We start from the raw sequence: 57,671 nt of genomic DNA on the forward strand, positions 1-57,671 counted from the left end.
TCGCCACAAGGTTCTGTAAAATTTGAGTGAACAGCATCAGGGCCGTTAGCCAGGATTATTTACAGCACGTTTTCTCCGCACTTCCCGGCTGCATCATGAAGAAGATGCTGACGATTCCACCTGTTTGCCGAAGCGCGGCGCCAGCCAGAGATCCAGCAACCACACCACCACCAGCGAAGCGCCCACCAACGGGAATATCACCGCCAGCACCAGCATGATCGCCACGCCGGTTTTCCACTTCGGCAGATCATGACGCAGCGGCGGTACGCCGAACCTGCCTTGTGGCCGGCGTTTCCACCAGATCACCACACCGCTGACGGCGCTGAGCAGAATCATCAGGCAAATCAGCAGCACGATGATCTGGTTGACGGTGCCGAACATCTTGCCTTCGTGCAACATCACGCCGATTTCCGTGGCCCGCGCCACTGCGCCGTACTGTTCGAAACGTACATCGGCCAGCACCTTGCCGGTGTATTGATCGACGTGCAGGGTGGCGTCGTTGCGCGGGTCGTCGGCGAATACGGCGATAGTGAATACGCCGGTGGCGGTGCTCGGCAGGGTGATGCTGTAGCCCGGCTCGAGTTTGCGCTCAGCCGCGATGTCCTGCACTGCTTGCAGGCTGATGATCGGCGCGGCCGGGCCGTGGTTCATGCCGCCGTGAGCCATGTGTTCGGCATGATCGCCGGACATCGGCATCGGTGTGTTTTCCATCGCCCAGGGCACGGTCTGCCGTGCAGCGCTGTTGAGGCTGCCGGCCTCGATGTCGGAGGTCGGTACGTTGTCCCACATCGCGGCCGGAAACACGTTCCACACCTGGACGTACTGCTTGCCCCAGAACCCGGTCCAGGTCATGCCGCTGAGCAGCATCACCAACAATAACCCTGCGCCCCAGAATCCGGTGACCGCGTGCAGGTCGCGCCACAACAGGCGACCACGACGGTTCAGCCGCGGCCACAAAATCCCCGCCGCCTGACCGCGCGGCCACCACAGGAATACCCCGGAAACCACCAGCACCACGCCCCAGCCAGCGGCCATTTCGATCAGGCGGTCACCCACCGTGCCGATCATCAGCTCACCGTGAATCTGCCGGGCGATGGCTTGCAGATTCTGCTTGGCATCCTGCTCGCCAAGGATGTCGCCGTGGTACGGATCAACGAAGACGTTGAGTTCGTGGCCCTGACTCTTCACGACAAACTGGGCACTGCGTTCGGCGTTGGCTGGCGGCAGGTACTGGGTGATCTGCCCCTGTGGATAAGCGTTTTTCACCCGCTGCAGCAGGTCGTCGGCCGGCACTGTGTGATGCCCGGCCGGGACGTTGAGCAGGCTGCTGTACATCAGTGAGTCGAGTTGCGGTTTGAACAAATAAATGATGCCGGTCAGGGCCAGCATCACCATGAACGGGGCGACGAACAGACCGGCGTAGAAATGCCAGCGCCAGGCCAGGTTGTAGAAATTCGGTTGGGGCTTTTGCATCACGTTTGCTCCGCTTGGCTTGGATTTTTTAGTTGTTCTGCACCCTTGTGGGAGCGAGCTTGCTCGCGAAGGCGGCGTATCAGGCCACATCGATGTTGGATGTGCCGCCCCCTTCGCGAGCAAGCTCGCTCCCACAGGGTGGGATTGGACTGTTAGAAACTCATGTCGACCTTGGTCCAGAGCGTGCGCCCTGGTTCATTGATCGCTTGCGGGTCGTTGGCCGGATAGCCGAAACCGGCGTTGCCCGCCAGGTTCAGGTGTTCGGCGTAAGCCTTGCCGAACAGGTTGTCGACGCCGCTGCTGACCTTCCAGTGTTTGTTGATCCGGTAGGCGCCGTTGAGCGAGAACACGCCGAAACCACCGCTCTTGTCGTAGTCCTTGCCGACCACGTTGCCCTTGTTCTGGTCGATGCGGTTTTGCGCCGCCACCACCCGCCACAGCGCCCCGGCGCTCCAGTTGTTTTCGCTGTACATGAGGCCGAAACGCGCATCCAGCGGCGGCATTTGCGGCAGGGCCTGGCCGTCGCTGCTGTTCTTGCCCCAGGCGTAGGCCAGGGTCGCGTCGGCTTTCCAGTGCTCGGTGAGCTTGTACGCTGCGCCGAGTTCGCCACCCATGATCCGCGCGTCGATGTTTTCCGCGCGGGAGCTGCTCATGCCCATCATCGTCGGTGTGTAATCGAACAGGATGTAATCGCGCACCACGCCGATGTAACCCGAGGCCCAGGCTTCGAGTTCGGCGGTCTTGTAGTTCACGCCAAAGTCGAACTGGGTGGTCTTTTCCGGCTTGATCGAGTCGAACGCATTGAGTGAGCCTGCCGGGCCGGACTTGGGCGAAAACAGTTCCCAGTAATCCGGAAAACGCTGCGCATGACCGAGGCCGGCGTACAGCGTGGCCGGGCTGTTGGCCAGGTCATGCTCGTAACGCACGAAACCACTGGGCAGCGTGTCGGCGCGGGTGTCGTCGGCGGTCGGGTTTGGCCGGCTCATCATCCCCGAGCCAATGCTCTGTCGATAATCCTTGGCCGAGGCACGATCAACCCGGGCGCCGGTGACCAGTCGATCACGGTCCGCGGCGTACCAGGTCATTTCGCTGAACACGCCATAGTTATGGAAGTCGGCGTCCTTGCTGTACGGTTGATCCTTGTAAGTGTCGATGCCCATGCCGCTGCGCTGGCGGTGCTCGTTGGTCTGCGCATCGAGGCCGGTGATCAACTGGATATCGGCCCAGCGCCAGGTGGCCTTGATCCGCGCGCCGAGAGTACGGCGGTCGACGTTGGACGCCATCGGCCCGGCCATCATTCCGGTGCCGGACGGCGTGCGCAGGGTGTAGTTGTCCATCACATGGTCGGCGTAGTTGTAGTAGACCTGTGCCTCGAGTTTTTCCAGCACCTCAGTGATGTTGGATTTTTCGAAGCGCAGGCCGAGGCTTTCGCGCAGGAACTGCGAACCGTCCATGCCGCGTCCGGCGTAGCGCGCTTCGCCGTCGCCCTTGCCGGCGGTGAGTTCGATCAGGGTGTCGGTGTCCGGGGTCCAGCCGAGCGCGATGTCACCGTTCCACTTGTCGTAGCGCGACGGCACCGTGTCGTTATTGCCGTCGCGGTAGTCGTCGGAGTGCGCGGTGTTGCCGATCACCCGCACGTAACCCAACGGCCCGCCGGCAGCAGCGTCGATGACCTTGTCGAAGCGCCCGTTGGAGCCGGCCAGTACGCTGGCGTTCAGCCGCGTACCGAGTTCGCCGAAGCTTTCCGGCTCCCGGTCAAAGAGGATCGTGCCGGCTGATGCGCCGGGCCCCCAGAGCACGCTTTGCGGGCCTTTGATCACTGTGAGTTGGTCGTAGGTTTCCGGCGAGATGTACGAGGTCGGCGCGTCCATGCGCCCGGGGCAGGCGCCGAGCAACATGCTGCCGTTGGTGAGGATATTCAGGCGCGAACCGAACATGCCGCGCAGCACCGGATCGCCGTTGGTGCCGCCATTGCGCACCAGGGCGAAGCCGGGAATGGTCTTCAGGTAATCGCCGCCGTCGCTGGCTGGCACTGGTTGGCGCGGATCCTTGAGATTGGTGACGATGGTCAGCGGCGAGCTCGGGGCGATGGCGGTGATCACCGTCGGACTCAGTTCTTCAGTGTGGCCGGCGTGCTCATCGGCGTGGACCAGTGGGGACAACAGGACGCCGCAAAGGGCGGCGACAGCGTGCGAGAAACGAATGCGCGATTCGTTCAAGGCGGAGGACGCCCGAGCAGTGCTCAAACGTGGAACAGCGGAAAACCTGGACATGACAATTTCCATCAAACAGTCGTAAACGACACGGCCGGCAGCCTGAAGCTGTCTTCTCAATCGTGTGCAATCAAAGGTGCGGGGTTTACGCGGCGATGGGCGGGGCGCGGGTGCGGGCGCCGGGGAAGAAGGTTTGCCGGGCATGGCCCAGGCGCGGGGAGGGCGCGGTGAACGTATTGACGTGGGCGATGCTGAAGGTGGCGAAGCTGCCGCCACCGGTCAGCGCCGGGCAGTTGAACAGCAGGCTGCAGTAACCGCACTTCTCCCACAGCACATGGTGCGAGGATTGCGGCGGGCAGTGTTCGGCCGAGGGTTTCGCGTCATGCGCGGAGTGATCCATGCCCGCCATGTCCATCGACATGTCCATGCTCATCGGCATGGATGTCGAGGCGTGTTGATCCATCGGCATCGACTGAGAAATCAGCGGGCCGATGAATATCATCAACATGGCGAACAGGGCGATCCAGCTACCGCGAGTCAGCGTGTGGCTCTGGCGATGCTTGCTGGACGCCCCGGCGCGTTGCGGGCGCACGGGTGTGCTCAGCCGGATCGATTACTGGGCGTGGTCGTGCGCTTTGGTTTCCGGTGGCTTTTTCTGTACCGCGACTTCGACGGTCACATCACCGGCCTTGTCGAAATGCAGGGTCAGCGGGAAGCGTTTGCCGTCGCTGAGCAGGCTGCGGTCTTTCGGGTTGAGCAGCATCACGTGATAAGCCATCGGCGCGAATGTCACCTTGCCGCCGGCCGGAATCACCACGCTGGGCACCTGCTGCATTTTCATCAGATCGCCCTGCATCACGTGTTCGTGCAGTTGCGCCTGGTCAGTGATCGGCGAATCGACGCTGAGCAGGCGGTCGTCGGTGTCGCCGGGATTGCTGATCACGAAATAAGCGGCGACGGTCGGCGCATTCGGCGGCAGTTCCTGCGACCACGGATGCGCGATTTCCAGCTCGCCGGCCTTGTATTCGTGGGCATGGGCGAAGCACGCCGGCAGCAACAGCGCAGCGATGACGATGAGTTTGTTCAACATGGCAGGTCTCCAGAACGATTTGATACGCAGGTCAATTGCGAGAACAAATCAAACCAGAGGCGAGGCGCGGGGATTGAGACTGGGCCATTGCTGGCGCGGTGTTGGCGTTTGCAACGTGGGCGGTGCCACGCTGCGATTGCTTTCATAGCGAGCGAAATACAGCTGCGGAGCATGACCCGGCAGCGCCACCAGCGGCGCTGAGCCCGAGCAGCACCAGCAATGCTGCATGTTGGAATGGCTGTCGTTGGACGGGGCTTTCTGCTGCGGGGTGCCGATGTCGATGGCCACCATTTTCGTCCCGCTACCGGTGCAGAAACTGCTCCAGAGCAATTGTTCGGCCGGTGAATTGGCCGCCTGCGCCATCGCCCCGGTCATCGGCATGGCGAGCATGTTGAACAGCACTGCAAAGCAGGCGATCCAGGCAAATGCGAGCCGGTGTCGGTTCATGGGACAGATCCGTTGGGTGGGCAATCAGGCGCGGCTATTTAGCCTGATCAGGGCCGATAAGTAAAAAAGCGTCGTGCGGTTTGGTGTCGCAGATCAATCAAACCGCGACGGCATGCAATTTCACCCCAACGCTTTCATGACTTTCATGATAGTCGCGAATTCAGGATTGCCATTGCTGCTCAATGCTTTGCAGTGGCTCTCACGGCCCACGTGAGCATATAACCGGCATTTAGCGGGCAGTCAGTGGTTCTTTAAGTTGTTGTATGCCGCATCCGGTTTCGCTGTAGGGCAAAGGACAGAGGATTACAGGACTGACGCCTTCGCGGGCAAGCCCGCTCCCACAGGATCGGCGGCGTACATAGACAATGTGGCCGGCACTGACCACTGTGGGAGCGGGCTTGCCCGCGAAGGCGTCTTTGAGATTTGCGATGAGTTAAATCCGGTTGAAGGAAGCGAGGCCAGCAAGGACTTCAGACGTCGTCAGAAACTCCCGATCAACCCCCGGCAACACCGGCCGCTTCAACACCATCACCGGCACCCCACGCTCGCGCGCCACTTCCAGCTTCGGCTCGGTCGCAGTGCTGCCGCTGTTCTTGCTGATCAACACGTCGATCTGCCGGCGTTCGAACAGCGCGCGTTCATCTTCCAGCAGAAACGGCCCGCGGGCGCCGATGACTTCGCAGCGTGCGTTGCCGGGGTAGACGTCGAGGGCGCGCAGGGTCCAGAACTGGTGGGCGGGGATTTCATCGAGGTGCTGCAGCGGTTCGCGGCCGAGGGTGAACAGCGGGCGGCGGAACGGTTCAAGGGCGTTGATCAGCTCGGCCCAGTCACTGACTTCACGCCAGTCGTCGCCCGCTTGCGGCTGCCACGCGGGACGGCGCAGCGCCCAGCAGGGGATGCCGGCGAGTTGCGCGGCGCGGGCGGCGTTGTGGCTGATTTGTGCGGCGTAGGGGTGGGTCGCGTCGAACAGCAGGCCGATGCCCTCAGTGCGAACGAACTGCGCCAGTCCTTCGGCACCGCCGTAGCCGCCGACGCGCACTTGGCAAGTCAGGTCGGTCGGCACCCGCCCCACGCCGGCCAGGCTGTAAATGTGTTGCGGCCCCAACGTACGGGCGATGGCCAGCGCTTCGGTGACGCCGCCGAGCAACAAGATCCGCTTCATGCAAAACCTCCGGCGTGGCCGACGATGCCGCCCTGACGATCAATCGCGAACACCTCGACCTGGACCTGCGTCGGCACCACGCTGCGGGCGAAATTCAGCGCATGGCGGCAGACTTCATCACCGAGGGCGATGCCCGCCGCACTGGCCATCGCCAGCGCCTGCTGACTGGTGTTCGCCGCACGAATGCCGTGCTGCAAAACCTCATCGGCGCCAATCGCCGCCGCCCATGAGGCCAGTTGCGGCAGGTCGATGCTTGAATGTCGCGAGTGCAAATCCATGTGTCCGGCCGCCAGTTTGCTGATCTTGCCAAAACCGCCGCACAGGCTGAGTTTATCTACCGGCACTTTGCGCAGATGCTTGAGCACTGCGCCGACAAAATCGCCCATTTCGATCAGGGCGATTTCCGGCAGGTCGTAGACCCGGCGCATGGTGTCCTCGCTGGCGTTGCCGGTGCAGGCGGCGATGTGTAGGTAGCCGTTGGTTTTCGCCACGTCGATGCCTTGGTGAATCGAGGCGATGTAGGCCGCGCAGGAGAACGGCCGGACGATGCCACTGGTGCCGAGGATCGACAGACCGCCGAGAATACCCAGACGCGGGTTCATGGTTTTCAGCGCCAGCGCTGCGCCGCCCTCAACGTTGACCGTGACTTCGAAACCACCGGCATAACCAGTCTCGGCGGCAAGCAGGTGCAGGTGATCGCTGATCATCCGGCGTGGCACCGGATTGATCGCCGGCTCGCCGACGCCAAGCACCAGCCCCGGCCGGGTCACGGTGCCGACACCGGCGCCGGCGATAAAGCGAATGCCCGGCTCGGCCAGCAGTCGCACCTGCGAATAAAGCAGCGCTCCGTGCGTTACATCGGGGTCGTCACCGGCATCCTTGATCGTTCCGGCTTCGGCGCCGCCCTCGCTCAAACGGCAGAATTCCAGACGCATCTGCACCTGCTTGCCCTTGGGCAGGGTGATCTGCACCGCATCCGCCGCGCCACCACCCAGCAACAGACGCGCGGCGGCGAGGCTGGTGGCGGTGGCGCAACTGCCGGTGGTCAGGCCGCTGCGCAGGGGCGCGGGTTGTTCGGCGGTTTCGTCACGCATCGAGGGGTTTGACCAGATCCAGCAACGTAATCGGTAGCGCCTGGCGCCAGGTATCGAATTCCCCGAGCGGTTGCGCCTGAGCAATATGAATTCGCGTCAGCTCGCCGCCGTGGCGTTCGCGCCAGCCCATCAAGGTCATTTCACTTTGCAGCGTCACGGCGTTGGCGACCAGTCGGCCGCCGGGTTTGAGTTGTGCCCAGCAGGTGTCGAGCACGCCCTCGCGGGTGACGCCGCCACCGATGAAAATCGCATCCGGTCGCTCCAGTCCTGCCAAGGCTTGCGGGGCGCTGCCGCGAATCAATTGCAGACCCGGCACGCCCAGCGCATCGCGGTTGTGTTCGATCAGTTGCTGGCGACCTTCATCCGCTTCAATGGCCAGGGCGCGGCAGCTCGGGTGAGCGCGCATCCATTCAATGCCGATCGAACCGCTGCCGGCGCCGACGTCCCACAGCAGCTCGCCGGGGATTGGCGCGAGGCGGGCGAGGGTGATGGCGCGCACGTCGCGTTTGGTCAGTTGGCCATCGTGGCTAAAGGCTGAGTCTGGCAGACCGGCGACACGCGCCAGACGCGGAGCATGGACCTCGGCCAGACATTCGATGGCGATCACGTTGAGGTCGGCCACTGGCTCGTCGTTCCAGTCGCGCGCGGTGCTGTCGATCCGTCGTTCGGCTGCGCCACCCAGATGTTCCAGCACACTCATGCGGCTCGGGCCGAAGCCGCGTTCGCGCAACATCGCCGCCACCGCAGCAGGGCTCTGACCGTCATTGCTCAGCAGCAACAGGCGCACACCGCTGACCAATTGCGCGTTGAGCGCTGCCAGCGGCCGGGCGACCAGCGACACAATCACCACATCCTGTAACGGCCAGCCAAGACGGGCGGCAGCGAGAGAGCAGGAGGACGGCGCGGGCAGTATCAGCATCTCTTCGCTGGGAATCAGCCGCGCCAGACTGGCACCGACGCCATAGAACATCGGGTCGCCGCTGGCCAGCACACACACCGCTTGACCCCGCAGCGCCAACACTGGCGCCAGCGAAAACGGGCTCGGCCACACTTGGCGTTCGCCACCGATACACGGCGGCAGCAAGTCCAGTTGGCGCTGACCGCCGATGATCCGCGAAGCGCTCAGCAGAGCATGCCGGGCATTCTTGCCCAGGCCCTTGAAGCCGTCTTCACCGATTCCCACCACCGTCAGCCAGGTTGTCATGCCGTTCATTAATCCAGAATTGCTCATCAGGAGCGGCATGATAACGCGACGGCTGTGATCTGACGCGGATCTGTCGCCCGAGCCGGCCTGCGCTCGACGATGGAAATGTGATGTATACGAAAACGCCTCTTGTAAAACCCCGGCATTTGTTAGTTTCGCTACTTCAACGGATCAATTTACCGTCATGGACAGTGTTGAATCCGAATCTGTAATAAATGCCAGGGTTGGCGAGGAAGTATATGAACGGGACTTCGAATCTGAGTGCGGTAAACAGTGCCGCGATTGTTGCAAGCAATGTGTTATTCACGGGTATTGAAGACAAGCGTCAGGCGGATAGTGAGTTTGTAAAAAATTGCACTTACCTGGCTCTACAGCGAGCGGATACAACCTACAACAGTTTTACCCATCCGCAAGCGTGGTTCGAACTTCTGTACGGTACGTTCTGGTCGTTTGGCTGGGAAGTTGACGAGCAACCGGTGACGGTGATCAAGGAAGATTTTTCCGGTTCGGTACAGCAAGTCTGGCGTCAGGCGACGGCGCGGATACTTTCCCGCGCGCAGCTTGCCCAAGTGGATGCCGCTCTCGCGGCAATCGAGAAAGATGTCACTTTACTGGAGCAGTTCACCAAGCTGGGCGGCAAGGTTTATCAGTCCAACATACTGCCGATCAGTTATACCGCCAGCGGGGAACTGGCGGTGGTACTGGGCAATGTGCGTTTTATCAAACTGGTGCTGGGCACGAAGTTTCTGTTCTGGGACATTCATCAACCGATGTCGCAGCTGGATATACGCGCCGTCAAACTGGTGATCAGGCGCCGGGTGATGGACGCCAATCGTTCCGCGGTGGACCAGGCAATGGCCGGTCTGGCGACGCGGTTTGAGGAGTTCGAACTCTGAAGGCACCGAGACCGCATTTACCGCACCCCTGAAATTCCGACCGGCAGGCATTTTCATGCACTCGGGCAAAGCAGGCATAATGGCGACCTTTCGCCCATAACAGCGCTGCCCGGCAGCCGGTCATCCCTTGAACGAACTTCCCTTGCATAGCGCATTACGCCCCTCTGGCTGTCCGGGGTTGTTGCGTATCGTCCAGGCGCTGGACGGCGGCATTTGCCGGATCAAGCTCGACGGCGGTTCGCTCGGCGCTGAACAGGCGGATGCCGTGGCCGCTGCTGCCGAGCGCTATGCCGGCGGGGTGATCGAAGCGACCAACCGCGGCAATCTGCAGATTCGCGGGATCGCTGCGCAATCGGCGGCGTTGATCGCCGACCTGCTGGCCGCCGGTCTCGGCCCGCGCACAGCGGGAGGCGACGATGTGCGCAATCTGATGCTCAGTCCGACGGCGGGTATTGATCGGTGGATGGCGTTCGACACTCGCCCGTTGGCCGGGCAAATTCTTGAAGCCTTGCAGACTCAGCCGCGCCTGCATGAGCTGAGCGCCAAGTTCGCCGTGCAACTGGACGGCGGCGAAGCGCTGGCGATGCTTGAGCATCCGCATGATCTCTGGCTGTCGGCCTTCGAACGCGGTGGAGAAACGCTGCTCGCCTTCGGTCTGGCCGGGTGCCCGACGGACCGGGCCAGCGGCGCGGTCACGGCGCAAAACGGGCTGGCGCTGGTGCTCGCGGTGCTGGAGTTGTTCCTCGATCTGGCCCGCCCCGAGCAGACCCGCATGCGTCATGTGCTCGATGAAGTGCCGGTGTCGGCGTTTCTCGCCAGGCTCGCCACGCGTGTTCAGCTGCTCGCCGTCGATGGCTGGCAGCGCTCATGCTCGGCGGATGTGTTGCATCTGGGGATGCATGCGCAGCGCGCCAGTAATCTGAGCTATGTCGGTGCCGCGCCGGCACTGGGCCGCCTCGATCCGAGCATGCTGCGCGGTGCAGCCGAACTGGCCCGACGCTTCGGCGATGGCACGCTGCGTGTCACCCCATGGCAAAGCCTGTTGCTGCCGAACGTAAAGAAGGCCGACACCGATCACCTGCTCGCAGAACTCGCCGCGCTGAGCCTGCTGACGGATCCCGCCGCGCCGCTGTCGCGTTTGATTGCCTGCACCGGTAGTCAGGGCTGCGGCAAAGGCCTGGCCGACAGCAAAGGCGACGCTCGGCTGTTGGCGAGTTTGTTGCCGCAAGCATTGCAGGTGCATGTGTCCGGCTGTGCGCGCTCCTGCGCCGCTGCGCACTGTGCCCCGGTCACCTTGCTGGCCGTCAGCCCCGGTCACTACGACCTCTATTTTCGCGATGCCACGCAGCCCGGTTTCGGTGCGTTGCACGCTCACAACCTTACTATCGAAGCGGTCGCGACCCTGCTCGCCGCCCGCTCACGGAGCCCCCTTGATGCTTGATTACATCCGCGACGGTCAGGAGATCTATCGCAACTCCTTCGCGATCATTCGCCGCGAGGCCAATCTGGCGCGCATTCCCGCCGATCTGGAAAAACTCGCGGTGCGGGTGATCCACGCCTGCGGCATGGTCGAGGCCATTGACGGTCTGCAGTTTTCCGAAGGCGCCGGCAAGGCCGGGCGCGATGCGCTGGCGGCCGGCGCGCCGATCCTGTGCGACGCGCGGATGGTATCCGAGGGCGTGACCCGTGCGCGGTTGCCGGCCAACAACGAGGTGATCTGCACCCTGCGCGACGAGCGCGTGCCGGAGTTGGCCCAGGAACTGGGCAACACGCGTTCGGCGGTGGCGCTGGAACTGTGGCGTCCACATCTTGCAGGCAGCGTGGTGGTGATCGGCAACGCACCGACGGCGCTGTTCTATCTGCTGGAAATGCTCGATGCCGGCGCCCCGAAACCGGCATTGATCCTTGGCTTCCCGGTGGGTTTCGTCGGCGCCGCCGAATCGAAGGCCGCGCTGGCCGCCGACAGCCGTGGCGTGCCGTTCGTGATCATGCAAGGCCGCCTCGGCGGCAGCGCCATGGCCGCCGCCGCCGTCAATGCCCTCGCCACGGAGGTCGAATGATGCAAGCCAAAGGACGTCTGCTGGGCCTCGGCGTAGGCCCCGGTGACCCGGAACTGATCACCGTCAAGGCCCTGCGCCTGCTGCGCGAATCGCCGGTGGTGGCGTACTTCGTCGCCAAGGGCAAGAAAGGCAACGCGTTCGGCATCATCGAAGCGCATCTGCAAGACGCACAGAACCTGTTGCCGCTGGTCTATCCGGTGACCACCGAAGCACTGCCGGCGCCGTTGTCCTACGAGCAGGTGATCAGCGATTTCTACGACGAGGCCGCCGAGGAAGTCGCGGCGCATCTGGAGGCCGGACGTGACGTGGCGGTGATCTGCGAAGGCGATCCGTTCTTCTATGGTTCCTACATGTACCTGCACGATCGCCTCGCCACGCGCTATGAAGCACAAGTGGTGCCGGGAGTTTGTTCGATGCTCGGCGGCGCCTCGGTGTTGGGCGCGCCACTGGTGTATCGCAATCAGAGTCTGTCGGTGCTGTCCGGGGTGTTGCCGCATGAGGATCTGAAGCGACGGCTGGCGGATGCCGACGCCGCGGTGATCATGAAGCTGGGGCGTAATTTTCCCAAAGTCCGCGCCGTGCTCGAAGAACTCGGTCTGGCCGAGCGCGCGCTGTATGTCGAGCGCGCGACCATGGCCAATCAGAAGATCGTGCCGATGGATCAGGTCGAGCCGATGTCCTCGCCGTACTTCTCGCTGATCATCGTCCCCGGCGAACGGTGGCAAGGCTGATGACCTCTCCGACTCCCGCCATCGTCATTCTCGGTCAGGGCAGCCTGGCCACGGCCCGGCGCATTCAGCAGCTGTACCCGACGGCACAGATTCACGGTCTGGCCGGCCGGGTCGAGGGCGCCGATTGCACCTATCAGGAATTCGGCGCGACCCTGCGTACGCTCTACCAGCAAGACACGCCGATCATTGCCCTGTGCGCTGCCGGCATTGTCATCCGTACGCTGGCGCCGCTGTTGCTGGAAAAAGGCGCCGAACCGGCGGTGCTGGCTGTCGCCGAGGACGGCAGCGCGGTCGTTCCGTTGCTGGGCGGACTAGGCGGCGTGAACGTCATGGCCCGGGAAATTGCCGCCTGTCTGCAAGTCACGGCTGCGATCACCACCAGTGGCGAACTGCGCTTTGGCACGTGCCTGCTCAATCCGCCGCCGGGCTACGTGCTGGATGATCTGGAGGCGGGCAAGCGTTTTGTTTCCGATCTGCTGGCCGGGCACAGCGTGCGTATCGAAGGCGCGGCGCCATGGCTTGCCCAGGCACAGTTGCCGCAGGACCCGCAGGCGCAACGGTCGATTCATGTCGGCAGCGAGGCGCGGGTGGCCGAGGCCAACGAGCTGCGGATTTATCCGCGCAGTGTCGCTGTCGCGGTGGGAGCCGGTGGCACTCAGAATATTCGCGCCGCTTTGCAGCAGGCCAATGTGGCGTTGCAATCGCTGGCCTGTCTCATCGCAGATGATGGGCAAATGACTGACTCGACCTTGCGTGACGCCGCGCTGGAATTGGGTGTGCCGTTGCGCTTCGTTGCGCAGCAGCAGGACATCGTCGAACTGGCCCGCAAAGCCGTGCCGGGGGCGAAGGTCACCGCGACACTTGCCGACGTCGCCGTCGCTGAGGCCGAGCAGCCTCTGCAGGTCAATGAGATTGGTCGCCCACGTGGACGGCTGGCCGTTATCGGCCTCGGTCCTGGCGCCGCCGACTTGATGGTGCCAGCGGTGAAAGCCGAACTGGCGCGTGCCACCGATGTGCTCGGCTACGAAACCTACGTGCGCATGGCTGGCCCGTTCCGCGACGATCAGGTGCAGCATTGCACCGACAATCGTGAAGAAATGCAGCGTGCCCGCCATGCTTTCCGGTTGGCGGCAGAGGGTCGTTCGGTGATTGTCGTTTCGTCTGGCGATCCTGGGGTGTTCGCCATGGCTGCCGCCGTGCTCGAAGCCTTGCACGAATCGGACGACCCCGCCTGGCACGGTGTCGATCTGCAGATCCTGCCGGGGGTTTCCGCTTCGCTGGCGACCGCCGCTCAGGCCGGTGCGCCGCTGGGACATGACTTCTGTGTGATGTCGCTGTCGGACAACCTCAAGCCGTGGTCGATCATCGAGAAACGCCTGGATCTGGCTGCGCAAGCCGATTTCGCGCTGGCGTTCTATAACCCGATCTCCCGTGCTCGCCCGTGGCAGTTGGGGCGCGCCCTGGAGATCGTTGCGCAGCACCGCACCACGCAAACGCCGGTGGTACTGGGCCGTGACGTTGGGCGTCCGGGGCAGACGCTGCGCGTCACGACGCTGGGAGCGCTGACGCCGGAACAGGTGGACATGCGGACCATGGTGCTGATTGGTTCTTCCACGACGTGCACATTTGCTCGCCCCGATGGTGGCGAGTGGGTATATACACCACGCTGGTATGGGGAAAAACCGACTTCGTGAGACAGAACTAACTATTGTCAGGATGTTTAAAAGAGGGGCTGTGAACTTTCGGGTTTTACAGCCCTTTTTGTCGCCGACAACTTTAACGGTCAAACAATGCTCGCAAACAGTCTTTAATGCTTGCGGTACTTATGTTGTTTGTTGTTTTCATGTTGTGTCGATGGACAATATTTGCATTGCTTGTCAATGGAATTGTTCTTTTTGGCTGCGTAGTTTTATCCCCGGTCACGCTGACCATGGACTCTAAACAGTTAATTGCAGTCAAGAGGAATGTCTTTGATGCAGGATGCACAGAACCGCAAATATCAAGGTTTTCGCGAGTTTATCGAGTTGTTCAAACTGGATGATCTGGAGAAGGCACTCAGTGATCATAAGGGCAGTCGAGAGTATGACGCGGTATTGCGTTATTACTTTGCCTGTATTGGCAAGATGGAGTTGCCCAGGTTGCTGGAGCCCTTGGCACTGTTGAAACAAACGCTGAGTTCGATGCAAACCACTGGCCGAGTTCGGCGGGACGTCGACTCCCCGCTGCCCGATTCTTCCCGACCGCACGCACCCGGTCTCTCGCAGATTTCCAAAAGCATTGCCGATTTTGAAACTCGGGCGCAATTCACGGTCGAGCAAATGCGCACGCCCCCCAGTGAAGTGCCGAAAAACATGCATTTCGTCTGGCTGGGTGGTGGGCTCGGCGACATTCAGCGGGATTACCTCAACCTCTGGAAACGGGTCATGGCCGCAAAGGGCTACACCCTCAACCTCTGGTATGACAGTGATGCCATGCTGGTTCATCAGACCAACAAACTGATTGTCGAAGCCGCGAAGGTTGATGCCCTGGAGCAGATCAACCAGCAGACGATCAGCGAGAACGCGTTGGCAACGTTGTATGAAGAGCGGGCCATTGTGCTCAAGCAGCAGATGTACGCGCATATCAACGCGGGCATCGCTGCCGGGCAGTCGGCGGATGACGCCAGGATCGATCTCCTGGCCCGCGCCTATGGCCAGGATGCCGAAGCACTGCGGGAGTTGTCGGCGCGCAATCTGCGCAGCATTACCGACATCGGCGACGACGATTTGGCGTTGCGTGATCTGAACGATCTCGAGTCGCCGCTAGCCTTGCAGGACGTCTATGAACGGGAAACCCGTTTGCGCGGCAATCTGGCGGCAGCATCCGATGTCGTGCGCGTGGAAGTGCTCGCCAGGGAAGGCGGCAGTTATGCCGATGTGGACAATCTGCCGCCGTTGGCGAGTCGATTGGGCACCACCGACATCAGCGCATGGCAGATCGACGCGCGCCTGGGAGCGTTGCAACTGCTGCTGGATCACAATCCGGACTGGATGCCGGGCCGTCAGGCTATCCGTGATCGGTATACCTCCTATGCGCAGCGCATCCCCGAGGCTCATCGCGACGCGCTCAAGGTTTTCGCGAACAGCCGGCCAGCGCTGCATGACGTGTTCTCGGTGCCGACTGGCTTGCTGGCCAGACCCTACGAGCTGCGGGCTGCGGCGGACGCCAATACCACCAACAATGCCTTTCTGCTCGCTCATCCGGGTGCCGGAATGATTCAGGCAGTGATCGACCGCATGCGTTTGAGCTACGAAATCATTGATCGCACGGCCAACCTGGCGGCCCAGCGAGGGATCGCCCTGAGTGATGCCGAGCGTCTGCAGCCGCTCGCCCATGAAATCGTCGAAGCCGCTTTGGGGCCATTGCGGGAGTTGACGATGGAGGAAGAAATTTTCGCCAGTTTTCTTGCCGGTGCCGCTGCCAGCTATTTTTCCGACGGTATCCGTCCTCAAAGTGAGCAAACCATTTATCTGACAGGTCCCGCCGCCGTGCGTGATGGCATGCGCAACTACGGCAAGCAACATTTCACCCCGGCCGGTGCTGATGTCTTACACAACGAACTGAAAATTTCGTCGGCGGCGGTGATCAATCGCGCGACGGAAGAAGAGCAGGATCACTCCTGGAAAAATAACGAAGCCTTTTCGGCGCAATGGGTGGTCGATGAGCAGGCCCGCTGGCGTGAGGGGCAGTACACGACGCGCTATAGCGGCGATATTGCTCAACTGCTCAAACAGTCGACGGTCGAGTTTCAATCCGGCTGGCCGGTGATCGAAGGGCGTGAGGTGTTGCTGAGCGAGCCGTTGCAGCGTCTGCTCGATCACTGGGGAGAACCCTTCGCACATGCCATGCGTAGCGGGTTGGACGGTGTGATCCGCTTCGACACGCCAATGCCACTGAGCTTCGAAGAGCGGCAAACCATCAGAATGCAGCCAGGCAGAATATTGCCTCCGGTTTTTTCGGACGATCCCGAGATCATCAATGCCGGGCTCGACGATATTCTGCTCAGGATCGCCAAAGGCACTTTGCACGTGGTACAGATCAATCCGCTGCAGCGCCTGGCGCTGGGCGCATTGCTGGGCGCGGAGTCGCTGGACAATCAGCGTTTCATGCAGCTGCACGATGATTTGGACAACCTCGCCAACAGCGTTGGCGAACTGGGGCTGTCCAATCGTTACGCAGCCATCGAACGCCATTTCTACAAGCGACGTCCGCCGGGTTTTACCGAAGGGCTGGCCAGTGTCATTGATGAAGCCCCACAACTTTCCGGCACGGCGTTGGCCCTGAAAAAACGCACAATGATCGAGGCGCACACGCCCTATCAATGGGGGCGTCAAGTGGCCCGGGTTCAGCGGCTTGCGACCCTCGAACATCGTGAACAGGTACAGAGTCGTGTCGAGCAGGTGCTCAGGGATGTCGATGCCAGCAGCGTCAAACTGGTGCCCCAGGATCTGCTGTTGCAAGGGGCAGGCGAGACTATTGCGGGGCGTTGTTATCCCTTGGCATTGGTGATGAGCGCAGCTCTGGCACTGGGCGAGCAAGCTTCACAACGGTTGCGTGATCGTTTCTACCTTGCAGTGGTGGAACCTGAGCATGACGACTCGGTGGCATTTCTGGATGCCCTGGAGGAAATGCGTGATGTGCCGCTGAGCGAGGTCGGGACACCGCAGGGACGTGTCGGGCTGAGCGACATTCAAGCCAGATTGCAGGCGTCCGATGGCAACGTTGGCTTGATGCTCAACTCTGACAATCACGTGATGCTTGTGACGAAAACCGTTGCCGATGGCCGCAGCCGTCTACATTTTTTCGACCCCAACTTCGGACTGTTCGAGTTCGATGATCCGCTGGCGTTTCAACGAGAGCTGCACAAGTTCTTCGTCGCCCGAGGCATGGCTGACTATTACGCGGCTTTCGGCGAGCCCGGGCACCCGATGTTCGACCTGATCCAATTGCACAGCGATCAGGTGTCATCGCTGCAGTTGTCCAGAGGCTTCAAAGTCGCGCAGTTGTTGCAGGCCGATACGTTGCCAGGACGTCCGTCCGGGCTGTCTGTGCGACGACGTCTGGCCAGTGCCCGGGGCCGGACGCTCAGCGGCAATGCGCATTTAGGCCGTTGCCTGCTTGAGCTCGACAGCCGCTGGTGGGGGCAGCAGATTGCCGACGCGACGGTCGGTTTGCAGGAACTGCACGCGACGCCAAAGCCGTTGGTGCCGTTGTTCGAAACCCTGGAAACCACGCCGGAGGGCGATTACCGGGTAAGCCTGATTGACCCGGCAGACCCCGGGCATGTGACGCAGGTGACCAGCAAGGATGCTCGTCTGTCGCGAATCAAGCGCTGGTTGTCGGAGCAGTTTTCGACACTGGCGAGCAAGCCTCGGATGCACAGTGGACAGCCTGATCTGACCGAGGCGGGCAGCGTTCATACGCTCAACGCCGGATTTGCCATCCAGACGCTGATGTTGTCCTTGCGTGACAGAGAGGGTGATGACCGGACGCTAAGCCTGGCGGTACGCCTTCACGGCTATGTCAATTATGCGCAACTCGCCCACGGCCTGGTCGTGGATGGGGTGGGGTTGATGAAGCTGTATGAAGCCGCCATCAACGAGGAAAAGGTCATCGCCCGCACGTGCGCGCCAGTGGTCGGCGAAGCACTGAGTCATGTCGCCAATGAAGGGGTGGGGTCGCTGCTGGGGCTGGCCAATGTCGGTTTCGACATCTATCAACTGGCGACCGCGAAGAACCAGGTGGACGTCGCTCGGTTCGGCACGCAGCTGGCGTTCGACTACGCCAGTTTCGTGACCGGTCTGGGCGGCCTGGCCGCTGCTGCCACGGGTGCCGCCACCGCTGCTGCATTTCTCGGCGGGGCGGGGGTGATGCTCGGCGGTCTGGCAATCGGCGTGGCGGCGCTCGCCCAGGGTTTTGCGGTGATCGCCGAAGAAGCAAAAAGCGTCGGGCTGTTTTTCGATCACCTGGAAAAAGCCTATGGCGGTGCCGGTTACACGTTCGATGATTCATTGCAGGCCTGGGTGGTGGAGCCTTCGTCGCTGATCATCGATTGTCTTGATCTGAAGGCCGGGAAACTGCTGCTTGGCAGTCCGAAACTGTACCGGCTGCGCGATCATTTCGGTGTGCCGGATGTCGACACCGATGACGCGCGCGCGCTCAATATTCGTGAGCAGCTGGGTATATCCAGCCAGATCATTCGCGCTTTCCCCGCCGGGCAGCGAATTGTTTTGCCGTGCACGCCGCACACCTATTACGACTACGAATACAAGGCCTTGCCGTTCGCTTCATGGCGGCATGACACCGGATTCGATACGGCCCGACGTCTGGAAAAGAAGGATAGTGCCGGCCAGTGGCAATTTCTGTTCTCGTTTTATTCCTTCCCCAGCCATTACGTGGTGCATCGTCTGTTTCCCGGCTATCGACACACGACAATCGAGGTGCGCCTGGATACGACTGACCGGCAATTGATCGTACCGATGCTGCCCGCTGCATGGCGGGGGCTGATTGGCTACAAGTTGTCGGGGGCGGCCAGTGTGTGCACCGTGATGCTCAACAGCGGCATTTCACTTGAGTTGCACGCCCCCAGCCTGACGCGCAATCGTTGGGTGCTGGTGGCCGACTGGGTCAGTCAGGATGCGGTGCGCATGGACGGCGACGCCTTGATGATTGCAGATATCAAGGTGGAGTTCAGCGGGCGCGGGTTACACGACATTGTGCTTGCCCTGGCCGATCGACGTGTTTACAGCGTCAGTCGTGCCAGCGCAAAGCTGAGTGTGCTGGAAGACACTGCGCCTGTCGGCCTGGATGAGCAGGCGCTGCTCGGGCATTACAAGTCGATGGTGCGTGAGCATCGTCTGGTATTGCCCTACACCCCGGTCAACCGTTACCTGATCCCGTTCGAACCGCCGCAGGAACCGCGTTATACCAAGGCCTGGTATGACGCACACGAGGATCGGTTTCTGTTCGTGCGCAACGAAGACATCGTCGATGCCGATCAGGCATTGTTGGCCGTGGTGGTCGCCGGCTCGGCTTACTTCTACGAGCCAGAGGATTACTTGATCTGGCAAGTCGATGCGCGAAGCGGCCTTCTGCAGCACAAGTATCGTTTGCTGCTGATGCCGGGTGAAGGTTCGATCCAGAGTATCGAAGCCGATGCCCAAGGCATGATTCATGTCGTGCAGACGTGTGTTGACGTGCTGGAGAACAAGCGCCGGATCAGCTATGTGATTCATGACCGGCAAGTGTTGCTCAGTGCCGTGATATTGGAAGCGGCCCCCCAGTTACGGACGCAGGCGTTCGCCGATCAAACGCTGACAGACTGGAGGTCGGTGCTGGGTGATTACCTGCCCCATTCGGGCTTGCCGGCGAAGGACGGCGACACCACCGTTGAATGGTGGCCGGCGCCGTTCGTTGCAGTGTCCTGGAAAATCAGTCCATCGCGACGGGACATGGTCTGGATCCGCAGCCATGACCGCTTGCTGATCAACCCGTTGCCGACGGCTGGCAGGCCGCGGGGTTGGGATGATTCGATCAGGAATCTGGATCAACTGATGCTGTTGGCCCCTGCGCAGGAGCAAGAGGTATTTGTCATTTACGACCAGACCGCGCGCAGCCTGTGTCGGCTTGAGCGCACCCTCAGTGACGGTGTCGCGAACTGGATGCATACGTGGATTGAACCCGAGCGCCTCAAACAGGTGGTGATGACGCAAAGTGGATATGTCGCCATCACCGAGGACGGGCGGTTCTTCAACCTGAGCGCCGATGGACAGCTGCGATTTGGCGGGTTGTCCGAGAGTTGGTTACTGAATCGTCCTCGCTGGTGGCTGGGGCTCGAGGCGATCGCCAAACGTTATCCGGTGGAGCGTTTCGCCATCGTCGGCCTGCTTGATCACACAGGCGAAGGCCGTCTATGCGCCTGGTACATCGAGCAACGGTTGCTGCTGAGTGAGGCGCCGAACGGTGAAGACATGTGCTTGCTCGGCTTGACGCCGGAGCGCGATCAGGCCTGGCTGTTCGAGCCGTCCAGCGGTGAAATCCGTTCTCAGGCTTATGTCGAGCCACAGCATCTGGAACAGGCTTTTGCCAGCGGGCTGCAGTTATTGAGCAGGCATTTACTGCCGGCCTCGGAACGGGAGTGGGAAGACTGGACGTTCGCCGATGTGATACGGCAGGACGCAGGGCTGAAGGGCGTGACCGTGGAGGGCGTGGAATTGAGTCTGCCTTTCGGCGAGAACGAGAAAGTCACCGGCGTGAATCACGCCTGGGTCGCTGCCCAGGGCGAGCATCTGATATCCGGCCTGCGCGCCTTGCTGGACAGTGTCGAGCATGACGGGTTTGTTTCTCTGGAAGCAGAACCGGGCGTGCGGCAGTGGTACGACGCGGAAAACGCTCGTCTGATCCGGGTTAGCGATACATCCCTGCGCGGCGATCTCGAGCTGCTGGGTACACGACATCGTCAGCAGGTGTTGCTGCATGAGCGCCAAGCCGGATGTGTACTCGCCTACCCAGGCGGCACGCGCTTCGGGCCGTTCGCCTATGTACAGCGGGATGCCGGGGTCATGGTCATTGAGGGTGAGAAACGGGTCCCGGATCTGGCTGCGCTGGTGCCTGATGGTGTCAATACCTTGATCTTGCGGGCAGGGCAGGGAGCGGTGACCTACCATCTGTCGAACGCGCTCTGGCTTGAGCGCGATTCCGTCATTGTCGACTGTCGACCGGTTCACGGTGAGGCGGCGATGATCCCGGGCAAGCTGGTCTGGCCGTTGAGTAATCCGCAACGTTTAGAGCTGCAGATTGTGGGGGAGCATTTGGTGCTGATTGATCCCGACAGCGAACACTGCCTCATCCTGAGGGAGGTGTGCAGCGCAGATCCGGCCCTGCGCGGGGACGTGTTCCTTGCATTGGGCCAGCATCCCTCGCTGCCGGTTTCGCAGCTTGTGCAATGGTTGCAAGGCAGCCAGGGGGCAACGGGTAGCGCCACGCTGCAGATGTTGCTCTCGCGAGACGCGCACAATAGTTTCCAGATGCTGTGATCAGGTAATCAGTCGCAAAGTTACCGTCAGGAGCCGCGACGCTGTGCGTTCGTGGCTCTTTTCGTTCGGTATTCAAGGCACCAGGTAACCTTTTACCCCTGTGAAGATGATCTGCGCCGCCAGGGCGCAGACAAACAGCCCCATCAGACGGCTGACGATCTGCAGACCCTGATCGCCAAGAATCCGCTCGATCCGGTTCGACAGATACAGCACCACGCCCACCGTGAAACTGGCAAGGGCGATGCTCATGATGGCGGTGAGTTTGTCGTCCCAGTGGGGCTGGCTGACGCCCATCACCAGCAGGGCGCCGATGGTACCTGGGCCGACTGTGATAGGGATGGTCAGCGGTACGATGGTCACGTCCTGTTGCACATTATCCGCCTGCACGGCCGGCTTGCCCTGAGCCATGCCCAGCGCCGAGATGAACAGCACACTGCCGGCACCGATCCGAAACGCGTCGACGGTAATTCCGAACACATCAAAAATCACCCGCCCGAACAGATACAACAGGACGCTGGAAACCAGGGTGGCCACCGCTACTTTCCAGGCCAGGCGCCGCTGTTCCTTGCGCGAGTAACCCCGGGTCAGGCTGATGAAGCAGGACAACACGAAGAACGGGCTGTAGAGCACCAGCATCTTCAGGTACACGCTGAACAGCACATGGAGCATGGACTAGGCTCGCAGCAGGGAAATGAACTGCGCGGAGTCTAGCAGTTGCTTAGTTGTTTGTGGATGCGTTTTCCGGCGGTTTTATCAAGGCTCGCTGTAGAGGCTTGTCTGTGAAGAGTGATATTGGCTTTTTATCAGTGTTTTTTTTATTTATGTTACATGTTTGAGTTTGTGTGATTTTTAAGTTGTGTTTATTGTTGGTCTCGAAGCTCAAGGGGAGCTTTTTAAATATTAAAGGAAGTTGTATATGCGTAATGAAATTATTGAAAGTCGTGACGTTGAACTTTGCATTAGTGAACTTCGCCAGTGTGATATCGGTTCCTTGGTCAATGCTCGCGCCAGTGCTCTGATGATGCTGCCCGATGACATCGACGCGCCCTCCCGAGGTTCTATCGTGGGCGAAGGCATTCTGGGTTTCTCCGGTGATCTCACCGATGAAAACCGGACGGATGCGCAGAACGCCTTTCTTTTTGCCAGTCTTGCCGCTTCCAGGAAATACCCTGAAGAACATCAAGGCAAGGAGTGGTATACCGAGTTTCGTCAGGTGATGGCCCTGGCAGGCTGGATGTCTACCAGCCAGTATTACAGCGACCTGACCGTGGGCGGAACAAGCGCCCGTATGGACAAGCTGGTGCTGGACATTCTGGGCTCGGTGGTCGCCGGGATCGCAGTGCCAGGCTCGTCGACCGCGTTGATGCTGAAAGTGGCCGGTGACGCCATCTCGGCCCTGCAAAAACGTGATACCGCCACATTGACGGTCTATGAACAGAACCTGCTGAAACACGGTGCCGGCGGTATGACGGCAGGCGCCTGTGTGCAAGTTGGAAAGGATACTGTCATGGCGGTCGGCGCTGTGCGATTCAATCGCCACAATACGTCGACCAAAGTACTGTTTGTCGATGTCGATGTGCGCAATGTTCAGCTCTATCGGGGTGAAACGGTATTTACCAAAAATGATACGAGGGCGGCGGGGACGCGCGCTTATATTGCCGAACGTTTGATTCCAAAAGCCGAGCAGATCCTGGATATCGAAATTTGATTATTCGTTTATTCATTTTCGGTTAACGTCTTTGGGAGATTGCAATGAGTGCTGAGTATCGTGTGTTGGTTGTTGGCGTTGCCGTCATCATGATTCCTGCCGATGAGGGGCCGGAACGATACAAGGATCTGATTGACTCGATACTTCTATCGCAACTTGTTGCCGATCGAAAAATCCAGGAAACGCCATTAACCGATTGGTACAGCGCTTATGTCCGGTTTATGGATCAGTATTGGTTAAGGCAGGTAAAAAGCCGGCAAGACAGGTCGGTCCCTCAAGGTGCTGTCGAAGTCATGAGCGCGTGGGCTGTCGACTCACTGCTCGCTCATGGATCGGACGAGAACGGTTCTATGGCCGCAATCGTGAAGCGATTGGTGATGCTGTCCGGCGATCAGCCCGCGCTGAAAATATTGCGTAGGCACATGCAGAGAACGATCCCGGACATCGTGGTTGAAAAGCCGGTTGCCGAAGGCCACACGCGTTTGTTGATGGTGGTGGCACGTACACCGACATCATTCACGAGTGGTTATATCGAGTTCAAGACTGCACAGATCCTCAGCCCGAATCCGTTTTCCCAGTGCTATGAGGGGGGGCAGGTAGACGGTGACGTTACCCTGCGTCATGCCGAAGCGAAATTGTCGGAAACCCGTTATGGCCCTGTGCGCGCTGCTATTGACGCGAAGATTCAGGATCGGCGCGAAAGCCATATTGCGCTTGTAGCATTTGATGACGCTGCTCAGGATATCGAAGCGCTACGGTTGTACTGATCACGCTGGGCAACCCAGTGCTCGATCAGTTCGCGCAACTGCGACAGCTCCACCGGTTTGGCCATGTGCCCGTCCATCCCGGCTTGCCGCGCGCGTTCCTTGTGCTCTGCAAGGATGTGCGCGGTAAGCGCGACGATGGGCGTGCGCGTGCGTTGATTGCTGACTTCCCAGGCGCGCAACTGTTGCGTCGCGGAGAAGCCATCGAGGATCGGCATTTCGCAGTCCATCAACACCAGGTCGTAACGCTGCGCCTTCATCGCCTGCAAGGCTTCTTCGCCATTGCTGGCGGTGTCCGGCTGCAGGTTCAGTTTGCCGAGCATGCCGCGAATCACTTTGGTCGAGATCGTGTTGTCTTCGGCGACAAGGATGCGGAAATCGCTCGGCACCTTGGCGGCCGTGGCCGGCGTGAGCACCTGCGGTTGGAACACCACCTGGCCCTTGTTGCGCTGATTCAGTTCGTCGGCAAGCGTGGTTTTGAGCGTATAGCCGGCCACCGGTTTGGCCAGAATCCGTTTGATCCCCGAATTGCGCGCGATGATTTTGCTCGGCGCGTTGCTGATGCCGGTGAGCATGATCAGCAGGATGTCGTGGTTCAGACTCGGGTCTTCCTTGATCTTGGCTGCCAGTTGCATGCCGGTCATGCCGGGCATGTTCTGGTCCAGCAGCACCACATCGAAGTAGTCACGCAAATGCGCCTTGGTACGCAGCAGTGCCAGCGCCTCCTTGCCCGATGGCACGGCGCTGACATTCAGGCCCCAGGCGCTGCATTGCTGCACCAGCACCTTGCGGCAGGTGTCGTTGTCGTCCACCACCAGTACCCGCGCACCCTGCAACGGGCCGTCGAGGTCGGAAGTCGGGTGTTCGAGACGGTCGGGGTCCAGCGGCAGGGTCAGCCACAAGGTGCTGCCCTGGCTGGCGCCACTCTTGATCCCGAACTCGCCATGCATCAGGCGGATCAGTTGCCGGGCGATGACCAGTCCGAGGTTACCGCCCAAGCGATTGGCCGAGAGGAAATGCTTGCTGTGCAGTTCGGCGTGCAGCAGCGCATCGCGCTCCTCCGCTTCCATCGGCTGGCCGCTGTCCTGCACGGCGATGCGCAGGCGCGGTTTGTCGCTGCGTTCGTCGAGGGCAACGACGATCAGCACTTCGCCTTCGTCGGTTTTCTTCAGGGCGTTTTCCAGCAGGCTCAGCAGGGTCTGGCGCAGACGCGTCGGGTCACCGCTGATGACCCGCGGCACTTGCGGCTGAATGAAGCTGATCAGCTCGACGTTCTGCTGCTCGGCCTTGGCCCGGTAGATGCTCAGGCAATCGTCGATCAGAGCGTTGAGGTCGAACTGCACGTCGTCCAGTTCGATCTGCCCGGATTCGAGCTTGGAGATGTCGAGGATCTCGTTGATCAGCGTCAGCAGTTCGTTGCCGGCACTGTGGATGGTCTGCACGTAGTCACGCTGCTTGACCGACAACGGCGTGCCCAGCAGCAGCTCGGTCATGCCCAGCACGCCGTTCATCGGGGTGCGGATCTCGTGGCTGATCTTGGCGAGAAATTCGGCCTTGGCATTGATCTCGGCATTGCTGGCAGCGAGGTCGCGGCTGATGCTGAAACGGCTTTCGGTGATGCTGCGCTGGCGCTCGCCGAGGGCAATGCTCATCAGCAGACCGCTGACGCAGATGAAGCCCATCAGGGTCATGATCAGGCCTTGCGGTGCCACCAGGGTCAGCCCGAGCAAGGCCGGCAGGATGATCAGCGTACCGATGTTGAACACCACCATCCCGGCTACGAACAGGCGTGCCGGGCGATAACCTTTCTGCCAGTGGTAGGAACCGACCAGCAGCATGCTCAGACCGGCAAGAGCCACCAGCGCGTAAGTGATGATGTTCAGCGGCAGCGTATTGACGAACAACAGCAGCAGGCTGCAGATCACGATGAACAGAATGTCGCCGAGCAACAGTTTGTTCAGCGGGTGTGGGCCGAGCGGGGCGAAGAAGCGCAGGGCGAACATCAGCCCGGCGGGGGCGGTCAGCAACAGCGCCAGATAGGCGCCCGGGGTCTGGATTGCGTGCCAGTTCGGCAGCCACGGGCCGGCGAGGTTGAGCAACAGCAACAGACTCAGGCCCAGCAAGGCTTCGCAGATCGCCAGCCACAGACTGCTGCGCGAGCGTGAGTAGGCGTAGCGCACGATGTTGTGCAGCAGCAACATGCCGAGGCAGCCGAACAGCAGGCCGAAGATCAGCGTCTGGTTCTGGTTGGCGGCACTCATCACCGCCGATTGCAGGGTGATGTGCGGGCGCAACTGATGGTCGGACACCATCCGCAGATAAACGTCGAGGGACTTGTCGCTGAGCGGCAGCGGCAGCAGGAAATCGCTGCTGGGCAGTGGCCGTTCGACTTGCGGCTGGTGAGTGCCGGAGTTGCGTTGCTCGATCAGCTTGTCGCCGTCCAGCACATAAAGGTTGAGGCTGGACAGGTCGGGGGCGAAGATCCGCAGCACTTGTTCGTGCTTGCCCGGTGCCAGTTTGAAGCGCAGCCAGAGTGCGCCATCGGGCTCGGCGGCCGTGAGGCGGTCGAGTTCGATCGGGCTGAATTGATTGGTGTAACGCGCCGAGCGGATGTCACTCAGTTGCAGATTGCCCTGATCGTCAAGCAATACCGCCCAGCCACTGCCTTGCGCGGCCTGGGCCGGGAGCATGCAGAGCAAGGTCAACAGCGTGACGGTGAAACTTATGGCAATCCTGAGCCAGCGCACGGCGAAATCCCTTCGTAGGTTGATGCCAGAATATAACGATGCGCGGCGGCGGAACAGCCCGGCGAGGGACTGCATCCCGCGCCGGACTTGAAGGACAGCTTATTCCTGGGTTTCGCCACGTTCACGGGCAATGGCGCGGTAGCCAATGTCCTTGCGGTAGAAGCAGCCTTCCCAGTCGATGGCGGCGGCCAGCTTGTACGCTTGCTGCTGGGCTTCGCTGACGCTGGCGCCCATGGCGGTGGCGCACAGTACGCGACCACCGGCAGTCACCACGTTGCCATCCTTGAGCGCGGTACCGGCGTGGAAGACTTTGCCTTCCAGACCGGCGGCTGCGTCCAGACCGTTGATTGCTGCGCCCTTGGCGTAGTCGCCAGGGTAGCCGCCAGCGGCCAAAACGATGCCGACGCTCGGGCGTGGATCCCACTGCGCTTCAACCTTGTCCAGCGCTTGCGCGAGGGCGGCTTCGACCAGCAACACCAGGCTCGACTGCAGACGCAGCATCACTGGTTGGGTTTCCGGGTCGCCGAAGCGGCAGTTGAACTCGATGACTTTCGGATTGCCGGCCTTGTCGATCATCAGACCGGCATACAGGAAACCGGTGTAGACATTGCCTTCCTCGGCCATGCCACGCACGGTCGGCCAGATCACCAGATCCATTACGCGCTGGTGCACCTCGGCGGTGACCACTGGGGCAGGGGAGTAAGCCCCCATGCCGCCGGTGTTCGGGCCGCTGTCGCCGTCGCCGACGCGTTTGTGGTCCTGACTGGTGGCCATCGGCAGGACGTTTTTGCCGTCGACCATGACGATGAACGAGGCTTCTTCGCCATCGAGGAATTCTTCGATGACGACGCGTGAACCGGCGTCGCCGAACGCGTTGCCGGCGAGCATGTCGCGCACGGCGTCTTCCGCTTCGGCCAGGGTCATGGCGACGATCACGCCTTTACCGGCGGCCAGGCCATCGGCCTTGATCACGATTGGCGCGCCTTTTTCACGCAGATACGCCAGGGCCGGCTCGATCTCGGTGAAGTTCTGGTAGTCGGCGGTCGGGATCTTGTGGCGTGCCAGGAAGTCCTTGGTGAAGGCTTTCGAACCTTCCAGCTGCGCAGCGCCAGCGGTCGGACCGAAGCAGTCCAGGCCGCGGGAGCGGAACAGATCGACCACACCCGCCACCAGCGGCACTTCCGGACCAACGATGGTCAGGGACACGTTGTTCTCGGCGAAGTCGGCCAGTTGCTCAAGGGCCAGTACGTCGATGGCGACGTTTTCGCACTTGGCTTCAATCGCGGTGCCGGCGTTGCCCGGCGCGACGAAAACCTTCTGCACACGCGGATCCTGAGCCACTTTCCAGGCCAGAGCGTGTTCACGGCCACCGCTGCCAATGATCAAAACATTCATTTCAAAAACCTCAAAAATCTGTCAGTCGCTGCTGGAGCGCTTTATGTGGGAGCGGGCTTGCTCGCGAAAGCGGTGTGTCAGGCAAACAGCTGTGACTGACAGATTGCATTCGCGAGCAAGCCCGCTCCCACATTTGGATCGAGTTGAATCAGTGACGGAAATGACGCATGCCGGTGAATACCATGGCGATGCCAGCTTCGTCGGCAGCAGCAATCACCTCAGCATCACGCATCGAACCGCCCGGCTGGATCACTGCGGTGATGCCGACCTTGGCCGCATTGTCCAGACCGTCGCGGAACGGGAAGAACGCGTCCGATGCCATCACCGAACCGGCCACTTGCAGACCAGCGTGCTCAGCCTTGATCGCGGCGATACGCGCCGAGTTGACGCGGCTCATCTGGCCGGCGCCGACGCCGATGGTCTGACGGTTCTTGGCGTAGACGATGGCGTTGGATTTGACGTACTTGGCGACTTTCCAGGCGAAGATCAGGTCGTGGATTTCCTGTTCGGTCGGGGCGCGCTTGGTCACCACTTTCAGGTCGTCGGCGCTGATCATGCCGATGTCGCGGCTCTGCACCAGCAGGCCACCGTTGACGCGCTTGTAGTCCCAAGCGGCAGCGCGCTCGGCCGACCACTCGCCGCACGCCAGCAGACGCACGTTGGCTTTGGCCGCGACGATGGCGCGGGCTTCTGCGCTGACGCTCGGGGCGATGATCACTTCCACGAACTGACGCTCAACGATCGCCTTGGCGGTCTCGGCATCCAGTTCACGGTTGAAGGCGATAATGCCGCCGAACGCCGACTCGGTGTCGGTGGCGTAGGCCAGTTCGTAGGCCTGACGGATGCCGCCTTCGGCGTCCGGGCTGACCGCCACGCCGCACGGGTTGGCGTGCTTGACGATCACGCAGGCTGGCTTGACGAAGCTCTTCACGCATTCCAGCGCGGCGTCGGTGTCGGCCACGTTGTTGTACGAAAGCTCCTTGCCTTGCAGTTGGGTCGCGGTGGCGATGCCGACTTCGGCAGGCTTGGCTTCCACGTAGAACGCCGCGCTCTGGTGCGGGTTCTCGCCGTAGCGCATTTCCTGAGCCTTGATGAACTGGCTGTTAAAGGTGCGCGGGAATTCGCTGCGACCTTCGGTACTGAGGGTGTCAGCAGCCTGATTCACGGTGCCCATGTAGTTGGCGATCATGCCGTCGTAGGCGGCGGTGTGTTCGAAAGCCTTGAGCATCAGGTCGAAACGCTGAGCGTAGGTCAGGCCGCCGGCCTTGAGGTTTTGCAGAACATTGGCGTAATCGCTGGCATTCACCACGATCGCCACGTCTTTATGGTTTTTCGCTGCCGAACGGACCATGGTCGGGCCGCCGATGTCGATGTTTTCGATCGCGGTCGGCAGGTCGCAACCCGGCTTGTTGATGGTGGCTTCGAACGGGTAGAGGTTGACCGCAACCAGGTCGATCGGCTTGATGCCGTGCTCGTTCATGATCGCGTCGTCGATACCGCGACGACCGAGGATCCCGCCGTGGATTTTCGGGTGCAGGGTTTTCACCCGACCGTCCATCATCTCTGCGAAACCGGTGTAATCCGCGACTTCCACTGCGGCTACGCCATTGTCCTGCAGCAGCTTGAACGTCCCGCCGGTGGAGAGGATCTCGACGCCCAGAGCTTCGAGCTCCCTGGCGAATTCGAGGATCCCGGTCTTGTCGGAAACGCTGATCAAGGCGCGGCGGATCGGCAGGCGGGTAGTCTGGTCGGTCATCTCAATTTCCATCAAAAGCAAAGGAAGTCAGCAAAAAAGGCGACCGGTTTTACGCGGGCGCCTTTCTGGTTTGATTGAATGCTTACAGCAGATCGTACTGCTTGAGTTTCTTGCGCAGCGTGCCCCGGTTGAGTCCGAGCAGCTCGCTGGCCTTGGTCTGGTTGCCCTTGACGTAGTTCATCACGCTTTCGAGCAGGGGAGCCTCGACTTCGGAGAGCACCAGGTTGTACACATCCGTGACGGACGCGCCCTCAAGGTGGGCGAAATAATTGTGCAGCGCCTTCTCGACACTCCCGCGAAGGGTCTGACCTTCTTCGCTCGGGGTGTTGAGGTGCTGTTTCAAATTCACGTTGTCGCTCACGGGTGCGGTTCCACTCACTAAAGTCTCGGTCATCATCGTCATGCGGCCACCCCTTCTTCGTCCCCTGTCAGGCTCTTGTAACGCTCGGCGAAAAACTCCCGAACGTTGGCGCATTGTGTTTCCGTACCATCCAAACGATTGAAATGGGCGCGAAATTCCCTGGCGCCCGGCAAGGTTGCGAGATACCAGCCCACATGCTTGCGGGCAATGCGCACGCCCATCACATCCCCATAGAAGGCGTGAAGTGCGGCCAGATGCTCCAGCAGGATGCGTTCCACTTCGGTCAGCTCCAGCGCCGGCAATTTCTCGCCGGTACGCAGGAAGTGTTCGATCTCACGAAAAATCCATGGCCGCCCCTGGGCAGCCCGGCCTATCAGCAGGCCATCGGCACCGGTCGCGTCGAGCACGTAACGGGCCTTTTCCGGCGAATCGATATCGCCATTGGCAAACACCGGCATCGATACGGCCTGCTTGATCGCGGCAATCGTGTCGTACTCGGCTTCACCGGTGTACAGATCGGCGCGGGTGCGGCCATGCACGGCCAGCGCGGCGATCCCGGCCTGTTCGGCGATCTTCGCCACGGTCAGGCCATTCTTGTTGTCGCGATCCCAGCCAGTGCGGATCTTCAGGGTCACCGGCACATCCACTGCAGCGACGACGGCCTGCAGGATCTCGGTAACCAGTGCTTCATCTTTCAATAACGCGGAGCCGGCGGCCTTGTTGCAGACCTTCTTCGCCGGGCAACCCATGTTGATATCAATAATCTGTGCGCCCAGTTCGACGTTGGCCCGGGCCGCATCCGCCAGCATCTGCGCATCGCCACCGGCAATCTGCACCGAGCGTGGCTCGGGATCGCCTTCGTGGATCATGCGCATGCGCGACTTGCGGGTGTTCCACAGGCTCATGTCACTGGTGACCATTTCCGAGACTACAAGCCCTGCGCCCAAACGCTTGCACAGCTGACGAAAGGGCTGATCGGTGACGCCCGCCATCGGGGCGAGAATCAAACCGTTCTGTAATGTATATGGGCCGATGCGTACCGCCGACATAGGACTTCCCTGAAGTGGGGCCGGATCATGAGACTTCGAAAAAGGGTGGGCATGATACCCGCTCTCGATGACTGGATAAAGGCTGAATTGAACAAAATCTGAACAGTTATTCTGTTATTACCAGCGGTTTGGTTGCCGTGGACGAAGTCAGAAAATTGCCGTCAAACCTGAAGCGATGACGCGATTCACTCGGGTGAGTGGAAACTCAGGCTGTAATTCACCGCTTTGGGGCCTGGATCGAGAATATCCAGCGCGATGTGAATCGGCGTCTGCGGCGGCATTTCCGCCATGCCTTCGAGATCGCCGTTGAGGTATTCGCCAGGTTTGAAGCGACGACTGGCGATCAGATGACCGTTGAGGTCAGCGAAGCGTAGCTCCAGTAGCGGGAACGGCTGGGAAAATGTTGCGCGGTTATAAATGATCGCATCCACCACCAGCGCACCGCTGAACTCCGGATGGCTGCGCACCACCAGATTGCTGCTCTTGATCCTCGCGATATCGACCTTGGACGGCACCGTGCAGCCGATCTGCGGGCAGAATTGCTGGAACCACGGGCGATACTGATCCTGGCGCGCCAATTCGTCGAAATGATAGGCGAGGTACTGCCCGGCAAGACCGGCGGCCGCCAGCAGCACCAGCAAACCCCAGAGCAGGCGCCGGCCCCAGGGCGAGCGGCGTTTTTGCCAGTCCAGCTGCAGCGGGTCGTCGGTCAGGTCCTGCAGGACTTCGGCGCGCACGCCGGGTTCTGCGCGCTCGCGCTTGTTGCGCAGCGGTTCGACCGAGGGCAAATCGTCGTCATCTGCTTCGACGCTGGCCGACAGGCGCTCGCGGCGGGCATTCGGATCGATCGGATCGTGCAGGCGCAATTGCGGAATCGACGGTTCGTCGTCGAGGTCTACCGGCTCCAGCGACAACGAAGGCTCGGTGCGCGCGGCTTTTACCGGCTCCGGTTCGACGGCCTCTGGCTCGACTTCAGCTTCGGACTCGGGCAGGTCGTCGCGGGCGCTGAACAAGCTGTCGCGCCACACCGGTTCATCGGCTTCAGTGCTGTCACGGCGGGCGCTCAGGGATTCTTCGCGCTGACGCCCGAATTCGGTGGTCGGCTGGATTTCCCGTTGTTCGAGGCGCGCCAGTTCTTCGTCCAGATCCAGGCTGTCCAGATCCATTGCGCTGGCGTTCCACTGCTTTTGGCTGATGGGGCGCGGCGCGGGCGGTTCGTCGATGGCCGGTGGCGGGGCTGGTTCAGGTTGTGGCGTTGCCTGCTCGGCAATCGGTGGCGCAACCGGCGTCAGCGCTTCCTTGCCCGCGTGTTGTTCCAGCAGCTGTTTGGCCGCGTTGAACACCTGCAGGCAGGAGCCACAGCGAACCACCCCGCGGGCCACGCTCAACTGAGCATGGCTGACGCGAAAGCTGGTTTGGCAATGCGGGCACTGGGTGACGAAACTGTCGGTCATGCGGCGATCCGGTTTATGCAGGCGGTCATTCTAGCGCCGACGGCCGGTGATACGCACCCAGCCATCGCGATTGGCAATCGGGTCCAGATCGAAATCCTGCGCGTAGGCCGCAGCCACTTCTTCGCCCTGTTCGGCGAGAATGCCGGACAGCGCCAGACGCCCGCCGGACTTGACCAGACCAGAGAGTTGCGGCGCCAGCGAGACCAGCGGGCCGGCGAGAATGTTGGCCACTAGCACGTCGGCTTGCACCTGCGGCAGATCTTCCGGCAGGTACAGCGGGAACAGCTCGTCGGCAATGTTGTTGCGCCCGGCGTTGTCGCGCGAGGCTTCCAGCGCCTGCACGTCGATGTCGGTGCCGACGGCCTCTTTGGCGCCGAGCAGCAGGGCGGCAATCGCCAGAATCCCCGAGCCGCAGCCGAAATCCAGCACGTTGCAGTCTTTCAGGTCCTGACCGTCGAGCCATTCCAGGCACAGGGCGGTGGTCGGATGCGTGCCGGTGCCGAACGCCAGGCCCGGATCCAGCAGCAGATTGACTGCGTCAGGCTCGGGCGCCGCGTGCCAGCTCGGCACGATCCACAGGCGCTGGCCGAAACGCATCGGCTGGAAACCGTCCATCCAGCTGCGTTCCCAGTCCTGGTCTTCGATGACTTCGCTGTGATGCTCGGGCAGCGGGCTGCCGGTCAGCAGTTCCAGATGCGCCAGCACCGGCGCAGGCTCGGTGCCGCCTTCGAACAGGGCCAGCAGGTGCGTGTGCGCCCACAGCGGGGTGGTGTTGAGTTCCGGCTCGAAGATCGGCTGATCTTCGGCGTCCATGAAGGTCACCGAAACGGCGCCGACTTCAAGGAACGCGTCTTCGTAGGTTTCGGCTTGTTCCGGGCTGATGGCCAGACGTACTTGCAGCCAAGGCATGGCGGGCACCTTTGAAAAAATATGATTGCAGCCTAGCGGCCAGCGAGAAGCGCGCAAGTTTACGCGAGCGCGTTGGGTTTGTGGGAGATGCATTGCACCCGGTGGGAGCGGGCTTGCTCGCGAAAGCGCTGTGTCAGGCACAAACTACCTGTCTGATGTATCGCTTTCGCGAGCAAGCCCGCTCCCACAGTGGGTATGAGCAATGTTCTGAAACAACAAAGCCGCCCGAAGGCGGCTTTGTCTGGTGCGGGCTGAAGCTTAGTGCTTGTCGCCAGCCAGCTTGTGCTCGAGGTAGTGAATGTTCACGCCCCCTTTGCAGAAGCCTTCGTCGCGGGTCAGATCACGGTGCAGCGGGATGTTGGTCTTGATCCCGTCCACCACGATTTCGTCCAGGGCATTGCGCATGCGGGCCATGGCTTCGTCGCGGGTGGCGCCGTAAGTGATCAGCTTGCCGATCAGCGAGTCGTAGTTCGGCGGAACCGCATAACCGCTGTACAGGTGCGAATCGACGCGAACGCCGTTGCCGCCTGGGGCGTGGAAATGCTTGACCGTGCCCGGGCTCGGCATGAAGGTTTTCGGGTCTTCAGCGTTGATCCGGCATTCCAGCGAGTGACCGCGGATGACCACGTCGTCCTGGGTGAACGACAGCTTGTTGCCAGCGGCGATGCTGAGCATCTCCTTGACGATGTCGATCCCGGTGACCATTTCCGAAACCGGGTGCTCCACCTGAACACGGGTGTTCATTTCGATGAAGTAGAAACGGCCGTTCTCGTACAGGAACTCGAAGGTGCCGGCACCACGGTAGCCGATGTCGACGCACGCCTTGACGCAGCGAGCCAGAACTTCCTGACGCGCCTGCTCGTCGATGCCCGGTGCCGGCGCTTCTTCGAGGACCTTCTGGTGACGACGTTGCAACGAGCAATCGCGGTCGCCCAGATGGATGGCGTTGCCTTGGCCGTCGGACAGCACCTGGACTTCGACGTGACGCGGGTTGGTCAGGAATTTTTCCAGATAGACCATCGGGTTGCCGAACGCCGCACCTGCTTCGGAGCGGGTCAGTTTCGCCGAGGCGATCAGGTCTTCTTCCTTGTGCACCACGCGCATGCCGCGACCACCGCCGCCGCCAGCGGCCTTGATGATCACCGGGTAGCCGACTTCACGACCGATGCGCAGCGCCGTTTCTTCGTCTTCCGGCAGTGGGCCGTCAGAACCTGGAACGGTTGGCACGCCGGCTTCGATCATCGCGTGCTTGGCCGATACCTTGTCGCCCATCAGGCGAATGGTGTCGGCTTTCGGGCCGATGAAAGCGAAACCGGAGTTCTCGACCTGCTCGGCGAAATCGGCGTTTTCCGCGAGGAAACCGTAGCCTGGGTGAATGGCGGTGGCGCCAGTCACTTCAGCGGCAGCGATGATGGCCGGAATGTGCAGGTAGGACTGAGCGGCAGAAGCCGGGCCGATGCAGACGGATTCGTCTGCCAGACCCAGGTGCATCAGCTCTTTGTCGGCCTTGGAGTAAACGGCGACGGTCTTGATGCCCATCTCTTTGCAGGCACGCAGAATCCGCAGGGCGATCTCACCGCGGTTAGCGATCAGAACTTTTTCCAACTTCGCAGTCATCAAAGGCTCTCCGCAGTTCAAACGATGGTGAACAGCGGTTGGTCGTACTCAACCGGCTGGCCGTCTTCGACGAGGATGGATTCGATCACACCGCTGGTTTCAGCTTCGATGTGGTTCATCATCTTCATGGCTTCGACGATGCACAGGGTGTCGCCTTTCTTCACGGTCTGGCCGACTTCAACGAAGGCTGGCGAGGTTGGCGAAGACTTGCGGTAGAAGGTGCCTACCATTGGCGAGCGGGCCACGGTGCCGTTCAGCGCAGGGGCAGCAGGAGCGGCCGGGGCTGCAGCAGCCACCGGAGCGGCAGCGGCAGCGGCAGGAGCAGCAGCCGGAGCTGGCATCGGAGCCGGCGCGTAGTACTGCTGAGCCGGGGTCTTGCTGTTACGGCTGATGCGAACGGACTCTTCGCCTTCCTTGATCTCGAGCTCGTCGATACCGGACTCTTCCAGCAATTCGATCAGTTTCTTAACTTTACGGATATCCATGAATCATCAACTCCCAAGGGTCGGTCAGGGGCGTATAGCTTGTTGTTCAAGCTGCTCTAGTGCAGCCTCCAGGGCCAGTCGGTAACCGCTGGCGCCAAGGCCGCAGATCACTCCCACCGCTACGTCGGAGAAGTAAGAGTGATGGCGGAAAGGTTCGCGTTTGTGCACGTTGGACAAATGCACTTCGATGAATGGGATGCTCACTCCCAGCAGCGCGTCACGTAATGCGACACTTGTGTGCGTAAAAGCTGCTGGATTGATCAGAATGAAGTCGACCCCTTCGCCGCGGGCGGCGTGGATGCGGTCGATCAATTCGTACTCGGCATTGCTTTGCAGGTGCAGCAGATGATGGCCGGCTTCACGGGCGCGCTGCTCCAGGTCCTGATTGATCTGCGCCAGGGTCGTCGACCCATAGGTCCCCGGTTCGCGGGTGCCGAGCAGGTTCAGGTTGGGGCCGTGCAGCACCAGTAGCGTTGCCATCTGCATGTTCCTTGTTATGAATGAGCAGTCGTCAGAACCCGGCGACTATGCCGCAAAGGCTTTGTGACTGTCCAGTTCTCTGCAATAGCCAGCACGATGACCGATTATGGCGCAAAATTTGTGACTGAGTGATCTGATCCGGTCATTCATGTTGCCCTGTAGGAGCTGCCGCAGGCTGCGATCTTTTGATCTTGCTTTTAAAAATCAAAAGATCGCAGCCTTCGGCAGCTCCAACAAGGGCATGTCAGACGCGGAAGGCTTGTACGGCCGTATGCAGTTGCCCGCCCAATACCAGCAGATTCTCCCCCTGTTCCCGACCTGCGCCGATACGCAGCAGGTTGTCGCCGCCCAACTGGTGGATTCGCTCGCTGTGATCGCGAATCTCGCTGACCGCGCCACTCTGTTGCGCGGTGATGTCGGCGATGCGGATCGCCGTGTGGGAAATGGTCTGGATCGCGCCGACGATCTTATCCAGCGCGCCGTCCGCCGCCTGGGCCTGATTAGCGGTGGCCTCGGCATGTTCGACCTGCGCGCGCATGCCTTCGACCGATTGTCGCGCGGCAGTTTGCAGGCCGGCGATCAGGGTCTGGATTTCCGCCGTGGCACCCGCGGTGCGTTGCGCCAGTGAGCGCACTTCCTCGGCGACCACCGCAAAACCACGGCCCATTTCCCCGGCCCGCGCTGCTTCAATCGCTGCGTTGAGCGCCAGCAGGTTGGTCTGATCGGCGATCGAACGGATCACCGTCAGCACGCCGCCGATGGTCGCCGACTCTTCGGCCAGATGCTCGATCATCTGCGCGTTGCCTTGCACTTCGCCGACCAATGCGTGCAACCCGGTGAGGCTCTGGCCGATCACGCTTTGCCCATGCTCGACGGCAAGGCCGGCATGGCGGCTGGCATCTGCCGCCTGACGCGCGTCGCCAGCCACTTGCTGAATGGTTGCCTCCAGTTCGCCCAGCGAATCGCGGATCAGCGCGGTGTCGCCGGCCTGATGCTCGGCTCCGCTATGCAAGTCATTACTGAGTTCGGCCAAGGTGCGACTGCTGCCGGCGACTTGTTCGGCATTGCCGCGAATCGTCCCGACCAGATCCACCAGATACGCGCGCAGACGATTGAGCGAGGCTTCGATGTCATGCAGTTCGCGGTTGGTCTTGCCCAGTTGAATGTCGCCACTGAAATCACCTTCGGCCCAGGTCGACAGCGCCGGGGCGAGGTTGGTCAAGGTGCGGGCGAGGCGCCGCTGCAGTGTGTCAATCAGCAGCGCAATCAACAGAATCAGGCCGATCATCACGCCTTGCATCAGCCGCACTTCACCCTGGATCTGCCCATGCTGCGCACGCACCACCGGTTCGAGTCCGGCGATGGCTTGCTGCACGGCGGCAATCTTCAGGTGGGTGGCGGTGCTCAGGTCGGTGCGCTTCTGGATCAGTTCGCGGGTGCGCTCCAGCTCCGCCGGGTAGCGCCCCAGCAGGCTGTTGAGTTCGCGCTTGAGGCCGACACCAGCGTCTTCGGCGGCGGCTTTTTCAGTGCTTTCGATGCCCATCATCGCGGCGAAATCATCGCTGCCGGATTCGTTCCTGGCGACCACGCCGAGCAGCGGCAGGGCGTCGATAGCCTGGGCCTGGGTGCGGATACTGGCGACTTCACGCTCGACATCGGCGGCCAGTTCGCTGCGGCCGCTGCTGACCAGTTTGTCGCGGGCCAGCGACAGCTTGCCCAGATGCTGAGAGGCGGCAAGCAGCGGCGTCAGGTAGGCCGCGTTGCCGTTGGCGTAGGTATTCAGCTGGTCGAGACTGGCGCCCAGTTCGCGTTCGGCCTGCAACAGCAGCGCTTGCGGATCACCGGCCAGTTTGCCGGCGGCCAGCAGGTCGGTCTTGCTGAACGCTTCGAGGCTCGACAGGCTTGGGCGCAGGGTCTCGGCCAGCGCCGGCGGCAGTTCGCCGAGTTGTTTCTGCAAACCGTCGATGCCCTGGCTGGCGCTGCTCAGGCGCAGGGCGTCGCCGCTGCCGAGGTAATCCTCGACGTTGCACGCCACGTCATTCTGAAATTGCTGCGACAGACCCAGGTAACGCTCCATCAACAGGTAGGGGCGCTCCAGGGCTTTTTGCGACCACCACAGCGTCGCGCCGAGGGCGACGCAGACGGCGACCAGCAGCAGAGTGTTGAGATTGGTGAGCAACTTCAGGCGCATGACGGCTACCAACGGCAGAAATGGTAAGCGCCTGAATTTATTGCGGTTCTATTACAGGGTTATGACCGAATCGGTGGATTCCGATGAAAAAGTGGCACTTTGCTTTGAGTCGCGCGCAGTCTGCACCCGGTTACGTCCGGCGGCCTTGGCGCGGTAAAGCGCTTCGTCGGCCTGGCTGGCCATCATCAGGCTGTCGGCGTCCTCACGCATTTCCACCACGCCGGCGCTGAAGGTGCACCACAAATCGTGCGGCTGCGCCGGGTAGTGGATTTCGGCGAAGCGCTGACGGATCTCGTCGAGCACTTTGTGCGCGGCTTCTATATCGGTGTCGGGCATGACGATGGCGAATTCTTCGCCGCCGTAACGACCGATGAAGTCGGTCTTGCGCAGGCGCTGCTTGAGGAACAGCGCCAGGCTTTTGATCACCCGGTCGCCCATCGGGTGGCCATGGCTGTCGTTGACCCGTTTGAAGTGGTCGATGTCGAGCATGGCGAAGCTCAGCGGCTTGCTCTCGCGGCGGGCGCGGAACGAGCAGTCTTCGAGCAATTGCAGGATATGCGTGTGGTTGTACAGGCCGGTGAGGCTGTCGCGGACCATCCGCGCCTTCAGGTTGCGTGCACGGGCGGCGCGGTTGCGCACGGTGGTGATCAGGTGCCGAGGCTTGATCGGCTTGGTCAGGAAGTCGTCGCCACCCTCGCTCATGGCGTCGAGCTGCTTGTCCAGATCGTCCTCGGCGGACAAATAGATGATCGGCACGCTGACGTAGCGGTCGTTGTGGCGAATGACTTTGGCCAGCTCGGTACCGGTGCAGGCCGGCATGTACATGTCGAGGATGATCAGATCCGGCTGGAAGTCCGCCAGTTCGGCCATCGCCTGGATCGGCTCGATCAGCGTGCGGGTGACGATGCCGGCGCTGTTGAGCAGGCGCTCGGTGTGCAAGGCCTGGGCGCGGGAGTCGTCAATGATCAGCACTTTATAAGGTTCGTACTGGGCGACGCAGGTCAGGACTTCGATTTTCTCCAGCAGGCTCGACGCTTCGAGAGTACCGGTGAGAAATTCCTGGCCGCCGGCGCGGACCGCCGCGAGACGGGTCGGGGTATCGGTTTCGTGCAGACTGAAGAACAGCAGCGGCAAGCGTTCTTCCAGGCCGACTTGCGCTTCGGCGGCCAGTTGCAGACCGACCCCGGGGCCGCTGAAGTCGACGTCCATGACAATCGCCGCCGGCAAGCGCTCGACCATCGAGGAGCGAAATGCCGACACACTGTCCAGCGCCTGCGCGGACAGTCCGAAGAACTCCAGCTGCTTGGCCAGGCGCTCGGCGCGGTCGTGATCCTGCAGCAATATATAGATGGGTTTGCGCAGTGGCGGCAGGAGTGTCTGGTCGAGCTGATCACCATGACGCAGACCGGTGCGCGACAGGCGCTGCATCAAGCGATTGAGGTCGGTGATCAGACCGCTGCTCAGGCGCCCGCGATTGGCATCGACGGCATCCAGCGACTGGCTGATGTGATGGGCCAGTTGCGTGTGCTCGGGTTGCTGGAAGCGCTCGGCAAAACGCAGCAGGCGCAGATTGGCCTCGCTCAATTCGGCGAGGTCGGCCGTGGACCACTCGCTGCGTTGCAGGCGCTGCCATATCTCAAGAATCTGACGTGCCTGATGAATTACCCGCTGGGCAAAGTGGTGCTTGAGGCGCTCACGGCTGGGGTCTTCTGGCTCGGTCATATCCTGACTACTAGTTAGGGTGCATGCTGAGATCGACTGGTGGCTCTATGCTAGCACCACTTTCCGCTTATATGAGTGTCATGCGTCAATAATCTGCAGTGCTTCACGATTCAGTTTCTGACCGGGTGGTTTTGTTTTTTGCTCGTCGCCCGTTTAATCGCCGTTCGCCGGGCATTCAAGGAGGTTTCCTGCGGTTTCTGGCGACGTGTCCCATGTCTGGCAAAGCCTAGTCCTTCAGCCGTTTCTGATTTTTCTTCAACCCCTTTCACAATGATTTTCGGCGGGTAGGGTTAAGGGATTCCCTTAGACGTTGCCCTGCCGACATGAGCCAGTGTTTCAACCAGCACACCACTGATGAACAACTTCTGAACCACAACACCCGGGCCGTGGCCGACTGCGAGTGCAAGGAAGAGTCGCTGTACGGCGAGCGGGTGCTGGTGACCGAGGTGCCGGTGCTGACGTGTCAGTGCCTGTGGCGCGCCTACCAGCAAGCGGCCGAGAAAATCGTCGCCCCCAACGGCGTCTTGATCGCCGATCCCATCGCTCGCAACCGGGCAATCAACGCCGCCTATGCCCGTTTGTGGCAACACGACCCGCGCTTCCAGTGGGCGGGCCTTGCTGCATTTGCTTCCAAGCAGGTGGGCTGTGGATTGCTGCATGCGGCCGACAGTATCGAGCGAATCCGGGACGAGCAGGAGGCGCGGCAGCGGTTACGGAAGGGACGCAGCGAGCACGGCCTGCTGACCGCAGAAAAAATCCCGGAACAGGCCGCGGCGCTGACTGACTACGACGCCGCGCGGGCACGCAATCCGGTGCCGTCCCTGGACTTCCGCGCCTCCGGCGATGAGTTGTCCCTGGTTCAGCAACAGTTCCGACATGTGTACGAGATGATGGCGCTGGGCAATACCACGCTGTTTCTCGATGTTTATCCGTTGCATCAGTTTTATGCGGTGCGTGGCTTGGAGGAGTTGAAAGAGTGTCTTGAATATCGGCAAGGCATATACGGACACGCGAGGTTGCCGGTGCTTTGGCCAGTAGAAAGGGAAACGCTTGAATTTGGGCAGAGCTTCCCAGAAATTCTGAAAGCCTTTGAAGCGATCGAGGCAGGCAATATTGCCGAAAGCGTGCAGCATCTGGCACGGCACGAGCAACAGAACATTCTTCAGCCAACTATCTACGAAAACCGGCATCTGGTCGCGCTGTTACGTAGCAACCATTTTTCCTACGTGACGGGCTTTCCTTCCGGCGTCGCTCAGGCCATCGAGCTGACCCTCACCAGCCAATGCCGCCGTGTCGAGGATGGCCGCACCATCGATTTCGACAGTAACCCGTTGGCGGATTTGTCCGATCTCGATCAGCGCATGGAGTTCGTGCTGCGGGCTGCGGCGCGGTTTGATCAGATGCTCAATGACGGGCAGGCAGCGACGCTCGCGCAATCCATTGGTGAAATCGCTGCCATGGAGGGCGCTTGATGGTCTGGCGTATTGCTCTGCCCAAATGGCGATCCTGGATGTGGTTGGCGCTGTGTGTGGTACTGGCGCTCGCCGCTGCCCGGCAGTTGACCCAGCCATTGTGGGATGACCCGGTGATCGCTCTCGATATAGGTGGAACCTATGAAAGCATGATGGAGCATTCCACTGCTCCTTTCAGTCCGTTGATTCGTGGTCACATTTGGCTCGGCATTCCCAAGACGGATGCGCGTCTGCGGATTATCGACCCGCAATATGGATTCGAGACTCCGCTGGCGCGATTTTTGTCGGTGGGTTTCGACGATAACTTAGTCGATACCATTCGCATGTCTCCGCAAATCGAACCGTTGCTCATCGACGATGCGATGAAGGTCGTTGTCGACCTGCAGGCACAGTGGTGCGCAAAGGGCTGGAGACCGGTGGGGACGCGGCGCAATCCGACTATGGCGGATACCCCTGAGTGGCGTGCATACGTCAGACAAGGAGTGCTTTCCGGGAAGTCTTATTGGCAGGCCGGCGACAAGTATCAGGCGATGCTGCTACTGGCACGTTTCAGAGACTCCAGGCATCTCGATCAGGAGCGTTATCTGATCACGCTCTCTCTGGCCGAGCCCTGGATACCTTTCGAAAGAATCGAAAAGCGCCCTGAAGAACCCCATCATTTCCCTCCGCCGCAACCTCAAAACGGAGCCACGCCATGCCCAGTCCAGCCTTCATGACCCTCCACGGCAGCCGGCAAGGGCTGATCAGCGCCGGGGCCTTTACCGAGCCATCGGTGGGCAATGTCTATCAGACCGGGCGCGAGGACAAAATCATGGTTCAGGCGCTGAATCATGGCATTTTCGTGCCCAAGGGGCAGGGCGCGGGACGGCGGATGCACAAGCCGCTGATCATCACCAAAGCCATCGACAAGGCTTCTCCCCTGATTCAGATCGCGTTGTGTTCCGGTGAACTGCTCAGCCAGTGTCGCGTGGAGTTGTATCGCACGGCGGCGCAGGGGGTGCAGGAGCATTTCTACACCATCGAACTGGAGGGGGCGTTGATCGTCGGCGCCGAGGTGCTGATGCCGAACTGTCTCGATTCCGCCATGGCGCACTTCACCCAACTGGAGAAAGTGCATTTCAGCTACCAGCGAATCTACTGGCGGCACGAAATCAGCCGGACCATGGGCTCTGACGAGTGGCAAGGCGAGGGACGGGGATGAGGCTGGTGCATCACTGGCACCTGAGCGAATCCGACCGGCCGCATGTTTACCCGGTGGATCAGGCCTTGGAGAGGGTTTGTCAGGTGTTGCTTGAACGGCAGCCCCTTGAGGGCCTGGATGATTTGCGGGCGGGACTGCTGATCGATCTGGACAGCGAGGTGCTGGATCAGGTCGAGCGTGGCGAATGGCTGCTGTTGAAGTCGCAGGCCGAGTTCGGCCATTGGCCGGTCGCGGCGGCGGTGTTTGAGCAGGCAGTGCAGGATCTGCTGAACAATCCCCCCGTGCAGCCGCGCAGAACACCTCGGATCTTCCGTCTGGTCGAGAGCATGACCGGTGAACCGTTGGTGCAACAGGCTTGCATCGTCAAGGTTGATGGCGTTCCCAGTCAGCGCAAAACCGACGCCGAGGGCATTACTCATCTGTTTGCAGCGGACGCGGTCCGGCAGATTTCGATGAAAATCTTCAGCGCCTGATCGGCGCGCCTATCCTTTCGCTCAGCGGTCGCGTGCGGTTTTTTCTTTCACGACCCGATCACGGGTGCCGGCCTTGGCACGTTGTTGTATGGTTGTGGTCGAACCGTTGAACCCAAGTGATTGAAAGGATATCGCCATGCTGGACTGGAAGAACCGCGCGGGCAGCGCGCCTGAACGTGCCGCTGAGCCGCAGTCGGCCACCCGCAGCTATGTCGGCGGGCTGTTGTTCAGCCGTGCGCTGGCCACGCTGATCGGCATTTATCTGCTGGTGACCATTGGCCTCGGTTGGTACTGGAGTCAGGAGCCGGCGCTGTTCCCGGTGGCGCAAAACGCCCAAGTCGCAGCCGAGAAAGAAGGCAAGCAGATGGTCGTCGGCTACACCACGGTGGAAACCCTCAAGAGCGTGGCCGGCACCTTGCTGGACAAGCCGGGTGGCTATATTTCCAACGACCGTTTCCCGCCGGGCCTGTGGATGGACAACATGCCGAGCTGGGAATATGGCGTGCTGGTGCAGGTGCGTGACCTGACCCGTGCCCTGCGCAAAGACTTCGCCCGTTCGCAATCGCAGTCGGCCGAAGACGCCGATCTGGCCAAGGCCGAACCGCGTTTCAACTTCGACAACAAGAGCTGGATCCTGCCGTCGAGCGAGTCGGAATACCAGGAAGGCATCAACTCCCTGAGCCGCTATCAGGCGCGTCTGTCTGACCCGAGTCAGAAAAACGCCCTGTTCTATGCGCGCGCCGACAACCTGAACAACTGGCTGGGCGATGTCGGCACCCGTCTGGGCTCGCTGTCGCAACGTCTGTCGGCCAGCGTCGGCCGGGTCAAACTCAACACCGCATTGAAAACCGAAGTGCCGGCGGTGGGTGAAGTGCCGCAGGTTGACGAAGAAGTCGTCGAGACCCCGTGGATGCAGATCGACAACGTGTTCTACGAAGCCCGCGGTCAGGCCTGGGCGCTGTCGCACCTGCTGCGCGCCATCGAAGTCGACTTCGCCGATGTGTTGGCGAAGAAAAATGCCACGGTCAGCGTGCGCCAGATCATCCGCGAGCTGGAAGCGTCGCAGGAGCCGGTCTGGAGCCCGATGATTCTCAACGGCAGCGGCTTCGGTGTGCTGGCCAACCACTCGCTGGTCATGGCCAACTACATCTCCCGGGCCAACGCCGCAGTGATCGATCTGCGCCAACTGCTCAATCAGGGTTGAGTCATGGTCGATAGCGCCAAAGAGGCGGCGCACCGCGCTGCCTCCGATGCCGAACAGATCGCCTGGGTCGACGAGCAGGACAACCTGCTCGGTGCTCTGGTGCGCGCCGATTTGCGTGAGCGCGGCCTGATCGGGCGCGGTACTTACATCATGCTGTTCAACTCCGCCGGTGAACTCTGCGTGCACCGGCGCACCTTGAGCAAGGCGATCTATCCCGGTTACTGGGACGTGGCGGCGGGCGGCATGGTCCAGGCGCATGAGACTTACGCCGAGTCGGCGGCCCGTGAGCTTGAAGAAGAGTTGGGCGTGAGCGGGGTGGAACTCACCGCTCACGATCATTTTTACTTCGAGGACACCGGCAATCGGTTGTGGTGCTCGGCCTTTTCCGCCGTGTGGGACGGTCCGCTGAAACTGCAGCCGGAAGAAGTCCTGGAAGCGCGCTTTATTCCCGTCGAGCAAGTGCTGCTGGAAATCGAGCAAAAGCCTTACTGCCCGGACTCTCTGGCGGCATTGAAGCGCTATCTCAAGGCTCAGCAAAGCGGTGTCGCAAAGAACGCATGAATTGGCGCCGATTGGCTCTTAGCAATTGCGCTTTTTGCCGTTACACTGCGCGACCTTTTCAAGCTGTACCGAATGGTTTGACGTGGATCAGCACGACGACCTACGTGTAGGAGCTGCCGCAGGCTGCGATCTTTTGATCTTTTAAAGATCAGGATCAAAAGATCGCAGCCTGCGGCAGCTCCTACATTGAATGTCACAGAATCCACGGATATCTGTATCGGTGCAGTAGCGCTGCCCCTGCCTGAGTGGGGCTTCGCGGTCGATGACCTTGCCCAAGGTCGCGATCAGTCTTTGTCCTCCCAAGAGGATTGCCGGTGGCCAAAAAAGCCGCATCCTTCGCCGCCCTTGGTGGCCTGGTATTTTCCACCGACGCAGGTCGTCATTGCCCGGAATGCAGCAAACCGGTGGACGCCTGTATCTGCAAACAAACCGTGATCCCGGCCGGGGACGGCATTGCCCGCGTACGTCGCGAGAGCAAGGGCCGTGGCGGCAAGACGGTGACCACCATCACCGGCGTGCCTCTGGCCGAAGATGCCCTCAAAGAGCTGGCGACCACGTTGAAGAAACGTTGTGGCACCGGCGGAGCGTTGAAGGACGGGGTCATCGAAATCCAGGGCGATCATGTCGAGCTACTCTTGGCGGAGCTGATCAAGCACGGTTTCAAAGCGAAGAAGTCCGGCGGCTAGCAGCCTCTGTGAAAACCACCCGCGGCTTGATCCGGTTCTGCACGCAGCGCCGGCGTCGTCTCCATGGTTTTCACAGAGCCTGTTCAAACCGGTTTCTAAACTACACGCGGTCAGCGCGGTCTACCGCCGCGCTGATGAATCGTCATTTTCATTCTTTAGACTGCGCCGGCCTGCGAACAGGCGACGCACTATGACTTCTTTATAGGGGACTTCGATGTCCGTACGACGCACACGTAAAGACGATGGCAGCCAATGGACAGTTGCGGACAGCCGCAGTGTTTACGGGATTCGCCATTGGGGGGCCGGGTATTTCGCGATCAATGACGCCGGTCGCGTCGAAGTTCGCCCGAACGGCCCGAGCAGCTCGCCGATCGACCTGTTCGAACAAGTCGACCAGCTGCGCAAGAGCGGCTTGTCCTTGCCATTGCTGGTGCGTTTCCCCGATATCCTGCAAGACCGCGTCCGTCAGCTGACCGGTGCTTTCGACTCGAACATCGAGCGCCTGGAATACCAGAGCAAGTACACCGCGCTGTACCCGATCAAGGTCAACCAGCAGGAAGCGGTGATCGAGAACATCATCGCCACCCAGAACGTCTCCATCGGTCTGGAAGCCGGCTCCAAGCCTGAGCTGCTGGCCGTGCTGGCGCTGGCGCCGAAGGGCGGCACCATCGTCTGCAACGGTTACAAAGACCGCGAGTTCATCCGTCTGGCGTTGATGGGCCAGAAGCTCGGTCACAACGTGTTCATCGTGATCGAGAAAGAATCCGAAGTCGGTCTGGTGATCGAAGAAGCCGCCTCGCTCAAGGTCAAGCCACAGGTCGGCCTGCGCGTGCGCCTGTCGTCGCTGGCGTCGTCGAAATGGGCGGACACCGGTGGCGAGAAATCCAAGTTCGGTCTGTCGGCGGCGCAACTGCTGTCGGTGGTCGAGCGCTTCCGCGCGGCCGGCCTGGATCAAGGCATTCGCCTGCTGCACTTCCATATGGGTTCGCAGATCGCCAACCTCGCCGACTACCAGCATGGCTTCAAGGAAGCGATCCGTTACTACGGCGAGCTGCGCAACCTCGGTCTGCCGGTCGATCACATCGACGTCGGTGGCGGTCTGGGTGTCGACTACGACGGCACGCACTCGCGTAACGCCAGTTCGATCAACTACGACATGGACGACTACGCCGGTGTCGTGGTCGGGATGCTCAAGGAATTCTGCGACGCGCAGAGCCTGCCGCACCCGCACATTTTCTCCGAGAGCGGCCGCTCGCTGACTGCGCACCACGCAATGCTGGTGGTACAGGTGACCGACGTCGAGAAGCACAACGACGAAATCCCGCTGATCGAAAACAAGGAAAACCTGCCGGAAACCGTGCAGTGGCTGGTGGACCTGCTCGGTCCGACCGACATCGAAATGGTCACCGAAACCTACTGGCGCGCCACCCACTACATGAGCGACGTGGCTGCGCAGTACGCCGACGGCAAACTGACCCTGGCCGAAAAAGCCCTCGCCGAGCAGTGCTACTTCGCCGTGTGCCGCCGCCTGCACAACTCGTTGAAGGCGCGTCAGCGTTCGCACCGTCAGGTGCTCGACGAACTCAACGACAAGCTGGCCGACAAGTACATCTGCAACTTCTCGGTGTTCCAGAGCCTGCCGGACACCTGGGCGATCGATCAGGTCCTGCCGATCATCCCGCTGCATCGTCTGGACGAAGAGCCGCTGCGTCGCGCCGTGCTGCAAGACCTGACCTGCGACTCTGACGGCAAGATCAACCAGTACGTCGACGAGCAGAGCATCGAGACCAGCCTGCCGGTGCACGCGCTGAACGAAGGCGAGGATTACTTGCTGGGTGTGTTCCTGGTCGGCGCCTATCAGGAAATCCTTGGCGACATGCACAACCTGTTCGGTGACACCGACTCGGTGAACATCTACCAGAACGCCGATGGCAGCGTGTACCACGCCGGGATCGAAACCCACGACACCATCGAAGACATGCTGCGCTATGTGCACTTGTCGCCGGAAGAACTGATGACTCACTACCGCGACAAGTGCGCCAGTGCCCGCATCAGTGCCAGCGAACGCACGCAGTTCCTCGATGCCTTGCGTCTGGGCCTGACCCGCTCCTCCTACCTGTCTTCCTGAGATCAGGTGCGTGCCCTTCGGGTTGTCTGAACTTTTCCCCCACGCTGCGGAAAATTCGGATGACCCGGTGGGACATATCCCATAAACCTCGCGAAAGATTCGGCCAACTGCACCAGCAAAGTCATTTGGTCTGCTTTTCGCGTAGGTCATTTCCTAAGTTGTACTTCAGCTCTCTACTCGGCCATGGCTCTCGGCGAGAATCCCCGGCCGCCCCTCCTGTAGAGATCCGCCCATGTTCGATTCAGTCAACGAGCCGTCGTTTCGTCTCGATGTAGCGGAGCTGCCCGAGCCCTTCGAGGTGCTGGCCTTTACCGGTAACGAGGGCATCAGCGAGCCGTTTGCCTTCGACATCGACATCATGGTCAATGACCCGCACCTGGACCTCGCTGGCCTGCTGCACCGCTGCGCTTTTTTGCAGTTCGGGCTGGCGGGCAACGGTTTGCATGGTCAGTTGCAGAGTGTCGTCCAGCATGAGCACGGCGAGGGTCTGCGCTGGTGTCGAGTGACGCTGGGGCCAAAGCTGAATTGCCTGGCGCTGCGTTTCAGTCAGCGGATTTTCAGTGGCCAGAGCGTGCCGCAGATCCTGGCGCAGGTGCTCAGAGAGCATGGGATTTTCGGTGCGCAACGGCGCTTCGATCTGCACAGCGACTACCCGGTGCGGACCTTTTGCACCCAATACCGGGAATCGGACCTGCAGTTCGTGCAGCGCTTGTGTGCGCAAGCAAGCATCCACTATTACTTCGAGCACCGGCCCGACGGGCATAGCCTGGTCTTTGTCGATGACTCCGCGCGTTTGCCGGTGGTCGACGTTGCCTCGCCGGGCCGTGATTGCGCGTCGACGGTACAGCGCTGGGTGGTTCAGGTGGACGCAGGGGAAGGGCCCGAGCGTCCTGCCGGGACTCGCAGTGCTGAAGGCCGCAGCACCCTGCCAATCTTACGCAGCGCCCAGTGGCTGGCGCTGCGCGGACATCCTTTGGCCGAGTGCAATCGGCATTGGTTGCTCAGCCGGATCGAGCATCGCGGCGATCCCGCCAGCGAACCGGCGTACAGCAATCAGATCTTCGCCACAGCCCAGGCACTTGTTCCGCGATCGGCGCGCCGCTGCGCCAGGCCGCGCATGCACAGTCTGCAACGGGCCTGGGTGGTGACGGTCGACGAGCCTCAGCCGGATGCCCAGCGCCCGGTGGCCGTGCAGTTTGACTGGCTTTATCAGGGCGAGGGCGCTGCCGCCAGCCACTGCTGGCTGCCCCTCGCGCCAGTGTTGCGCGAGACGGCGCTGGCGTCGTTGCGTGAAGGCGTCGAGGTGGTGGTGAGCTTTCTTGAGGGGGATCCGGATCAGCCGGTGATCAGTGGGGTATTGCAGGAAGCCTTAGTAGACGAAGACGATGATGAGGCTTCGCTTTCCGCGCTGCCGGACGACCTGCCCAGCGCCGGCCTGGCGCAATGGCTCAGGTCCGAAGAACCACTGCTGTTGTTGTGCCTGATCCCGGGCGGTGGCAGCTACAGCCACTGCAGCGCAGCGATCTGCAGTTGCCGGCTGGTCGCCTCGCTGGATCAGGGCGGCGCCACTTGAGCGGCGTCGGAATGGCCCGGCAGGCGAATTGGCTGCTGCTCGACACTGCCGATGCGCAGCAGGCTCTGGCGACCTTGCGTCGGGGCTTCGCCGGGGTGCGCTGTACGCGGCTGTTCGACGGCACCGAGTTTCAAGCCGTGAGCGAGCACGGACCGCGCTTGATCGACTTGCACGAGTGCCCGGCGCTGCTTGGATTGTGTCACCGCGATCCGCAGACCTGGCGTGGTCTGTTGCTCACCAGTCAGGCCGGCGAACCAACCCTGCTGAAGCATTTGCGGCGGATGCTCAGTGTTTCCTTCGGCCTTAACCACCGCGCCTTGCTCGGTTACTACAATCGCCAGACAGCCAGCTATTTCTTCGATGCCTGTGATGCCGCCGACCTGAGCCGCTGGCTTGGGCCGATCGAGGTGCTGCGCTGGTTCGGTGGTACCTGGGCAGACCTCGGCATTGGCAGCCAGGGCTGGCAGCAACTGCGTAATCCACAATGGGCGGTCGAACCGCTGGGGATCGATGCCAGCCTTACCCGCCGGCAGCGTGAACGCCTGCAGAGTTGTCTGCTGGAACAACACATCTGGCGCTGGAGCCAATCGGCAGCAACCGACTACCCGACGCTGGCTGCCCACGTGCAGCAGGGGCTGGCGCTGGGGTTTCGCGAAAAAACGCTGCTCGATGACTGGCTCTGGCTACGCTTGCAGCATCCGCGCGCGCCATTGCCGCCAGTGCCGGACGGACTGAGTGCAGCCGCGCGACTGGCACGACTGCGCCAGGTCTGGCAACCCGATCAGCCCTGAGCGTGGCCGCCGCTGAACCAGCCATCGTGACGCCGCAGCCACAGCGCCAGCGCGCCGAGCGTCAGGCTGCGCAGGACCATGAACAACAGAAAAGATATCCACAGCCCGTGATTGCCCAGCCCCTGCAACGCCCAGGCAAACGGCAGCAGCAAAACGACCGTCAGCAGCATGCCGTTGCGCATTTCCCGGGCGCGGGTAGCGCCGATAAACAGGCCATCGAGCAGGTAGCTCCACACTGCAATCAACGGCAGCACCGCCAGATACGGCAGATAGATGAACGCGGTGTCGCGCACGCTCTGGATATTGGTCTGCATTTCGATGAACAGATGCCCGGCCAGCAGAAACAGCGCGGCGAAACCGAGGCTGGCGAGCAGTGACCAGCCGCCGGCCACCACCAGGGCACGCCGCAGGGCGAGGCGGTCACGGGCGCCGATGGCGTGGCCGCACAAAGCCTCGACCGCATGCGCCAGGCCATCCAGTGCGTGGGCGGTCAGCAGCAGGCCGTTGAGCAGCAGCGCATTGGCTGCCACCGTGGCATCGCCGAGCCGCGCGCCTTGCACGGTGATCAGGAAAAACACCGATTGCAGCGCCAGGCTGCGGATGAAGATGTCGCGGTTGACCGCCAGCAGCGGGCGCCAGCTCTGCCACGCCTTCAACGCCGCCCAGGCGATGTGCCCGGGATAAGCGTGCAATGCGCCACGGGTCAGCCACAGACCGAGCAGGGCGCCGCTCCATTCGGCGATCACCGAGGCGCGGGCCGAGCCAACTACACCCCAATCCAGACCCATCACAAACCACAGGTTGAGGGCGATGTTGATCAGGTTGGTGCTCAGCAGTATCGCCAACGGCGCCCGGGCGTTCTGCGTGCCGAGGAACCAGCCGACCAGGGCATAACTGGCCAGCGCCGCCGGCAACCCGAACAAGCGCGTGTGGAAGAACTCGCGGGTCAGCTGGTCGAGCTCCGCCGACGGTTGCATGAAGTGCAGCGCCACGCCGCTCAACGGTACGCCCAAAGCGCCGAGCATCACCGCCAGCCCCAACGCCAGCAGCAAGCCCTGCAACAGAATCTGCCGCAACGCCGCACCATCGCTGCGTCCGGCGGCCTGTGCGGCAAAGCCGGTGGTACCCATGCGCAGAAAACCCATGGCCCAGGCAAGAAAGGTGTAGAGGCTGGCGCCAACGGCCACCGCGCCCAACTGATGGGCGTGGGGCAGGTGGCCGATGACGGTGCTGTCAACCAGCGCCACCAGCGGCACGGAAATATTCGAAAGAATCATCGGCGCAGCCAGCGCCCAAACCTTGCGGTGAGTCGGGCGGTCGCGCCAGTCGGCAATCAGGTTGGACATGCGGGCTCCTTGGGGGAGCAGGGATTGTAGCGAGTCATGCGATCTATTGTGGGAGCGGGCTTGCTCGCGAAGGCAGTGTGTCAGTCAAAACAGCTTTTATTGATCTGACGCTTTCGCGAGCAAGCCCGCTTCCACAGGGCAAGAGAGGTGTCAGTGGATGATCCAGCTCAACAACCACAACCCCAGCAGCAGCCAGATGATCCCGGCAATGATCGACGCATTCATGAACGCGCGAATCGCCGACCACAACAGCATCAAACCGACGATCAGCGCGAGGATGCTGATGATCGAGGTGTCCATGCCCAGCGTTTTGGCCAGGCCATCGACAAAATTGCCGCCGGCGTTGCTCAGAATGTTGAACAGGCCGCTGAGGCCATCGACGACGAAGCGGATGATCGAGCCGAGTGCCTGACCGAGCCATTCGAAAAAGCTTTCTACCTGCATGTGTGCATCCTGATGAAAGAGCTGAGCCTTGGGCCACGGCGCAGGTGGCCGAGTTCCCTGCAACTATAGAGGGTTTGCACCGAGCTTGTGTGGGAGCGGGCTTGCTCGCGAAGACGGTGGGTCACTCAACTCATCAGTTACTTGACCCACGCATTCGCGAGCAAGCCCGCTCCCACCAAAAGCACAGCGTGCCCCTTGCCTTCGCTTGGCATCCCCCCGAAGCTATACGCCTTCAGGAGAACCCGATGAACCTTGTTGAACTGACCGAACGCCTGCACGCCATTCGCGACCGCAATGACTGGCGGCAATTTCACAGCCCGAAAAATCTGGCCATGGCCGCCAGCGTCGAAATGTCCGAGCTGGTGGAGATTTTCCAGTGGCTGAGCGAAGACCAGTCGCGCCAGTTGCCGGCGGACAAGCTGGCGCATGCCGGGCAGGAAGTCGGCGACATCGTGCTGTACCTGTTGCTGCTGTGCAGCGAGCTGGGGCTGGACATGAATGAAGTGGTGCGCAGCAAGCTCGCCGATAGCGAACGGCGGTTCAGCTGATGAGCGACCGGCATTTCGATCAGTTGGCGACCCGGTTCGCCGAAAAAATCTACGGCGGCGCCAAAGGCGCCATCCGCCTTGCGGTGTTGCAGGCCGACCTTGGCGAAGCGCTGCCGGAGCGGCCGCTGCGGGTGCTGGACATCGGTGGCGGTCTGGGGCACATGTCGCTGTGGCTGGCCGAACGCGGCCACGAGGTGACCTTCACCGAGCCGGCCGAGCCGATGCTCGAAGGTGCCCGCCAGCGCTTCGCCGAGGCCGGGCAAACTGCGACCTTCATTCAGGCACCGTGGCAGGACCTGCTGGGTCAACTGACAGAACCCTATGATCTGGTGATCTGTCACGCGGTGCTCGAATGGCTGGCCGAACCCCACGCGATCCTGCCGGTGCTGCACCAACTGACCAAGCCGGGTGGCTGGCTGTCGCTGGCGTTCTACAACCGCGATGCACTGATTTACCGCAACCTGCTCAAGGGCCATTTCAAGAAGATGCGCAAGAACGTCATGGCCGGCGAAAAGCAGAGCCTGACCCCGCAACAGCCGCTCGACCCACGGGAACTGGCGACGCAACTCGATGGGTTGTGGCAGGTCGAAAGCCAGAGCGGGGTGCGGGTTTTCCACGACTACATGCCGGTGGAATTCCAGGCCCGCGTCGAACTGGCGGATTTGCTGGAGATGGAGCTCGCGCACCGTCGTCACCCAAGCTTCGCCGGGCTTGGGCGTTACTTGCACTGGATCTGCCGGCCGATCTGAGCGGAGCACGAGATGAAAGCACAATCGGGGCTATTGCTGATCTGTCTGGGGTTGGCCGCCTGCCAGGGCAGCAACCCGTATGTGGCGCAATCGCGGCCCTTGCCGCCAGCGCCGGCGCAAGCCGCCAACACGTTTGATCGCAGGGCCTATCCGGCCCCGCCGCGCGATTACGCGCGCTATCGCAGTTGGGCCTGGCTCAACGGGCAACTGCCGCCAGGCACGGCATGGGCCGATTCGGCGCAAGTGGCCGAGGCGGTCAGCAATGCCCTCGACCAGCGTGGCCTGCGCCCGCTGCATGACAATCGTCCGGCCGACCTGTTGGTGAGCGCCAGCCTGCATCTGGAAACCCGCTTGCGTCAGGTGCAGGACGATTACGGTTATGGCGGATACAGTGGCTATGATCGGTACGGGCGCGGTTACGGCATGTACAACACGGTGCCGATTGTGCGCACTTATCAGGAGCAGGTGGTCGTGGTGCAGGTCAATCTGTTCGACGCCGGCACTGGTCAACCGGTGTGGAGCGCCAGCGCCGAAACGGCCGACCAGGGCAGTCAACTGGTGCGCACCGATGCGATTCGCCAAGCGCTGGAAAAGGCCCTGTCGGCCTATCCGCCCAGCTAGACTTTACGCAAGAACACATCGCGGATTCAGGCCTTCAACCGGAGAACTATCATGTTCCGTCGTCTCGCTTTACTGGCCCTGGCCGCGCTGCTCAGTGCCTGCGCCGCGCATCAGGTCAATCATGACTTCGACGCCAGCCGCGACTTTGCCGCCTATCGCAGCTGGAGCTGGAAAGACCCCGCGCTGCAATACCGCCCGGATGATCCGCGGATCCACAGCGATCTGACCGAGCAACGCATCCGCCAGGCCGTCAGTGACCAGCTCGATCAGCGCGGTTTGCGTCCTGCCGCTGCAGGGGCCAAGGGTGATCTGAGCGTGCAGACCTACCTGATCGTCGAGGATCGCCAGCAGCAAGTGACCACCAACTACGGCGGCGGGTGGGGCGGTCCGTGGAACGGTTACTGGGGCGCGCCGATGTACAACGAAACGCGCAACATCACCTACAAGGTGGCGACGATCCAGATCGACCTGCTAGACGGCAAGGACGGCAAACTGGTGTGGCGCGGCAGCGATGAACAAATGCTCAGCAGCACACCCAACCCTGAGGACCGCAGCAACGCGATTCGCGAGACGGTCGGGCGGATATTGGCCAACTATCCACCGCGGTGAACCGGTTTGGAAAATGGGAGCTCAAGTAGCTCCCATTTTTTTCGCCCCACCAAAAATCCCCTGTGGGAGCGAGCTTGCTCGCCAATGCATCGGGTCATTCGGCATGGAGGTGACAGACACTCCGCCTTCGCGAGCAAGCTCGCTCCCACAAGGTTTATGCGGCATCAAAATGGCGCGGTGCCATTAGCCGCGTCTACACTCAAATCCACCATCGGAGGTAGCGCTCGGCAACGCGCCGGCAAAGGAGTGCGCCATGTCGCCACGTTCGCAGTTCAGCGGCCCGGCCCGGCAACGCGGGGCGATCGGGTTGATGGCGGCCGCCACCCTCAGCCTCGCGCTGGTGATGATGTTGCTGGTGGTCGACACCGGGCGGCTGTACATGGAGCAGCGCAAATTGCAGCGGGTGGTGGACAGCGCGGCGCTGGAAGCCGTCAGTCGCGGCGGCAACTGTCTGGCCGGCCTTAGCGCTGCCACGTATGCGGGGCAAAACGCCCTGCGCAATGGCTACAGCGTCGATAGCAACAACACCCTGACAACCACTTGCGGCAGCGTGCAGACCGCCGCCAGTGGACTGCGCACCTTCGCTGCCGATGCGACCCAGTCAAAGGCGGTGAAAGTCGCAGCCAGCCGCACCGTGACCACCAGTTTTGCCGGGGGTGTACAAGCCTTGTTCAGCGGCTCGGCGGTCAGCCTGACCACCACCCTGAATGCCTCGGCGGTCGCTGCGCAACCGATGCCGACGGTGGCGCAACTGAACATCCGCAGCGCCCTGGCGAACATCGACACCGCGCAGTCGAACATTCTCAATCCGCTGTTTTCCGGACTGCTCGGCGGCAACGTCAACCTCACCGCGCTGGGCTGGAATGGCCTGCTCAACACCGACATCAACCTGCTCAGCTACCTCGACCAACTGGCGATCAACCTCAACGTCACTGCCGGCAACTACACCCAGTTGCTCAACACCCAGGCCACGGTCACGCAACTGATTCAGGCGGCCGCGACGGTGGTGCAGCTCAATGGCGCGACGGCTGATGTGCTCACCGCGCTGGGGCAATTGCAGGTCGCGGCGATCAACGCAGCCCCGGTCAAGCTCGGCGATATCCTGCAGTTGCAGACCGGCACCACCGCGGCCGGGCTGGATGCCAACCTGCAACTGCTGCAATTGATTCAGGGCGTGGTGCAACTGGCCAACAGCAAAAGTGCGGTGGCCGCGACCTTGCCAATCAGCGTGCTGGGGTTGGCGAACGTCACGGTGCGGGTCAAAGTGATCGAGCCGCCGCAGTTCTCGGCGATTGGCGACCCGGCGCGGGCCAAGGCCAACCCGTTGGGGCCGGACCGGATTTACGTGCGCACGGCGCAGATTCGCACGCTGCTCTCGGTGAATCTGCCGGTGCTGACCGGGGTGACCGGGCTGGCCAATGCGGCGCTGGGGCTGGTCGGCACATTGACCCCGACCCTCAATGCGCTGCTGAGCCTGAATCTGGTCGACACCCTCAATTCAGCGCTCTGTCTGCTGGGCGCCGGTTGCGAGCAACTTGACCCGAAACTGCTGCCGAGCCCGCAAATCGATATCGCGCTGGATGCCGGCGGCGCGAAAAGCTATGTCACCGATTACAGCTGCCCGACCGGTGCTGGCGGTACGAAAAGCCTGACCGCCCACACCATCACCTCGATTGCCGACCTCAAGCTGGGCAAGATCGATCCGACCAACGCCTTTTCATCGGCGGCCGAGCCAGTGGTCGCGCCCCTGCCGCTGCTGGATCTGGGCATCGTCACCTGTCACAAAATCCTCGGCCTCGGCAGTTGCGACCCCGCCACCCATATTCAATATGGCGCAGGCGGGATTGCGATCAAACTCGATACCTCGGTCGCGCAGAATTCGCAGGATCTGCTGTTTTCCAGTGGCACGCCGTTCGCAACACCGCCCAATCTCAAACTGCCTTCCAGCGTGCAGTCGGCGATCCCCACCAACAACATCGTCGGCAGCCTGAGCAACACCCTGGCCGGGATCAATCTGATCGTCTACCAACCGGTCGGTGGCAACCCGCTCGGCGCAATTGTCACCGGCGTGGCGTCGTTGATCAGCGATGTCAGCAGCCGCTTGTTGCCGGTGGTGACCGGCGCCGTCAGTCCATTGCTCGACCCGCTGCTCAACAATCTGCTTAAAAGCCTGGGCATCAACCTGATGGACGTCGACGTCGGCGCCAACATGACCTGCGGTCAGACCGGCAAGGCCTATCTGGTGATCTAGGCCGCCGGCACCACTGGCAGCTCGATGCAGAAACGCGCGCCTTGCGGCGAGTTGCGCACGCTCAGATGGCCGCCCATGTTGTCGATGATGCCGTAGCTCACCGATAGCCCCAGCCCGGTGCCGACGCCGATCGGTTTGGTGGTGAAGAACGGTTCGAAAATCCGCTCCAGCAACCGCGGGTCGATGCCGCCGCCGTTGTCCTCAACCCACAGCCGCACCTTGTGCTCATCACGCTCGGCGTAGATCGAAATCCACGGCTTGAATGTCGGGTCCTTCTCGCGCTTGCCAAGCAGCGCATCGCGGGCGTTGACCATCAGGTTGATCAGCACCTGTTCCAGTTGATCGACATAGCCGCGCACCTGCACGCTGAACGCGGTTTCGCTGATGCGCAGGTCCACGCCCTTGCCGCGCATGCCTTCGGCCAGCAGCGACAGCGTGCCTTCAATCGCCGAGGCCGGGTTGAACAGTTGCTGTTCGATCTCCGAGCGACGGCCGAACACGCGCATGTGATCGACCACTTTTGCCGCGCGCTGCACCTGAGCGTCGATGCGGTTGAGTTTGTCGGTCAGGTAGTCGATCTGCACATCGCCGTTGCCCAGACGCTTGAGCACGTTGACGATGGCCATGCGCATCACGTTCAGCGGCTGGTTGATCTCGTGAGCGAGGCCGGTGGCCATTTCGCCAAGGGTGGCCATTTTTGCGCTTTGCGTGAGTTGCTGCTGCGAGCGCCGCACCTCGGTGTTGTCGCGGCCCACGGCCTGCACTTCGAGCAGGCGCCCCTGTTCATCGAACACTCCGCGGTCGGACCAGACCCACCACGCATGCTCGCGCCCAGGCAGTTGCAGGCTGATTTCCGCAGTGCTCACCGGTTGCTCCGGGGTCAGCAGCGCCAGGCGTTGCACGAACGCTGCGCGTTGTTCGTCGGACATCCA

At 61.4% G+C, this 57,671-nt stretch carries 47 protein-coding genes and 1 pseudogene (1 of these 48 only partly in view); 23 read left to right on the forward strand and 25 right to left on the reverse strand.

The window, feature by feature from the left end; genetic code table 11:
• Nucleotides 1–93: 93 nt before the first annotated feature.
• The 9 genes and pseudogenes from ACXR0M_RS20230 to cbiE form a co-directional block, all read right to left on the reverse strand.
• Complete coding sequence (locus tag ACXR0M_RS20230; RefSeq protein WP_458833540.1) at nucleotides 94–1,473, reverse strand: PepSY-associated TM helix domain-containing protein; 1,380 nt, start codon at nucleotides 1,471–1,473, stop codon at nucleotides 94–96.
• A gap of 152 nt (nucleotides 1,474–1,625) precedes the next feature.
• On the reverse strand, nucleotides 1,626–3,746 hold the full coding sequence (locus ACXR0M_RS20235) for a TonB-dependent copper receptor (protein WP_458833541.1): 2,121 nt from the start codon (nucleotides 3,744–3,746) through the stop codon (nucleotides 1,626–1,628).
• Nucleotides 3,747–3,831: 85 nt separating this feature from the next.
• Nucleotides 3,832–4,278 (reverse strand): DUF2946 domain-containing protein, encoded by a 447-nt coding sequence (locus ACXR0M_RS20240; protein ID WP_458833542.1) that lies wholly within the window; start codon nucleotides 4,276–4,278, stop codon nucleotides 3,832–3,834.
• A 21-nt stretch (nucleotides 4,279–4,299) separates the two neighbouring features.
• Nucleotides 4,300–4,776: a copper chaperone PCu(A)C gene (locus ACXR0M_RS20245; RefSeq protein WP_458833543.1), complete on the reverse strand. Its 477-nt coding sequence runs from the start codon at nucleotides 4,774–4,776 to the stop codon at nucleotides 4,300–4,302.
• Between the two features lie 48 nt (nucleotides 4,777–4,824).
• Nucleotides 4,825–5,223, reverse strand: coding sequence for a DUF2946 domain-containing protein (locus tag ACXR0M_RS20250; protein ID WP_458833544.1), 399 nt, complete (start codon nucleotides 5,221–5,223; stop codon nucleotides 4,825–4,827).
• A 97-nt stretch (nucleotides 5,224–5,320) separates the two neighbouring features.
• Nucleotides 5,321–5,439 (reverse strand): annotated as a pseudogene (locus ACXR0M_RS20255) (helix-turn-helix domain-containing transcriptional regulator); the annotation flags it as partial.
• Nucleotides 5,440–5,656: 217 nt separating this feature from the next.
• Complete coding sequence (locus ACXR0M_RS20260) at nucleotides 5,657–6,385, reverse strand: cobalt-precorrin-6A reductase (RefSeq protein WP_458833545.1); 729 nt, start codon at nucleotides 6,383–6,385, stop codon at nucleotides 5,657–5,659.
• Entirely contained in the window at nucleotides 6,382–7,479 is a 1,098-nt protein-coding gene (locus ACXR0M_RS20265; RefSeq protein ID WP_458833546.1) for a cobalt-precorrin-5B (C(1))-methyltransferase, read from the reverse strand. Before ACXR0M_RS20265 ends, ACXR0M_RS20260 begins: the two co-directional genes overlap by 4 nt.
• Nucleotides 7,472–8,683 carry a precorrin-6y C5,15-methyltransferase (decarboxylating) subunit CbiE gene (gene cbiE / locus ACXR0M_RS20270; protein ID WP_458833547.1) on the reverse strand — a complete coding sequence of 404 codons (1,212 nt, stop codon included), beginning with the start codon at nucleotides 8,681–8,683 and terminating at the stop codon, nucleotides 7,472–7,474. The genes ACXR0M_RS20265 and cbiE overlap by 8 nt, the downstream gene beginning before the upstream one ends.
• 239 nt (nucleotides 8,684–8,922) lie before the next feature.
• Between cbiE and ACXR0M_RS20275 the strand changes: the two genes are divergently transcribed.
• The 6 genes from ACXR0M_RS20275 (at nucleotide 8,923) to ACXR0M_RS20300 (ending at nucleotide 21,444) form a co-directional block, all read left to right on the forward strand.
• A complete protein-coding gene (locus ACXR0M_RS20275) occupies nucleotides 8,923–9,579 on the forward strand; it encodes a hypothetical protein (RefSeq protein WP_458833548.1) in 657 nt (218 codons plus the stop codon).
• Nucleotides 9,580–9,721: 142 nt separating this feature from the next.
• Nucleotides 9,722–11,020, forward strand: coding sequence for a precorrin-3B synthase (gene cobG / locus ACXR0M_RS20280; RefSeq protein WP_458833549.1), 1,299 nt, complete (start codon nucleotides 9,722–9,724; stop codon nucleotides 11,018–11,020).
• Complete coding sequence (locus ACXR0M_RS20285; RefSeq protein ID WP_458833550.1) at nucleotides 11,013–11,639, forward strand: precorrin-8X methylmutase; 627 nt, start codon at nucleotides 11,013–11,015, stop codon at nucleotides 11,637–11,639. Before cobG ends, ACXR0M_RS20285 begins: the two co-directional genes overlap by 8 nt.
• Complete coding sequence (locus ACXR0M_RS20290; RefSeq protein ID WP_458833551.1) at nucleotides 11,636–12,370, forward strand: precorrin-2 C(20)-methyltransferase; 735 nt, start codon at nucleotides 11,636–11,638, stop codon at nucleotides 12,368–12,370. Before ACXR0M_RS20285 ends, ACXR0M_RS20290 begins: the two co-directional genes overlap by 4 nt.
• Nucleotides 12,370–14,064 (forward strand): precorrin-3B C(17)-methyltransferase, encoded by a 1,695-nt coding sequence (cobJ, locus tag ACXR0M_RS20295; RefSeq protein WP_458833552.1) that lies wholly within the window; start codon nucleotides 12,370–12,372, stop codon nucleotides 14,062–14,064. The genes ACXR0M_RS20290 and cobJ overlap by 1 nt, the downstream gene beginning before the upstream one ends.
• A 279-nt stretch (nucleotides 14,065–14,343) precedes the next feature.
• Nucleotides 14,344–21,444 carry a TcdA/TcdB pore-forming domain-containing protein gene (locus tag ACXR0M_RS20300; protein WP_458833553.1) on the forward strand — a complete coding sequence of 2,367 codons (7,101 nt, stop codon included), beginning with the start codon at nucleotides 14,344–14,346 and terminating at the stop codon, nucleotides 21,442–21,444.
• A gap of 72 nt (nucleotides 21,445–21,516) precedes the next feature.
• On the opposite strand, the gene ACXR0M_RS20305 is transcribed toward ACXR0M_RS20300, so the two are convergent.
• A complete protein-coding gene (locus ACXR0M_RS20305) occupies nucleotides 21,517–22,113 on the reverse strand; it encodes a MarC family protein (protein WP_458833554.1) in 597 nt (198 codons plus the stop codon).
• A 247-nt stretch (nucleotides 22,114–22,360) separates the two neighbouring features.
• Between ACXR0M_RS20305 and ACXR0M_RS20310 the strand changes: the two genes are divergently transcribed.
• Both ACXR0M_RS20310 and ACXR0M_RS20315 read left to right on the forward strand, forming a co-directional pair.
• The gene (locus ACXR0M_RS20310) at nucleotides 22,361–23,152 is read left to right on the forward strand and encodes a hypothetical protein (RefSeq protein WP_458833555.1); all 792 of its coding nucleotides are present in this window, start codon (nucleotides 22,361–22,363) and stop codon (nucleotides 23,150–23,152) included.
• Between the two features lie 44 nt (nucleotides 23,153–23,196).
• Complete coding sequence (locus ACXR0M_RS20315; RefSeq protein ID WP_458833556.1) at nucleotides 23,197–23,919, forward strand: hypothetical protein; 723 nt, start codon at nucleotides 23,197–23,199, stop codon at nucleotides 23,917–23,919.
• Here ACXR0M_RS20315 and ACXR0M_RS20320 read toward each other — a convergent pair.
• From ACXR0M_RS20320 to gcbA, 12 genes are all read right to left on the reverse strand, one after another.
• Nucleotides 23,889–26,663 (reverse strand): hybrid sensor histidine kinase/response regulator, encoded by a 2,775-nt coding sequence (locus ACXR0M_RS20320; RefSeq protein WP_458833557.1) that lies wholly within the window; start codon nucleotides 26,661–26,663, stop codon nucleotides 23,889–23,891. The two genes, ACXR0M_RS20315 and ACXR0M_RS20320, sit on opposite strands and share 31 nt — an antisense overlap.
• A 99-nt stretch (nucleotides 26,664–26,762) precedes the next feature.
• Entirely contained in the window at nucleotides 26,763–28,058 is a 1,296-nt protein-coding gene (gene purD, locus ACXR0M_RS20325; protein WP_458833558.1) for a phosphoribosylamine--glycine ligase, read from the reverse strand.
• A 148-nt stretch (nucleotides 28,059–28,206) separates the two neighbouring features.
• Nucleotides 28,207–29,814: a bifunctional phosphoribosylaminoimidazolecarboxamide formyltransferase/IMP cyclohydrolase gene (gene purH, locus ACXR0M_RS20330; protein ID WP_458833559.1), complete on the reverse strand. Its 1,608-nt coding sequence runs from the start codon at nucleotides 29,812–29,814 to the stop codon at nucleotides 28,207–28,209.
• A gap of 82 nt (nucleotides 29,815–29,896) precedes the next feature.
• Nucleotides 29,897–30,217: a DNA-binding transcriptional regulator Fis gene (gene fis / locus ACXR0M_RS20335; protein ID WP_003221275.1), complete on the reverse strand. Its 321-nt coding sequence runs from the start codon at nucleotides 30,215–30,217 to the stop codon at nucleotides 29,897–29,899.
• Complete coding sequence (gene dusB, locus ACXR0M_RS20340) at nucleotides 30,214–31,224, reverse strand: tRNA dihydrouridine synthase DusB (RefSeq protein WP_458833560.1); 1,011 nt, start codon at nucleotides 31,222–31,224, stop codon at nucleotides 30,214–30,216. Before dusB ends, fis begins: the two co-directional genes overlap by 4 nt.
• A gap of 185 nt (nucleotides 31,225–31,409) precedes the next feature.
• A complete protein-coding gene (locus ACXR0M_RS20345; protein ID WP_458833561.1) occupies nucleotides 31,410–32,678 on the reverse strand; it encodes a DUF3426 domain-containing protein in 1,269 nt (422 codons plus the stop codon).
• 30 nt (nucleotides 32,679–32,708) lie between these two features.
• Complete coding sequence (gene prmA, locus ACXR0M_RS20350) at nucleotides 32,709–33,587, reverse strand: 50S ribosomal protein L11 methyltransferase (RefSeq protein WP_458833562.1); 879 nt, start codon at nucleotides 33,585–33,587, stop codon at nucleotides 32,709–32,711.
• Nucleotides 33,588–33,845: 258 nt separating this feature from the next.
• Nucleotides 33,846–35,204 (reverse strand): acetyl-CoA carboxylase biotin carboxylase subunit, encoded by a 1,359-nt coding sequence (accC, locus tag ACXR0M_RS20355; protein ID WP_458833563.1) that lies wholly within the window; start codon nucleotides 35,202–35,204, stop codon nucleotides 33,846–33,848.
• A gap of 17 nt (nucleotides 35,205–35,221) precedes the next feature.
• Entirely contained in the window at nucleotides 35,222–35,689 is a 468-nt protein-coding gene (gene accB / locus ACXR0M_RS20360) for an acetyl-CoA carboxylase biotin carboxyl carrier protein (protein ID WP_458833564.1), read from the reverse strand.
• A gap of 24 nt (nucleotides 35,690–35,713) precedes the next feature.
• Nucleotides 35,714–36,169: a type II 3-dehydroquinate dehydratase gene (gene aroQ / locus ACXR0M_RS20365; RefSeq protein WP_458833565.1), complete on the reverse strand. Its 456-nt coding sequence runs from the start codon at nucleotides 36,167–36,169 to the stop codon at nucleotides 35,714–35,716.
• Nucleotides 36,170–36,413: 244 nt separating this feature from the next.
• Nucleotides 36,414–38,360: a methyl-accepting chemotaxis protein gene (locus ACXR0M_RS20370; protein ID WP_458833566.1), complete on the reverse strand. Its 1,947-nt coding sequence runs from the start codon at nucleotides 38,358–38,360 to the stop codon at nucleotides 36,414–36,416.
• 51 nt (nucleotides 38,361–38,411) lie between these two features.
• Entirely contained in the window at nucleotides 38,412–40,082 is a 1,671-nt protein-coding gene (gene gcbA, locus ACXR0M_RS20375; RefSeq protein ID WP_458833567.1) for a diguanylate cyclase GcbA, read from the reverse strand.
• 323 nt (nucleotides 40,083–40,405) lie between these two features.
• Between gcbA and ACXR0M_RS20380 the strand changes: the two genes are divergently transcribed.
• The 10 genes from ACXR0M_RS20380 (at nucleotide 40,406) to ACXR0M_RS20425 (ending at nucleotide 50,171) form a co-directional block, all read left to right on the forward strand.
• Nucleotides 40,406–41,554, forward strand: coding sequence for a DUF2515 family protein (locus ACXR0M_RS20380; protein WP_458833568.1), 1,149 nt, complete (start codon nucleotides 40,406–40,408; stop codon nucleotides 41,552–41,554).
• On the forward strand, nucleotides 41,554–42,270 hold the full coding sequence (locus ACXR0M_RS20385; RefSeq protein WP_458833569.1) for a hypothetical protein: 717 nt from the start codon (nucleotides 41,554–41,556) through the stop codon (nucleotides 42,268–42,270). Before ACXR0M_RS20380 ends, ACXR0M_RS20385 begins: the two co-directional genes overlap by 1 nt.
• A complete protein-coding gene (locus tag ACXR0M_RS20390; protein WP_458833570.1) occupies nucleotides 42,249–42,755 on the forward strand; it encodes an Hcp family type VI secretion system effector in 507 nt (168 codons plus the stop codon). Before ACXR0M_RS20385 ends, ACXR0M_RS20390 begins: the two co-directional genes overlap by 22 nt.
• Entirely contained in the window at nucleotides 42,752–43,228 is a 477-nt protein-coding gene (locus ACXR0M_RS20395) for a hypothetical protein (protein WP_458833571.1), read from the forward strand. Before ACXR0M_RS20390 ends, ACXR0M_RS20395 begins: the two co-directional genes overlap by 4 nt.
• 136 nt (nucleotides 43,229–43,364) lie before the next feature.
• On the forward strand, nucleotides 43,365–44,432 hold the full coding sequence (locus tag ACXR0M_RS20400) for a DUF2333 family protein (RefSeq protein WP_458833572.1): 1,068 nt from the start codon (nucleotides 43,365–43,367) through the stop codon (nucleotides 44,430–44,432).
• Between the two features lie 3 nt (nucleotides 44,433–44,435).
• Nucleotides 44,436–44,993, forward strand: coding sequence for an NUDIX hydrolase (locus ACXR0M_RS20405; protein ID WP_458833573.1), 558 nt, complete (start codon nucleotides 44,436–44,438; stop codon nucleotides 44,991–44,993).
• Between the two features lie 314 nt (nucleotides 44,994–45,307).
• On the forward strand, nucleotides 45,308–45,679 hold the full coding sequence (locus ACXR0M_RS20410) for a translation initiation factor Sui1 (protein ID WP_041068080.1): 372 nt from the start codon (nucleotides 45,308–45,310) through the stop codon (nucleotides 45,677–45,679).
• A gap of 214 nt (nucleotides 45,680–45,893) precedes the next feature.
• Complete coding sequence (speA, locus tag ACXR0M_RS20415; protein ID WP_458833574.1) at nucleotides 45,894–47,807, forward strand: arginine decarboxylase; 1,914 nt, start codon at nucleotides 45,894–45,896, stop codon at nucleotides 47,805–47,807.
• 232 nt (nucleotides 47,808–48,039) lie between these two features.
• Nucleotides 48,040–49,380 carry a contractile injection system protein, VgrG/Pvc8 family gene (locus ACXR0M_RS20420; RefSeq protein ID WP_458833575.1) on the forward strand — a complete coding sequence of 447 codons (1,341 nt, stop codon included), beginning with the start codon at nucleotides 48,040–48,042 and terminating at the stop codon, nucleotides 49,378–49,380.
• Complete coding sequence (locus tag ACXR0M_RS20425) at nucleotides 49,377–50,171, forward strand: DUF4123 domain-containing protein (RefSeq protein ID WP_458833576.1); 795 nt, start codon at nucleotides 49,377–49,379, stop codon at nucleotides 50,169–50,171. Before ACXR0M_RS20420 ends, ACXR0M_RS20425 begins: the two co-directional genes overlap by 4 nt.
• On the opposite strand, the gene ACXR0M_RS20430 is transcribed toward ACXR0M_RS20425, so the two are convergent.
• Nucleotides 50,162–51,517 (reverse strand): MATE family efflux transporter, encoded by a 1,356-nt coding sequence (locus ACXR0M_RS20430; RefSeq protein WP_458833577.1) that lies wholly within the window; start codon nucleotides 51,515–51,517, stop codon nucleotides 50,162–50,164. The two genes, ACXR0M_RS20425 and ACXR0M_RS20430, sit on opposite strands and share 10 nt — an antisense overlap.
• Before the next feature lie 150 nt (nucleotides 51,518–51,667).
• Nucleotides 51,668–51,961, reverse strand: a complete 294-nt coding sequence (locus ACXR0M_RS20435; protein ID WP_458833578.1) for a hypothetical protein — start codon at nucleotides 51,959–51,961, stop codon at nucleotides 51,668–51,670.
• Between the two features lie 245 nt (nucleotides 51,962–52,206).
• Between ACXR0M_RS20435 and ACXR0M_RS20440 the strand changes: the two genes are divergently transcribed.
• The 5 genes from ACXR0M_RS20440 (at nucleotide 52,207) to ACXR0M_RS20460 (ending at nucleotide 56,739) form a co-directional block, all read left to right on the forward strand.
• Nucleotides 52,207–52,509 (forward strand): MazG-like family protein, encoded by a 303-nt coding sequence (locus ACXR0M_RS20440; protein ID WP_017336358.1) that lies wholly within the window; start codon nucleotides 52,207–52,209, stop codon nucleotides 52,507–52,509.
• On the forward strand, nucleotides 52,509–53,258 hold the full coding sequence (locus tag ACXR0M_RS20445; protein ID WP_458833579.1) for a methyltransferase: 750 nt from the start codon (nucleotides 52,509–52,511) through the stop codon (nucleotides 53,256–53,258). Before ACXR0M_RS20440 ends, ACXR0M_RS20445 begins: the two co-directional genes overlap by 1 nt.
• A 12-nt stretch (nucleotides 53,259–53,270) precedes the next feature.
• Nucleotides 53,271–53,879 carry a DUF4136 domain-containing protein gene (locus tag ACXR0M_RS20450; RefSeq protein ID WP_458833580.1) on the forward strand — a complete coding sequence of 203 codons (609 nt, stop codon included), beginning with the start codon at nucleotides 53,271–53,273 and terminating at the stop codon, nucleotides 53,877–53,879.
• A gap of 51 nt (nucleotides 53,880–53,930) precedes the next feature.
• Complete coding sequence (locus tag ACXR0M_RS20455; protein ID WP_458833581.1) at nucleotides 53,931–54,488, forward strand: DUF4136 domain-containing protein; 558 nt, start codon at nucleotides 53,931–53,933, stop codon at nucleotides 54,486–54,488.
• 253 nt (nucleotides 54,489–54,741) lie between these two features.
• Nucleotides 54,742–56,739 carry a pilus assembly protein TadG-related protein gene (locus ACXR0M_RS20460; RefSeq protein ID WP_458833582.1) on the forward strand — a complete coding sequence of 666 codons (1,998 nt, stop codon included), beginning with the start codon at nucleotides 54,742–54,744 and terminating at the stop codon, nucleotides 56,737–56,739.
• On the opposite strand, the gene ACXR0M_RS20465 is transcribed toward ACXR0M_RS20460, so the two are convergent.
• Nucleotides 56,736–57,671: the 3' end of a PAS domain-containing sensor histidine kinase gene (locus ACXR0M_RS20465; protein ID WP_458833583.1), read on the reverse strand. 1,812 nt of this gene lie beyond the right edge of the window; the window shows 936 of its 2,748 coding nt (coding positions 1,813–2,748); its start codon lies off the right edge, out of view — the gene reads right to left on this strand; its stop codon occupies nucleotides 56,736–56,738. The genes ACXR0M_RS20460 and ACXR0M_RS20465 overlap by 4 nt on opposite strands.

This window comes from Pseudomonas sp. Eth.TT006 (genome assembly GCF_054456575.1).

Excerpts from the sequence above, each read along its gene's own strand:
- ACXR0M_RS20230 (WP_458833540.1), bottom strand. The coding sequence starts at position 1,473 with ATGCAAAAGCCCCAACCGAATTTCTACAACCTGGCCTGGCGCTGGCAT.
- ACXR0M_RS20235 (WP_458833541.1), bottom strand. The coding sequence starts at position 3,746 with ATGTCCAGGTTTTCCGCTGTTCCACGTTTGAGCACTGCTCGGGCGTCC.
- ACXR0M_RS20245 (WP_458833543.1), bottom strand. The coding sequence starts at position 4,776 with ATGTTGAACAAACTCATCGTCATCGCTGCGCTGTTGCTGCCGGCGTGC.
- ACXR0M_RS20250 (WP_458833544.1), bottom strand. The coding sequence starts at position 5,223 with ATGAACCGACACCGGCTCGCATTTGCCTGGATCGCCTGCTTTGCAGTG.
- ACXR0M_RS20260 (WP_458833545.1), bottom strand. The coding sequence starts at position 6,385 with ATGAAGCGGATCTTGTTGCTCGGCGGCGTCACCGAAGCGCTGGCCATC.
- ACXR0M_RS20265 (WP_458833546.1), bottom strand. The coding sequence starts at position 7,479 with ATGCGTGACGAAACCGCCGAACAACCCGCGCCCCTGCGCAGCGGCCTG.
- cbiE (WP_458833547.1), bottom strand. The coding sequence starts at position 8,683 with ATGACAACCTGGCTGACGGTGGTGGGAATCGGTGAAGACGGCTTCAAG.
- ACXR0M_RS20275 (WP_458833548.1), top strand. The coding sequence starts at position 8,923 with ATGAACGGGACTTCGAATCTGAGTGCGGTAAACAGTGCCGCGATTGTT.
- ACXR0M_RS20285 (WP_458833550.1), top strand. The coding sequence starts at position 11,013 with ATGCTTGATTACATCCGCGACGGTCAGGAGATCTATCGCAACTCCTTC.
- ACXR0M_RS20290 (WP_458833551.1), top strand. The coding sequence starts at position 11,636 with ATGATGCAAGCCAAAGGACGTCTGCTGGGCCTCGGCGTAGGCCCCGGT.
- cobJ (WP_458833552.1), top strand. The coding sequence starts at position 12,370 with ATGACCTCTCCGACTCCCGCCATCGTCATTCTCGGTCAGGGCAGCCTG.
- ACXR0M_RS20300 (WP_458833553.1), top strand. The coding sequence starts at position 14,344 with ATGCAGGATGCACAGAACCGCAAATATCAAGGTTTTCGCGAGTTTATC.
- ACXR0M_RS20305 (WP_458833554.1), bottom strand. The coding sequence starts at position 22,113 with ATGCTCCATGTGCTGTTCAGCGTGTACCTGAAGATGCTGGTGCTCTAC.
- ACXR0M_RS20310 (WP_458833555.1), top strand. The coding sequence starts at position 22,361 with ATGCGTAATGAAATTATTGAAAGTCGTGACGTTGAACTTTGCATTAGT.
- ACXR0M_RS20315 (WP_458833556.1), top strand. The coding sequence starts at position 23,197 with ATGAGTGCTGAGTATCGTGTGTTGGTTGTTGGCGTTGCCGTCATCATG.
- purD (WP_458833558.1), bottom strand. The coding sequence starts at position 28,058 with ATGAATGTTTTGATCATTGGCAGCGGTGGCCGTGAACACGCTCTGGCC.
- purH (WP_458833559.1), bottom strand. The coding sequence starts at position 29,814 with ATGACCGACCAGACTACCCGCCTGCCGATCCGCCGCGCCTTGATCAGC.
- fis (WP_003221275.1), bottom strand. The coding sequence starts at position 30,217 with ATGACGATGATGACCGAGACTTTAGTGAGTGGAACCGCACCCGTGAGC.
- dusB (WP_458833560.1), bottom strand. The coding sequence starts at position 31,224 with ATGTCGGCGGTACGCATCGGCCCATATACATTACAGAACGGTTTGATT.
- ACXR0M_RS20345 (WP_458833561.1), bottom strand. The coding sequence starts at position 32,678 with ATGACCGACAGTTTCGTCACCCAGTGCCCGCATTGCCAAACCAGCTTT.
- prmA (WP_458833562.1), bottom strand. The coding sequence starts at position 33,587 with ATGCCTTGGCTGCAAGTACGTCTGGCCATCAGCCCGGAACAAGCCGAA.
- accC (WP_458833563.1), bottom strand. The coding sequence starts at position 35,204 with ATGACTGCGAAGTTGGAAAAAGTTCTGATCGCTAACCGCGGTGAGATC.
- accB (WP_458833564.1), bottom strand. The coding sequence starts at position 35,689 with ATGGATATCCGTAAAGTTAAGAAACTGATCGAATTGCTGGAAGAGTCC.
- aroQ (WP_458833565.1), bottom strand. The coding sequence starts at position 36,169 with ATGGCAACGCTACTGGTGCTGCACGGCCCCAACCTGAACCTGCTCGGC.
- ACXR0M_RS20370 (WP_458833566.1), bottom strand. The coding sequence starts at position 38,360 with ATGCGCCTGAAGTTGCTCACCAATCTCAACACTCTGCTGCTGGTCGCC.
- gcbA (WP_458833567.1), bottom strand. The coding sequence starts at position 40,082 with ATGACCGAGCCAGAAGACCCCAGCCGTGAGCGCCTCAAGCACCACTTT.
- ACXR0M_RS20380 (WP_458833568.1), top strand. The coding sequence starts at position 40,406 with ATGAGCCAGTGTTTCAACCAGCACACCACTGATGAACAACTTCTGAAC.
- ACXR0M_RS20385 (WP_458833569.1), top strand. The coding sequence starts at position 41,554 with ATGGTCTGGCGTATTGCTCTGCCCAAATGGCGATCCTGGATGTGGTTG.
- ACXR0M_RS20390 (WP_458833570.1), top strand. The coding sequence starts at position 42,249 with ATGCCCAGTCCAGCCTTCATGACCCTCCACGGCAGCCGGCAAGGGCTG.
- ACXR0M_RS20395 (WP_458833571.1), top strand. The coding sequence starts at position 42,752 with ATGAGGCTGGTGCATCACTGGCACCTGAGCGAATCCGACCGGCCGCAT.
- ACXR0M_RS20400 (WP_458833572.1), top strand. The coding sequence starts at position 43,365 with ATGCTGGACTGGAAGAACCGCGCGGGCAGCGCGCCTGAACGTGCCGCT.
- ACXR0M_RS20405 (WP_458833573.1), top strand. The coding sequence starts at position 44,436 with ATGGTCGATAGCGCCAAAGAGGCGGCGCACCGCGCTGCCTCCGATGCC.
- speA (WP_458833574.1), top strand. The coding sequence starts at position 45,894 with ATGTCCGTACGACGCACACGTAAAGACGATGGCAGCCAATGGACAGTT.
- ACXR0M_RS20420 (WP_458833575.1), top strand. The coding sequence starts at position 48,040 with ATGTTCGATTCAGTCAACGAGCCGTCGTTTCGTCTCGATGTAGCGGAG.
- ACXR0M_RS20430 (WP_458833577.1), bottom strand. The coding sequence starts at position 51,517 with ATGTCCAACCTGATTGCCGACTGGCGCGACCGCCCGACTCACCGCAAG.
- ACXR0M_RS20435 (WP_458833578.1), bottom strand. The coding sequence starts at position 51,961 with ATGCAGGTAGAAAGCTTTTTCGAATGGCTCGGTCAGGCACTCGGCTCG.
- ACXR0M_RS20440 (WP_017336358.1), top strand. The coding sequence starts at position 52,207 with ATGAACCTTGTTGAACTGACCGAACGCCTGCACGCCATTCGCGACCGC.
- ACXR0M_RS20445 (WP_458833579.1), top strand. The coding sequence starts at position 52,509 with ATGAGCGACCGGCATTTCGATCAGTTGGCGACCCGGTTCGCCGAAAAA.
- ACXR0M_RS20450 (WP_458833580.1), top strand. The coding sequence starts at position 53,271 with ATGAAAGCACAATCGGGGCTATTGCTGATCTGTCTGGGGTTGGCCGCC.
- ACXR0M_RS20455 (WP_458833581.1), top strand. The coding sequence starts at position 53,931 with ATGTTCCGTCGTCTCGCTTTACTGGCCCTGGCCGCGCTGCTCAGTGCC.
- ACXR0M_RS20460 (WP_458833582.1), top strand. The coding sequence starts at position 54,742 with ATGTCGCCACGTTCGCAGTTCAGCGGCCCGGCCCGGCAACGCGGGGCG.